A 57,000-nucleotide genomic window follows, 5' to 3' on the forward strand; every position below is an offset into this window, starting at 1 on the left:
GCGCCAGATGGAAGCGCAGATGCGCAATAAGAAATAGGGCTGTAATTCCAGCTTGATATGGCAAAGGCCACTCGGAAGTTACCGGGTGGCCTTTGTTGTTGGCTTTGATAGTTGGGCTGCGTTCAGCGTCGCGCCCCGAGCTCGCGGTGCCGTGCCGTTAGTGGCAGCCGCAGCCCTCGTGGCCCTCGGGCTCGTGATGGCCGTGGCAGCTGCAGGACTCGCCATGTTCGTGGGCGTGGTCGTGGTCATGGCCGTGGCAGCTGCACGTGGCCTCGCCGTTCTGTGCGAGCGTTCCGGCGATAAGGGCCTCGACACAAGCGTCGCAGCTGCCCTGAGCTCCTGCGTACACCGTGATGCCGGCTTGGGCAAGCGCGTTGATAGCGCCACCGCCGATGCCGCCGCAGATGAGCGTGTCCACGCCACCGTTGTCGAGCAGGCCCGCAAGGGCACCGTGGCCGGTGCCGTCGGTGCCCACGACCTGCTCGTTGAGTACCTTGCCATCCTGAATGTCGTAGATCTTGAACTGCTCGCTGTGGCCAAAGTGCATAAAGATGTTGCCGTTGTCGTACGTGGTTGCCACCCTCATGGTGTCGATCTCCTTTGCTGGCCATACGGCCGTTGCCGTGGTAATGGGGGAGTACGCGATATTGCCGCCTTCGATGACGATTGCCCGTCCATTGACCAACGCGTTTGCCACCTTGCGATGCGCGCGGCTGCAAATAGCCGCCACCGTGGCGCGCGCGATACCCATCTGCTTTGCGACTGCCTCTTGGTTAAGGCCTTCCAGGTCGCACAGGCGCAGCGCCTCGAGTTCGTCGACCGTCATGTCGATGGCGTCTCCGCTGGCTAGGCCGTCAGGGGTAAAGCCGCGGTATTCGGGGATGATCCCGACGCGGCGCAGTTTCTCGCGTCTTCCTGCCATACGTGCTCCTTATCTGACATATGTCAACAATAGAATAGCGAACGCGCAGATTTACGCAAGGAATTTCTGGCATATGCCAGAAAATGAAGGCATATGTTTGGGCTGTGGGGCCGCATGTGCCTGGGATACAATGAATCTCGCTTTTAGGCGACTGACAGGAGGGTCAATGAGCAAGGCTGATCAACAGTTTGTAACCATGTGCCGCGATATTCTGGACCATGGCACCACCACCGAGGGCCAAAAGGTCCGCCCGCTGTGGGAGGATGGCACTCCTGCCTATACCATTAAAAACTTTGGTGTCACGGCACGCTATGACCTACGTGAGGAGTTTCCGGCGCTTACCCTGCGTCGTACGGCCCTCAAATCTGCCATGGATGAGATCCTATGGATCTATCAAAAGAAGTCCAATAACGTGCATGACCTCAACAGCCATATTTGGGATGAGTGGGCCGACGAGACCGGCTCCATCGGCAAGGCCTACGGGTATCAGATTGGGCAGAAGAGCCATTATGCCGAGGGCGATTTCGACCAGATGGACCGCGTTCTGTACGACCTTAAGAACACGCCGTACAGCCGCCGCATTATGACGAATACCTATGTGTTTAGCGATTTGTCCGAGATGCACCTGTATCCGTGCGCCTACAGCGTGACGTATAACGTGACGCAGCGCCCGCAGGATGACAAACCGACGCTCAACATGATTCTCAACCAGCGCAGCCAGGACATTTTGGCCGCGAACAACTGGAATGTGTGCCAGTACGCCATCTTGCTGATGATGGTCGCGCAATCGGTCGATATGATTCCCGGCGAGCTGCTACATGTGATTGCCGATGCCCACATTTACGACCGTCATGTCGATATCGTCCGCGAGCTTATCGAGCGTCCGCAGTTTACCGCGCCCAAGGTAACGCTTAACCCCGATGTGCATGACTTCTATGCGTTTACGACCGATGATCTGATCGTCGAGGGCTATGAGCACGGCCCGCAGGTCAAGAACATCCCCATTGCGGTGTAGGTGACGCGCATGACGTGTAAGCTTTCTGCCATTGTCGCCGTGTGCGATGACTGGGGTATTGGGTGCGAGGGCGACATGGTGGTGTCCAACCGTGCCGACATGCGCCATTTTGTGGCGTGCACCAAAGGTTGCCCGGTCATTATGGGACGCAAGACGCTGTTGAGTTTTCCCGGTGGGCGTCCGCTCAAGAACCGCCGCAATATCGTGCTCACGCGTGATGAGATCTTTGCTGCCGAGGGCGTCGACGTGGTGCATAGCGTCGACGAAGCGCTTGCCGTGGTTGCCGATGAGCCCGTTGCGTGGGTGATCGGCGGTGGCGAGGTGTATCGTCAGTTTTTGCCGTGCTGCGTGGAGGCCGAGGTCACGCATAACCACTGCGTCCATCCCGTGGACACGTACTTTCCCGACTTGGACGCCGATCCCGCGTGGGAGATTGCGCGGCGTGGCGGGGTTGCCACGATTGCCTCGGGCGAGGGTGACGAGGGTCTCGATTATGAGTTCGTGACGTATCGTCGCGTTGAGGCATAAATCGCCTGGCGTGAACGGTATCATCGGGTTGATTGAATGCATGGGGCGGCGCTTAGCGTCGCCTCGTTTGGTATAGATGCGCTGTAAAGAAAGGTGCGGGCTGGCTGCTATGACTGATGCCGTTGAGGTGCTGCGAATCGATTCGCTCGAGGACGAGCGGCTTGATGCCTACGTGCGACTGACCGAGCGTGAGCTGCGCTGCGTGCTGGAGCCGCAGAAGGGCATTTTTATCGCCGAGAGTGCCAAGGTCATCGAACGTGCGGTTCGCGCCGGATACGAGCCGGTGAGCTTTCTTTTGGGCGAGCGCTGGCTCGACCAGATGATGCCGCTGTTTGAGCGCCTGGCGGTACGCGAGGGCGCGGGTCCGGTTCCCGTGTTCGTTGCCTCGATGGAGCTTATGGAGCGGCTGACGGGTTTTAACGTGACGCGCGGTGCGCTCGCGGCATTTCGTCGCCCGCGACAGATTCCGGTTGATGAGTTCTTGGGCGGCGTCGTCGAGGCGGCGGGGGAGCGCCCGGTGCGCGTGTGCGTGCTCGAGGGCATTGTCGACCATACCAATGTGGGCGCAATATTCCGCTCGGCGGCCGCGCTCAACGTCGACGGCATTTTGGTCAGTCCTACGTGTTGTGATCCGCTGTATCGTCGTTCTGCCCGCGTGAGCATGGGCACGGTGTTCCAGGTGCCCTGGACACGCATTGGTAGCGAAGCGCGCGTATGGCCGCATGATGGGCTGGCGGCGCTACACGATGCCGGCTTTTCGTGTGCCGCTATGGCGTTGACGGATGATTCGGTGTCGCTGGACGATCCCGCGCTGCAGGAGATTGACCGCCTGGCAATCTTTATGGGCACCGAGGGTGCTGGCTTGGGCGCCAAGACCATTGCGGGCTGCGACCGCGCCGTGCGTATTCCGATGGCACACGGGGTCGATTCGCTTAACGTGGCCGCGGCAAGTGCTGTCGCCTTTTGGCAGCTGTGCCCGCATGTGAGCAACGAGTACCACTACCAGCCGGGGCTGTATCACTAGGCAATTATTTCGCACTGGGCTCTGGTTCGGGGCGTTTCGGCCGATACCGGTCGGTGCTAAGCTGGTATTGGCTTTGGTCTTAAATTGCCGTTTTGTTGTTTGATGTACGCTGTTGGGGAGGGCGTGTGGCTAAGAAATCTACGGCTATCGATGTGACGCAGGGTGTCATTTGGCAGCAACTGCTTTCGCTGTGCGTCCCTATCTTCTTTAGCTCGTTTTTTCAGCAGGCTTACACGCTTATCGGTACCTATATCGTCGGTCAGTTTGGCGGCAAGCTCGCGCTGGGTGGCATTCAGGCCACGATGGTGCTCACCGAGCTCTGCATCGGCTTTTGCGTTGGCGTTGGCGCTGGCTGCGCGGTCATTACCGGTCAGTATTTTGGTCAGCACGATGATGAGCGATTGAGTCGTTCGGTCCATACGGCCATGACGCTCGCGCTGGTGGGCGGTATCGTTTTCTCGATTCTTGGCATAGTGTTCGTTGAGCCCATGCTGGTACTTATGAACACGCCGCATGAACTATTGGCCGAGGGCGTGGCCTATGCTCGTTGCTATTTTGCCGCCATGGTTGCGGCGCTGCTGCTCAATATGGGAACGGCGCTGCTGCGCGCCGTGGGCGACACACGCGGTCCTGCTGTGATCATTGCTTCCGGCTGCCTTGTTAATGCGGTGCTGGATGTCATCTTCGTTGCCGTGCTTCATATGGAGGCTCTGGGCTGCGGCATCGCGGTGGCGCTGACCATTTGCTCCAATGCAACGATGATCGTGTTGCGCATGATGCGCGCTCCGGGTGCATGGCGTCTTTCGCTGTCTAAGCTCGGCATCGATCGCGGTATTTGTAAGAGCATGATCTCGTGTGGTCTGCCGCTTGGCTTTCAGTCTGCTGCGTATTCGATTTCCAACGTTTTGATTCAGGTGTCGGTCAACTCGTTTGGTGCCGATGTCACCACGGCGTGGGGTCTTTCGGGCCGTTTGGATGGCATTGTCTGGATGGTTACCGAGGCGCTTGGCGTTTCGATCACCACGTTCTCGGCACAGAACTTTGGCGCGCGCAACTACGAGCGCATGCGCAAGGGCTACCATACGTCGCTTGTGCTGTCGTTTATGCTCATTGGTGGCCTGTCTGCCGTGCTACTGGTGTTCTCGGGTCCGTTGTCGCGTCTGTTTGTCGACGATGCTTCGATTTCGGCCTACACCACGACGATTCTTCATTTCATCGCGCCGTTCTACGCGATCTTCTCGATTATCGAAAACGCGTCCGGCTCCATCCGCGGCGCTGGCGTGAGCTTCCAGCCTATGATGCTCACGATTTTTGGCACCGTCGTGCTCAGGGTGATCTGGGTGTTTGCGATTATGCCGCTCGACCCCTCGCTCGAGCATCTGCTGCTGGTCTACCCCGTAACCTGGGTAATCACCGCCGCGATGTTCACCGTCTACCATCACAGCGGCAACTGGCTAGGCCGCGCCACTGCCTAGCCATTGGGGACGTCCGCAATGGCTAGTATTCGATGCCTTGGCGGGCTAGGAGGCCTTCGTCGAAGTAGTGTTTGACGGGGCGCATTTCGGTGACCAGGTCTGCCAGATCGGCGTGGGGCAACAGACCGCGGCCGGTGAGCACGAGCTCCGTGGTGGTTGGTTTCATCGCGATCAACGCTTCGACATCTTCGCGCGTCACAAAGCCCCGTCGCATGGCCTCGCCGAGTTCATCCAAAATCAGAACGTCGACCTGTGATATCTGCTCGCGCGCCAGCTCCATGATCTGTGCAGCGCAGGCTTCGGGTGTGTCGCGGTTGGCTTGTACGATGCGTAGCCCCAATCGAGGAGCTGCGTCATGTTCGGCGCAGTGCAGCTTCTTGGCAAACTGAAGCATGAGTACGTTAAGTCCATAGCCCGTGGCGCGCAGCGCGAGCCCCAGCGCAGCCGTCGTCTTGCCCTTGCCGTCGCCCGTATAGATTTGAACCTTGCCGACTCCCAGTGATGCCATCTCTGTCCTTTCGTGCCCGGCGTCGGTTTATCGCCGTCCGGGTTGGGTATTCTAGAAAACATTATCAACCCCAGTAGATGGAGTTCAAGCAGATGGAGATGGATGACAATAAACGTAGACGGAATATGATCCTCTACGTGCTCATCGCCTTCGTCGTCTACCTCGTGCTCTCGACCGTTCTGTTCCCCAACATCGGTCACACGCAGCAGATTACGAAGACCGATTACTCGACGTTTGTCAAAGCGCTCGATAAGAAGAGCGTCGACAAGGTCGAGTACAACACGGACGATTACACGATTTATTACACCAAGAAGGGCGAGGACGAGAATATCGCCTACAAGACGACCGGTGTGCCGAATGACGCGGGCTTTACCGATCGCGTGCTTGAGTCCGGTGCTTCGCTTGAGTCGGTCGTTCCCGATAAGAACTCGGGCCTGATGACCTACTACCTGCTCACCCTCATTCTTCCCATGGTGATTTTCTTCCTGATTGGCTGGTGGCTCAACCGCCGCATGAAGAAGGCCATGGGTGATGACGGTCCGTCGATGAACTTTGGCGGCGGTGGTTTTGGCGGCGGTGGACTGGGCAAGTCCGGCGCGCGCGTGATCGCCTCCAAGGACGTGGGCGTGACCTTTAAGGATGTCGCCGGCCAGGAAGAGGCCAAGGAGTCCCTCAAGGAGGTCGTCGACTTTCTGGAGAAGCCGCAGCGCTACGAGGAGATCGGCGCCAAACTGCCACGCGGCGCTCTCCTTGTCGGCCCTCCGGGTACCGGTAAAACCCTGCTCGCCAAGGCTGTGGCCGGCGAGGCGGGCGTGCCGTTCTTTAGTATTTCTGGTTCTGAGTTTGTTGAGATGTTTGTCGGCCGCGGCGCCGCTAAGGTTCGCGACCTGTTTAAGCAGGCCAAGGAAAAGGCCCCGTGCATCGTCTTTATCGACGAGATCGATACCATCGGTAAGAAGCGCGATGGCGGCGGCTTTAGTGGCAACGACGAGCGCGAGCAGACGCTCAATCAGCTGCTGACCGAGATGGATGGATTCGATAACCACAAGGGTATCGTCGTCCTCGCTGCGACCAACCGTCCCGACAGCCTTGATCCGGCCCTGCTGCGCCCCGGCCGCTTTGACCGCCGCATCCCCGTTGAGCTGCCCGACCTGACCGGCCGCAAGAACATCCTCGAGCTGCACGCCAAGAGCGTTAAGACGCAGCCCCCGATCGATCTGACCGCGATCGCCCGCGCCACGCCCGGTGCTTCGGGTGCCGATCTGGCCAACATCATCAACGAGGGCGCCCTGCGCGCCGTCCGCGAGGGTCGCAAACGCGCGACTCAGGATGACTTTGAGGAGTCGGTGGAGGTCGTCATCGCCGGCCAGCAGCGTAAGTCCACGGTGCTGTCCGACCACGAGAAGCAGGTCGTCTCCTACCACGAGATCGGCCACGCCATCGTTGCCGCACGCCAGAAGGGCTCGGCACCGGTTACCAAGATCACGATCGTTCCCCGTACGAGCGGCGCTCTGGGCTACACCATGCAGGTCGAGGAGGACGAGCGCTTCCTGACCACGCGCCAGGAGGTCTTGGACAAGCTCGCCGTCTATTGCGGCGGACGTGCTGCCGAGGAGCTCATCTTTGGTGAGATGACGACCGGCGCTGCCAACGATATCGAGCAGGCCACCAAGCTCGCTCGCAACATGGTGACGCGCTTTGGTATGTCCGATGAGTTTGGCATGATGGCACTCGGCACCGTCCAAAACGCGTACCTCAACCAGGACACGTCGCTCACCTGCGCTCCTGGTACTGCCGAGCGCGTGGATGCGATCGTGGCCAAGCTGATCGAGGATGCGCACGATCGCGCTCTGCAGATCCTGAAGGAGAACAAGTTTAAGCTTCACGAGCTGGCTCGTTATCTGTACAAGAAGGAGACGATCACGGGTGAGGAGTTTATGAATCTCCTCACGCGCGAGAACCCGCTGATGCCAAAGCAGCAGTAATACTAGTTGCACAGTGTCAATCGCCCCATTTGAGTGTCCATCTCAAATGGGGCGTTTTGCGTGGGGAGAGTTGTATATGAAGATCGTGGTAAGTGCCTGTTTGATGGGCGAGAGCTGCAAGTATAACGGGCTCGACAACTACCATCGCGAGCTGGTCGAGGCTTGCGAGCGTACGGGGACCGAGGTCCTGTTGGTATGCCCTGAGGTTTTTGGTGGCTTGCCTACACCGCGCAAGCCGTCCGAGATTGTGAACGGAGAGGTTCGTACCTGCGAGGGCGTGTCGGTTGATCGCGAGTTTCGCCAGGGTGCTCAACGTGCGCTCGATATGTGCGAGCGGGCGGGCGGCCCGTCCGAGATTGTTGCGTGCATTTTGCAGGATCGCAGTCCGTCGTGCGGCGTGGGCCATATCTACGACGGATCCTTCAGCGGCACGCTCACAACGGGTAACGGTGTCTTCGTTGACCTGCTCCTGCGCCACGGCTACCGCGTGATCCCGGCAAGCGAATTCGATCCCAGCATGCTGGAACATTGTCCATAGCACTCGAACCCAACACTTCCTCACGGGTGACCGTTTTGGCATCATCCGTGAAGTTGATATTGAGTACGACCCGGTCATCAAAGACGTAGACCGAGTTGACAGGCGCCGTACCCAGGCAGCCCCTCCCCGCGGCCCTCACGCAGGAACGCGCACACGGCCTTCCCGTCTCTTGCGCCCCTCCCGGAACTGTCCACATCAGTGTAGCCAATCCAGTCCGCCAAGGGCTGCAGCCCGGACAACGCCGCGATGGAGGGCTTCTTCGGCCTGCTCAAGAGGGAGTTCTGGCACGGCAGGGACTGGTCGGGCTGGGCCCCCGCCCGCTTCATCGAGGAGCTCGGGGCCTGGATCGGCCGCTACAATACGGAGAGGCGCAGCGATGCGCTCGGCGGCCGCACGCCGGCCGAGTTCCGCTCCGCGCTGGGAAGGGCCGCGTAACGGTCCAAGAAATCGTCCGCAGTCCCCATTCTTGCCCCTTTGGGACGGCTTCTTGTTGGGGCGTGCCTGCCCCAAACCCTGCTAGGAACGAGTGCAGCAAACTGGAATTTTAAATTACTCTTTGCAAATAACCTTTGAACTTTCACCGTCAATTACAATTCCCTGACGGTTGTTAATTGGGCATAGATTCAAATCCGAAAACTCAGTCATTATTTTCTCGGTAACTTTCTTAAATGGTGCTGTAAGATAATGCGGAAGAACATAGAAATCAATCAAATCAAGCCCTGAATCATCTTCTTGTGAGTAGTCCTCCGGCTTTTCATCCATTTGCTCGATATATTGGATGCTTGGAGCGCATACAATCGCACCTGCCGATTCACCAATCATCGGTTTTCCCTTTTCCAATTCTTTCTTCAACAGCTCATCCGTTCCCGTTTTACGGAGCTGGTCTATAAGGAAAAAAGAATTTCCGCCGGTAAAATAGATCACATCTGCATCTTCAAAAAGAGACTGTATCGTTGAATAAGCCTCCGTTGAAATATCAATTTCAGTTACGATTGCTCCCAACTTTTTGAATAATTTTCGAGCCGAGCCGACATAACCGGTGTAGCCTTCACGCAGCGAAGCTGTTGGAATAAATGCGACTTTTTTATTTTCAATTTCTTCCTTTATCAGACTTCCTACACTTGAAAAGTGAGAACATAAAAACAGTTTCATCAATATTCTCCTTTATATATAAATTCATATTTGTTGAACTAAGCCGTGTATACCATACTCTCCAATGAAAGAACGCCCTGATATAGCGAAATTTTGCCGTTTTCCTGCGTACGTGCGTACACACTCCACAGGAATTCTAAGGGGCCTGCCCCCTTGGCACACGGACTTTGGAACAAAGTCTAGTGTGTTACGCCTTGCCAGAGGTGTACAGGCTCCCGGTATGCACGTACGAAGCAATTGCCATCAATGTGCCATATAAGTGGCGATCAAGTTCGCATAAAGCGACCTTGATCCCGCAAAATAAAAGGCAGGATACCATCACCACGATGATACCCTGCCTCTGTTCGTTCCTGTTTACCGTTCCGAGTAGTCCTTCCGCAGAATTTCCGATAAACAAAAAACGTACCCGAACCCTTTCTCGTAAAGAATCGGGTTCGAGTACGAACTGAATGCTGGAGCAATAAAAAACCACCAGAAAGGTGCCTGTCCCCTTTGTGGTGGTTTTGGGCCAGTCCTAGAGCGTGTGGCCGTAGGTGTTGGCAGCCTTGATGGCGGTGGCGAACTTTTCGTCGGTGAAGGGCTCCGGGTTACCCTGCTTCCACTCGTTGGTGGCGTGCGCATACTCACACAGCGCCGGGATGTCGGCCTCGGAAAGTCCGACCTGCTCAAGCGTTACGGGTAGACCCATCTGCTTGTTAAAGGCGGCATAGCGCTCAAGGTTCTCGGTATCGCCCGTATAGGCAAACAGCACGAGCACGCCCAGGCTCACGACCTCGCCGTGCAGGTAGGAGCCTTCGCGCGGAATGCTGCACGTGGCGTTGTAGAACGCATGCGCCACGCTCGAGTTGTAGTAGTAATCGTTTTGGTTGGTCAGGTTGGAGACGTAGCCCGTGTTGACCACGATATCGAGCGCGATCTGCTTGACGGCTTCGGTCGACAGGTGCTGGCGAACGTCCTCAAGACCCTGCACGCCATAGGTAAACAGCGGCTCGGAGCAGGTGTGTGCGAGCGCCAGGCCAAGACCGGCGGTGTGCTCCAGGTTGCCGGCGCTCGTGGCGTATTCGACCTCGGGCTGCTTGGACAGGGCATCGCCCACGCCGGCCCAGAAGTACTCCGCCGGAGCCTCGGCGATGATCTTGGGGTTGATGAAGATGTGCGCGGGGCGGTTGGGGTACGAATAGCCCTCGAGCGAGCCGTCGTCGTTGTAGACAACGGCAATGGCGGTCGCGGCCGAGCAGTTGGAGCAGATCGTCGGTACCGTAAAGACGATCTTCTTGAGCTCGATGGCCGCCGTCTTGACGGTGTCGAGCGCTTTGCCGCCGCCGCATGCGATGAGCACGTCGGCTTCCTGGCAGGCAGGGGAGTTCACGACCTTGGCGATATTGGCACGCGTACTGTTGGTGCCATAGACGCGCGTCTCCAGAACCTCGATATCGGTACCTTCAAGCGCCGCCGCGATACCCGGCAGCGCCGCAGCCAGGGCTCGCTTGCCGCCAATGATGGCGACCTTGGTCGCTCCGTACTCTGCCAGTGCGGCGGGCAGCTCGTCAAAGCAGTCCTCGCCGACGGTGTAGTCGCTCATTCCAATCGTGCGCATAGCGGCCTTCTTTCGTTCGATAAAGTGCTTTCAGGTATTTTGCTCCAAGTGAGTGCTTGCGACCGCGAGAAGTTTCTAAAGTATGAAACCGATGTTGAGGGTTTTTCGCCGGTGCGGAACGTGCTAGCATACTCCGCATAAGCGTTGATGGGGACGAGTAGTCGGCCGTCCGCATGCTACAGAGAGCGGGGAGCGCTGAGAACCCGTGCATGCGACCGATGAAAATCACCCCGGAGCTGCGGTCCCAACGGACGTGCCGCGTAGGTTCGTCTTAGTAGACATCGCCGAGATGGTCGTCGATACAGACCAGCCGAGTAACGGATGCGAGCGCGCGAATACGCGGGCGAGGGCATCTAAGCTGGGTGGTTAAGCGAAGAGCTTTTGCGGGCGTGCAGCCCGTTTGTGGCGCTTCGTCCCAGCTTGTAGGGACGGGCGCTTTTTTGGTGCCCAGAGGGCGTGCGCGCCCACGACATGAAAGGGGTACCGTGGCAAACGAGTACAAGCAGACGATGAATCTGCCCAAGACCGGTTTTCCCATGCGTGCCGGTCTTTCCAAGTCCGAGCCCAAGCGGCTCAAGGACTGGCAGGACAACAAGGTCTACGAGCAGGTTCTGAAGAAGAACGAGGGTCACAAGAAGTTCGTGCTGCACGACGGCCCTCCGTACGCCAACGGCCCGATCCACATCGGCCACGCCATGAACAAGATCTCCAAGGACATGATCAACCGTTACTGGATGATGCAGGGCTATGAGGTTCCCTATGTCCCCGGTTGGGACTGCCACGGTCAGCCGATTGAGCACAAGGTCGAGGAGAAGCTCGGCACCGAGAAGTTCAACCAGACTTCCACGGCCAAGATCCGTGAGCTCTGCAACAAGTTCGCCGTCGAGAACATCGAGCTGCAGAAGGCCGGTTTCCGTCGTCTGGGCGTGCTCGGCGACTGGGATAACCCCTACCTGACGCTCTATCACCAGCATGATGCCGCCGACATCGAGGTCTTCAAGGCCATGTTCGATAAGGGCATGATCTATCGCGGCCACAAGCCGGTTCACTGGTGCAAGCACTGCCACACGGCGCTCGCCGAGGCCGAGATCGAGTACTCCGATGAGACGAGTTCCTCCATCTTTGTTCGCTTTGAGATGACCTCCAAGCCCGCCGGCCTCGAGAACTTCGACGGCCCGGTCGACTTCATCATCTGGACGACCACCCCGTGGACCATCCCCTCCGACCAAGCCGTTTCCCTTAAGCCCGGCGCCGCCTATGTCGCCGTTGAGCACGAGGGTCGTGCCGAGGTCATGCTCGAGGACCTGGCTCCCAAGTGCTGTGAGGAGTTTGGCTGGGAGTACACCCCGGTCATGGTCGACGGCAAGCCCTACGTGGTTCCCGCCGAGTCCTTCCACCACATCCACTACAAGCAGCCGATCTTTGACGGCGTTGAGGGCGTGGCGCTGCTGGCCGATTACGTCGGTGTCGATGACGGTACCGGTATCGTCCACAACTCGCCCGGTCACGGCGTCGATGACTACTTCGCCTGCCTCAAGGAGGGCATCACCGACATCTGCATGCCGGTCGATGACGACGGCAAGTTCTACACCGGCGAGGAGTTTGGTACCGGTGGCCCCTTCAGCGGTATGGACACCGATGAGGCCAACCCGCACATCATCGAGTTCCTGCGCGAGCGCGGCACCCTGGTCCTCGAGAAGAAGATCACGCACAGTTATCCGCACTGCTGGCGCTGCAAGCACCCGGTGCTCTTCCGTGCTACCGACCAGTGGTTTGTCTCGATGGACAAGACCGGTTTGCGCGAGCAGGCTGGCAAGGAGGTCCGTGAGAACGTCAAGTGGTATCCGGCTCACGCCGCCAACCGCATTGGCGCCATGGTCGAGCAGCGTCCTGACTGGTGCATCAGCCGTCAGCGCAACTGGGGCGTGCCTATCCCCAGCTACACCTGCGCCGACTGCGGCGAGAAGGTCATGAACGACGCTACGCTCGACGCCGTCATCAAGCTCTTCCACGAGAAGGGCTCCGACGCCTGGTTCACCGACGCTCCCGAGAGCTACCTGGGCGAGGCCTGCGTCTGCCCCAAGTGCGGCGGCCATCACCTCAAGGCCGATAAGGACATCCTCGACGTGTGGTGGGACTCCGGCGTCTCCTGGAAGGCTGTCTGCGAGTATCGCCCCGAGCTTGAGTACCCGGCGGACGTGTATCTCGAGGGCTCCGACCAGCACCGCGGTTGGTTCCAGAGCTCGCTGCTCACCTCGGTGGGCGCCAACGGCCACGCTCCGTACAAGGCGGTCGTCTCGCAGGGCTTCACGCTCGACGGCCAGGGCCGCAAGATGTCCAAGTCGCTCGGCAACGTCATCGACCCCAACAAGGTCTGCGACGAGATGGGCGCCGACATCATCCGCCTGTGGGTTGCATCCGTCGATACCAGCTCCGACGTGTCCATCGACCACGAGATCCTTGCTCGTACGTCCGATGCCTACCGTCGTTTCCGCAACACGCTGCGCTTCCTGCTCTCCGAGCTCGAGGGTCAGTTTGAGCCCGAGACCGACGGCGTCGCCTTTGCCGACCTGCTGCCGCTCGACAAGCTCATGGTCGCCCGCCTGACCCAGGTCCAGGCCGAGGTCGACGATGCCTACGCCAGCTACGAGTTCCCGCGCGCCTACCGTGCGCTTTACGACTTTGTGGTTACCGAGCTCTCCAACGTGTATCTCGACGCCCTGAAGGACCGCCTGTACTGTGAGAAGCCCGGCTCGCTCGAGCGCCGCAGCGCCCAGACCGTGCTGGCCGAGCTTTTCTCGATGCTCATGCGCGACCTGCAGCCGATCTTGTCCTACACGGTCGACGAGGCCATGGCCTATGCGCCCGCCGGCTGCGTCGACCACCAGAAGTACGCCGCGCTGCTCGATTGGTACAAGTCGCCCATCACGGTCGACGAGGCCAACGAGTTTGAGGGCGTGCTCGAGGCTTCACTCGAGCTCCGCAGCGTCGTGACCAAGGCCCTTGAGGATGCCCGCTCCGCCGGCACCTTCACCAAGAGCCAGCAGGTCCGCGTCAAGGCGGTCGTTCCCGCCGAGATGTATGCGCTGCTGACCGGCGACAAGGCCGTCGACCTGGCCGAGTTCTACATCGTCTCCGATGTTGAGCTTACCCAGGGCGAGGAGCTTTCTGTTGCCATCGATGCTGCCGAGGGCGAGTGCTGCGACCGTTGCTGGAACTACCGCACCACCGTCGGCGAGTACAACGGCCACGCTCACATTTGCAAGAGGTGTGCGAATGCCCTTTAAGGCACGGTAACTCGGCATTTTAGTTATAGGGAGAATTTGGGCGCCTTCGGCCCATTTGCTCCGCTGAATAAAAGCGGCATTCCGTTTTTCGGAATGCCGCTTTCGTTTTTAGCTGGTTATTTCGCTTGCGTTGGTGGATATGTCGTGCGTTCTGCGTGTGGCAATATAAGATGGTAAATTGCACTTAACGTTATTTGAGCTTTGAGGGTAGGAGATTTCTTTGGGTCGTGGTGCGGATATGACGCCGCCTTTGCGTTGGCGCCTGGGTGTTGCTGGTAGCGTGGCGTTGGCCGTGCTGCTTGTTGACCAGCTGACCAAGCTTGCGGTTCGTGCCGTTGGCGATGCTCTGCATGTGACTGTTATCCCCGGTGTGATCGACTTCCTTTTTGTGCGTAACATCGGTGCTGCCTTTAGCATGGGCGAGGGACATGGCCTCGCGTTTGCCGTGCTGGCGTTTGTCGTTATCGTTGCGATCGCGGTGTACTTGCTTCGCGCGCCCCAGCTTGCTCGCTTTGAGGTTGTGGGCATGGCTATGGTCGTGGGCGGCGCCATTGGCAATGCGATCGACCGTCTGGCTTTTGGCTTTGTGACCGATTTTATTGCCACCACCTTCATCGACTTCCCCGTCTTCAATGTGGCCGATGTCGGCATTACGGTCGGTGTGGTGCTTGCCCTCATCGGCTACATGTTCTTGAGTCCTGCGGCCCGTGAGGTCGACGCGACCGCCGAGCTCAACGCCCGTGACGAGGCCCGCGCTAAGCGCAAGGCCCAGCAGCGTGGGGAGCGTGCCCGCAAGATTCGCGAAAGGAGCGAGCGCTAATGGCCGACATCCATATCCTTGTTGCCGACGATGCCGCTGGTCAGCGTCTTGACGCCTATCTGGGCGCTAATGAAGGCTGCCCTACGCGCTCTGCCTGCGCGCATCTGATCGAGGGCGGTGCCGTTGCCGTCAACGGCGAGACATGCCTGTCAAAAAAGTATGCCGTGCGCTCCGGCGACCGTATTTCGGTCGATTTGCCCGAGCCGCACGATCCCACCGATGTGATTCCCGAGGCCATTCCCCTCGATATCCGCTACGAGGACGACTACCTCATCGTGCTCTCCAAGCAGCGCGGTCTGGTGTGCCATCCCGCCCATGGCCACGAGAGCGGCACCCTTGCGAACGCCTTGGTCTATCACTGTGGCATTGACCATCTGGGCACCGTGCAGGGCGAGGACCGCCCCGGCATCGTGCATCGCCTGGATCGTGACACCTCGGGCCTTATGCTCGCGGCAAAAGACGACGACACCCAGCGCGCGCTCCAGAATCTCATCCGCACGCGCACGCTCGACCGCCGCTACATTACGCTCGTCCACGGCCACATTGCCATGGACGAGGGCACCATTAACACCGGCATTGCCCGTTCTACGCGCGACCGTGTCAAGATGGCGGTTTCGGACGATCCTTTCGCGCGCCAGGCCATTACGACCTTTAGGGTCCTCGAGCGCTTCGATTCCACGCGTTTTGACGATGGCTATACGCTCGTCGAGTGCCACCTGTTTACGGGTCGCACGCATCAGATTCGCGTGCACATGCGCCATATCAACCACGCCTGCGTGGGCGATGCGCTCTACGGTAAGTGCGATGCGCGTGCCGACCAGGGTTTGACCAGGCAATTCCTCCATTCCTGGCGTGTGGCGTTCGATCATCCCGTGACGGGGGAGCACATTGAGTGCCACGATGAGCTGCCGTGGGATCTCGCCGCCGTTCTGGATGACCTAGCCCCGCGCTCGCTCGGCCGCACTGCCGCCGGCGACGAAATCGTTCCGCAGCTCGGTTTGCTCGAAGCCTAACCAGTATTAGGTGGTTTCTTGAACTCGGTTAGCCTACGGTAAGATATACGGTTGTTTACGTAACGCGTTCTCGGGAGCCTGCATGCTCGCCTTTTTACAAACCAACACACCCATCGTGATCTTCAACCAGATTGTGGTTACGCTGCTCACGGTCTGCTTTCTGTACCAGGTGGTCTTCTTTGTCATTGGCGCTCTTCGTGGCGAGGTCGCGCCTCCCAAGGCCAAAAAACTCCACCGCTATGCTTTCTTCATTGCGGCGCATAACGAGGAGGCCGTGATCGCCAATCTCGTACGCTCTATCAAGGATCAGGACTATCCGTCCGAGCTCATCGAGGTCTTCGTGGTCGCCGATGCTTGCACCGACAACACGGCGCAGCTCGCGCGCGAGGCCGGTGCCATTGTTTACGAGCGCAATGACCTGGCCCGCAAGGGCAAGAGCTGGGTCATGGATTTTGGCTTCGACCGCATCCTTAACGAGTATCCCGACACCTTCGAAGGCTACTTTATCTTCGATGCAGATAACGTCATCGCCCGCGATTACGTGTCCAAGATGAACGATGCCTTTGACCAGGGCTTCCATGTGGTCACGAGCTATCGTAACTCCAAGAACTTCGGCAGTTCGTGGATTTCCTCTGCCAACGCCACCTGGTATTTGCGTGAGGCCCGCTTCCTCAACAACGCGCGTAATATCTGCAAGACGTCCTGCGCCGTCTCGGGCTCGGGCTACCTTATCTCCGCCAGTGTTATCGAGGGCATGCACGGCTGGCAGTTCCATACACTGACCGAGGACATCCAGTTCACCACGTTCTGCGCCATTCACGGCATCCGCATCGGTTATGCGCCGGCGGAGTTCTTTGACGAGCAGCCGGTGACGTTTAAGGCGTCCTGGAAACAGCGCATGCGCTGGACCAAGGGCTTCTACCAGGTTTTTTTTACCTACGGCAAGCATCTGGTCAAGTCGACGTTCCGCTATCATCGCTTTGCCGCATATGACATGTTTATGACCATCGCTCCGGGCATGCTGCTGTCCCTGATCTCCATGCTCGCCAATGCGACGTTCCTGATCGTGGGTGGCCTTTCGCATGGTTTCTTGGCTACCGAGGTCGAGATGCAGGCTTGTGCCGCCTCGCTTATCATGACGTTCGTGATGATGTACCAGACCTTCTTTATCCTGGCGCTGCTCACGACCATCTTTGAGTACAAGCACATTCATTGCGCTCAAAAGTGGCGCCTGGTGACCAACCTGTTTACCTTCCCGATCTTTATGTTCAGCTATATCCCCATCACGGTTGCCGCGCTGTTCCTGAAGGTCGACTGGGTGCCCACGCAGCACGCCGTTAACGTTACCCTCGACGAGGTCATGCAGGGCGCAAAATAACCACGATCAGAACCACCACAAAGGGGATACACCTTTGTGGTGGTTTTTGCTTTAGAACAGCCGTCCCGGGAGGTGTCCTGTGGTCTATATCCCATTTTGGATCTGCGCCTTTGCCGGCGCGGCGATTGATATCCGCGAGCGGCGGTTTCCCAACGCGCTTGCTGCTGCGTGTGCCGTGGCGGCGTTTGCGGGCGTGTGGCTGGATGGGGGCTTAAACACGGCACTTGACCACGCTGGCCTTGCGGTCATCGTGTACCTTTCTCTTGTGCTGACTGAGTCGCTTTGGCGGCGACATCGCCAGACCCCCGGCATCGGCATGGGAGATGCCAAGGCGCTCTTCGCGCTTTGCACGCTCGACCCTATGGGTGGCTTCGTGGCATTTGCCGCCGCGCTCCTGGCCCTGGCCCTCTCCTGCCTCATCACGAAATCGCGCTCCCTGCCATTGCTCCCGTTTTTGGTGCCGATTTTTGCCATAATCGAGGTTGTGGGCTGCACTTTGTAACCGATTGCGCATCCTTCTTAAGGAGCATGCCATGGCAACTAATCAAGAAACGGCCGTCATTAAGGCGCGCATGGACCGAATTCCCTCGGCGTTGTCGCCCGAACTTTTCGAGCGCATTGCCACCGATCGTGCTTCGGGCTATGTTAACCCGTATCGTTGCAACGACGATCAGGTCATTCGTCGTATTGATCGCGCCTCCGACAAAGGCACGCTTATGCGTCCGGCGTTTATGCGCGATACCGAAAAGATTCTTCATCTTCCGGCGTACACTCGCTATGCCGGCAAAACACAGGTCTTCAGTTTTCGCAGCAACGACGACCTGTCGCGTCGTGGCCTGCACGTGCAGCTTGTTTCGCGCATTGCGCGCGATATCGGTTGCGCCCTGGGGCTCAACTGCGATCTGATCGAGGCGATTGGCTTAGGCCACGACTTGGGCCACACGCCTTTCGGCCATGCCGGTGAGCGTTTTCTCAACGATATCTATCATGAGCGCACGGGTCGCTACTTTTTCCATAACGTGCAGTCGGTCCGCGTGCTCGACGCCCTGTATGGCCGCAACGTGTCGCTCCAGACGCTCGACGGCGTGCTATGCCATAACGGCGAGTACGAGCAACGCGTGTTTGAATTGTCGGATATGGGCTCCTTTGACCAGTTCGATCAGGCGGTCGAGGACTGCATCGCCACGGGCTATGGCGCCATTGGGCACCTGCGTCCCATGACGCTCGAGGGCTGCGTCGTTCGCATCTCGGATATTCTTGCCTACGTCGGTCGTGACCGTCAGGATGCGATCGCGGCGGGCCTGCTTTCGCCCGACGCTTTTGACGATGGTCGGGGCGGCGCCTATAACAGCTGGATCCTCACGCACGCTTCCATCGATATCGTTGAGCATAGCTATGGTAAGCCGCGCATCGAGATGAGCGAGGACCTGTTTGAGGAAATTCGCCGAGCCAAGCGCGAGAACTACGAGAAGATCTATAGCAAGGGCGGTATCGAAGGCGATTCCGAGGAGGAGCTGCGCGAGGCGTTCGAAAAGCTCTACGACCGTTGCCTGCGGGATCTAAACAGTGGCGACGAGTCCTCTTATATCTTTAAGCACCATATTTCGCGCATTGAGCAGCAGCTTTCCTACTACGATCGTACCTATGCCTGGCAGGACGACAAGGATCAAGCCGTGGTGGATTACATCGCGAGCATGACGGACGGTTATTTCTGCGAGCTGACGAGCAAGCTGTTCCCGGGTCTAAAGTTTCCGCATCGTACCTATATTAACGAACGGTAGTTCGTATTTATTCGGTATACTGTTTGTGGAAAACGTTTTTGATTGATGCACGGGATGGCTATGGACGACCTTTTTTCTGCTTCGACGCGCGAGCGTTCCTTTCAGAATGCGCCGCTTGCGGTGCGCATGCGCCCTAATTCGCTCGACGAGTATGTGGGCCAGCAAAAGGCCGTCGGTAAGGGTTCATGGTTGCGTGCCGCGATCGAGCACGATGTGCTTTCGAGCGTGATTCTGTACGGGCCGGCCGGTACGGGTAAGACGACGCTGGCCCACATTATCGCCAACCATACCAAGAGCGAGTTTGTCGAGGTCAGCGCCGTGACGGGCACTGTGAAGGACCTGCGCCGCGTAATCGATGAGGCTAAGACCCGTCTGAACACCTACGACCGCCGCACCATTCTGTTTATCGATGAGATCCATCGCTTTTCGAAGTCGCAGCAAGATGCCCTGCTGCATGCGGTCGAGAACCGCACCGTCATTATGATTGGCGCCACGACGGAAAACCCGTACTTTGAGGTCAACTCGGCATTGCTCTCGCGTGGGCGTGTGGTAGAGCTTGAGCACCTGAAGGACGAGGATATCGCCATGCTCATTGAGCGTGCGCTCGAGGCGCCGCAGGGTTTAAACGGTAAGTTCTCGGCCGATGAGGATACAGTCAAGACCATTTGCACGCTGGCCGCGGGTGATGCGCGCTCGGCGCTCACGACGCTCGAGCTTGCGAGTGAGATTGCCGTTACGCGTCCCGATACTGAGGGAACGCCAGCGCCGGCGGCGGGGGAACGCTATCCCATTACCGTGGATGACGTGAAGATCGCCAATCCACGTCGTGGGTTTTCGTATGACAAAAACGGTGACATGCACTACGACATTATCAGTGCGTTTATTAAATCTATGCGCGGCAGCGATCCCGATGCCACGATCTATTGGCTCGCGCGCATGATCGATGCAGGGGAGGATCCCAAGTTTATCGCTCGCCGCATTATGATTCAGGCTTCCGAGGATGTTGGCAACGCCGACCCGCAGGCGCTTTTGGTGGCACATGCCGCATTTAAATCTGCCGAGGTCATTGGCTATCCCGAGTGTCGCATCAACCTGGCTCAGGCTGCGCTCTATGTGTGCCTGGCGCCTAAGTCCAACGCGTGCGAGGCCTCGATCGATGCGGCGCTGGCCGATATCCACAGCAGTGGTCTTCGCGAGGTGCCCAGCTACCTGCGCGATCGTCATCGCCCAGGCAGCGATGAATATGGCGTGTATAAGTATCCGCACGATTATCCCGAAGGCTGGGTCGATCAGCGCTATTTGCCCGAGGGGTTGGAGCGCGGCGCGTTCTGGCAGCCTGCCGGCCGCGGTTGGGAAGAGTGGCGTGTTGAGCAAAGCGAACGCGACCGTAGCGGTAATGCTCCGAAGTAACTGCTGATTATTTTGTCCCAGGATCTCACGCTTGGCATGTTCGGTCCCCTTTGGGGTACCATGAACAGCGTCTGTATTTCGATTCCTTTGGGAGGCTTGTATGAGTCCCATTCAAATCGCCCTGCTGTTGCTCGCCGTTGCCGGCGTGTGGGCTGTTGTCGAGCTCGCGCTCACGCTGCGCAAGACCCGCACCGTCGTTGATTCGCTCGACAAGACGGTGAGTGACCTTAACAATACGCTCGCCGAGGCACAGCCTGTGGTGGCAAAGCTCGACGGCGCTGTCGATGAGCTCACCCCCGCGCTGGCACAGGTTGAGCCGCTCCTCAAGTCGAGCAAGACTGCCGTTGATGCTCTGACGTCTAACCTCGTTGAGGTTGAGGCGGTCGTTCGCGACATCTCCGAGGTCACGGGCAGCGTGGCTGAGGCCAGCAATGCCGTATCGAGCGTGACTGATTCTGCTGCTGGCGCCGTGCAGAAGCTCTTCAATAAGGTGAAGGCTCCTGCAGCCGACGCCGATCGCAAGCTCGCCGCTGCCGCCGCCGAGGCCGAGCAGCCTACTGAGCGCGTTCTGATTGGCGATGACGATGCCGCTGCTGACGACGATGATGTTCAGAAGCCCGCTGCTAAGCCTGCTCAGTATTACACTTATACGACTGCCGAGACCTCCGAGGAGTCCTGCGATGAGTAGCGAAGCAACCTGCCCCATTACGCTGAGCGTTGCCGGTGATCCGCGTCTCGCGCGCTTGGTGCGCATGACGGCCGCCAACGTCGGCGCCCTGTGCTCTATGTCCGTTGATCGCATCGAGGACATTCGTATGGCTGCCGAAGAAGCCTTCATCTTTGGCTGCACGGCTGTTGATTCCGACGATATCTCGATCAAATTCGATGTCGACGAATCGCATGTGGGCATGACCTTTACCTTTGGCGACCAGGCGACTGTCGATGAGGATGACCAGGCTGCCGTGTATGCCGAGCTCATTTTGGCGAGCGTGTGTGACTCTTACGAAAAGACTACAGCGCCCCTAACGCTTTCCCTCGACCTCAAGGCGGATATCTAATATGACCGAACGCTCCCGGAGCGGCAAGACCGCTTGGGACAAGGAGAAAACCCGCGAGCTGTTTCGTCGTTATAAGGAGACCGGTGATCCGGATGCTCGCGAGCAGCTCGTCATGTCCCATATGAACCTGGTAAGGTTTCTTGCCAACAAATTCAAGAACCGCGGCGAGCCGCTCGATGACCTTTTGCAGGTCGGGTACTTGGGCTTGCTCAAGGCTATCGATCGCTTTGATCCCGAGCGCGGACTCGAGTTCACGACGTTTGCCACGCCCACCATCTTGGGCGAGATTAAGCGCCACTTCCGCGACAAGGGCTGGAGTGTGCGCGTGCCGCGTCGTCTGCAGGAGCTCTCTGCCAAGGTTAACCAGGCTACCGACAAGCTTACCAACGAGCTTCAGCGTTCGCCCAAGGTTGAGGAAATCGCCGATTACCTTGGCGTGACCGTCGACGAGGTGCTCGAAGCCATGGAATCGTCCTCGGCCTACACCTCGGTGCCCATCGAGGCTCCCGGCGCGTCCGACTCCGACGATGCTCCCTCGATTCTCGATCGCTATGCCGACGACGACAACGAGCTCGACTTTACCGATGACCGCCTGGTAATCGAGGAAGCCATCCGCGATTTCTCGCCGCGCGAGCGTGAGGTGATCGAGCTACGCTTTGTGAAGGGCATGACCCAGATCGAGATCGCCAAGAAGCTGGGCATTTCGCAGGTGCAGGTCTCGCGCCTACTGCGCCGCACCCTCAAGAAGATTCAAGACAAGATTGACCCTGACGGAGTAATGGTTCGTTCATGAGTGAGCACCCCCAACAAACCGACCGCACGCTGCGCGATACCCGCATTCTGACGCTTCGCATTTGGGCTGTCGTCGGTTGCATCGTCATCGCCGCCGTCATCTTTAACCTTATGGGCATCCTGGCACCGGTTATTGAGTTTCTTGCCGTCGGCTCCATCATTGCTTTTGTGATGTCCCCGATCACCAACTGGCTCGAGCACCATGGCGTGAATCGCGGCATCGGTTCGCTTATCGCGCTTATTGTGGTCGTTGCTGTGCTCGTCGGTGTCGTTTGCATCTTGTCGCCGATTCTCTTTGGTCAGATCATGGAAGTCCTGAGCCGCCTGCCCGAGCAGCTTCGTGTTGCGGGTGGCGACCTCAACGAGATGATCTCGCATGCCAAGACGCTCAACAACACGCCGCTCAAGGAGTATCTGGACGATAATCTTTCGTCGCTGGTTGCCGTGGCATCGAAGTATGTGTCTCAGATCGCTGCCGAGCTTGGCCGCGGTGTGTTCCCGCTCATCACCAATACAGCCTCGCAGTTGTTCGTGATCTTCCTTGGTCTGGTGCTTGCGTACTGGATGGCCTGCGACTACCCTCGCATGCACCACGAGATTTGCACCATCATCGGTCAGGAGAAGGAGACCTCGTACCGCTTTATGGTCGCCATCCTTTCTCGCTCTGTCGGCGGCTACATGCGCGGTATGGTCGTGACGTCCATCTGCGGTGGTTTCCTCGCCTTTATCGGTTTTATGATCATCGGCCATCCGTATGCGGCGCTCATGGCCATCTTTACCGGCATCATGCATTTGGTTCCGGTCGTCGGTCCCTGGGTGAGCGCAGCAATCGCCACAGTGCTCGGTTTCATGTTCAGCCCCATGTTGGCGTTATGGACGCTCATCGTGACGATGGTCGCTCAAAACGTCACCGATAACGTAATTTCGCCTAAGGTCATGCAGAGCTCGGTGCAGGTGCATCCCATCATGAGCCTCACGGCGCTCGTTATTGGCTCGGCACTCATGGGTCCTATTGGCATGATCATTGCCATTCCGCTGTGCGCAGCCCTCAAGGGCATTTTCGTCTACTACTTTGAGAACGAGACCGGCCGCCAGCTTGTGGCCTATGACGGCGCCGTGTTTAAGGGCACGCCGTACCGCGATGCCGATGGCAACCCGGTCGCCGCCTATGACGCGCTCGGGGACGATACGTTCATCTATGAGTCCGAGCTCATCGGCAACGAGACCGCGCCCGAGGCCAAGGCTATGCCCAAGCCCGAGCTCGATAATCCCTGGATCAAGCTCTCGGGTCTTCAGCCCGATGCCACGGGTTTCTTCAAGAATCCCTTCGCCAAGGATGACGATTCCAACTCTGATGACGATACCAAAACCGGCATCGACGGGTCCATGGACGATTCGGATTCTAAATAGGCCCCATTAACGTTTCTTGAAGTTGTAAATGACAAGAAACGCGAGCAAAGCGATTGATAAGGGACCGGCAACATAGAAAAAGAGAATGTCAATTGCGCGTAAAGTGTAATAAGCCTTATCGCCGGACATTACTGCATACAACACGTAGCCAAATGCTGGTTGGTTTGCGTACCAGCAGGAGAAAGCCAATAGCGTTAAAAGTGCCGCTAACAGAAGTGCATTGAGGAAAAATCGTTTGCTTTTCATCGATCGCTCCTTCCGGGTGACTCTTATATGTAATTCTACAGCAGTCCTTTTTCAAAGGATCGCACAGTACTAAATAACGTGCACTTTCGCTGGAGGGTCGCTGTTTGGCGGCCCTCTTTTTTGCACAGGCGCGGTGGGATGGTAATATCGTTACGTTTGAACTGTTTCGATGTGAAACCGAGGAGATTCCCTCTATGAGTGCTGACTACCCGTCAATGACTACGGCCGAGATTCGCTCTAAGTTCCTCAACTTCTTTGAGGAGCGCGGTCTTAAGCTCTATCCTTCTTCGTCCCTCGTCCCCGACGATCCTTCGCTGTTGCTTGCCAACGCCGGCATGAATCAGTTTAAGGAGTACTACCAGGGCAAGAAGACCATGAAGGAGATCGGCGCGATCTCCTGCCAGAAGTGCGTCCGCACCAACGACATCGATTGCATCGGCGAGGACGGCCGTCACCTGTCCTTCTTTGAGATGCTCGGCGACTTCTCCTTTGGCGGCGTCTCCAAGCAGCAGGCCTGCGCTTGGGCCTTTGAGCTCATCACCAAGGAGTTCAAGCTGCCGCTCGATCGCCTGTACTTCACCGTCTTTACCGAGGACGACGAGACCCATGACGTATGGCGCTCCCTGGGCGTTGCCGAGGACCACATCTCCCGCTTGGGCGAGGACGACAACTTCTGGGCCGCTGGCCCCACCGGTCCCTGCGGTCCGTGCTCTGAGATCTACTTTGACATGGGCGAGGAGGTCGGTTGCGGCAGCCCCGACTGCAAGCCTGGCTGCGACTGCGATCGCTTCCTTGAGTTCTGGAACCTCGTGTTTACCCAGTACGACCGCCAGGAGGATGGCTCCATGCCGGAGCTGCCGCACCGCAACCTCGATACGGGCATGGGTCTGGAGCGCATGGCCGCCATCATGCAGCACAAGACCGCTAATTACGACGGCGATCTGATGCAGCACCTCATCAAGCTGGGCGAGAAGATCAGCGGCAAGACCTATGACGCCGACGATTACTCCGGTGCCAGCCGCTCCCTGCGCATCATCGCGGATCACTCTCGTGCCGTCGACTTTATGATCTCGGACGGCATTCTCCCCGGTAACGAGGGTCGCGAGTACGTCCTTCGCCGCCTGCTCCGCCGTGCCGTGTTCCACGGTCGCCTGCTGGGCATCGAGGGCGCCTTCCTGACCAAGTTCATTGATGAGGTCAACGCCCAGATGGGCGAGGCCTATCCCGAGCTGCTCAAGAACGTCGCGCTCGTCAAGGGTATCGTCGCTTCCGAGGAGGAGCGTTTCTCCACGACGCTCGACAACGGTCGCGTCTACCTGGACGAGGCCCTGGCCGCGCTTGCCGAGGGTGCTGTCCTTCCGGGCGACGTTGCCTTTAAGCTGCACGACACCTTTGGTTTCCCCATCGACCTGACCGTCGAGATCGCCGGCACCGCTGGCCACGACGTCGACATGGACGGCTTTACCGCCTGCATGGAGGACCAGAAGGCCCGCGCTCGCGCCAACGCCAAGGGCGACGCCTGGGGCAGCTTCAACGACGTGTGGGTCGAGCTTTCGGACAAGGTCGCTGCGACCGAGTTCGACGGCTATGACAACGATGTGATCGAGGATGCCAAAGTTGTCGCTATCGTTCGCAACGGTGAGTCCGTCGAGTCCGCCGCTGCGGGCGAGGATGTTGAGGTTGTTCTCGACCGCACCCCGTTCTACGCCGAGATGGGCGGCCAGCAGGGTGACGCCGGCGAGCTTTCCGCCGAGGGCGTTGCGCTGACCGTTTCCGATACCAAGAACCACAACGGCCTGTATGCTCACGTCGCCCACGTCACCGAGGGTACGCTGACCGTCGGTACTACCGTGACCGCCGCGCTCGACGCCGAGCGCCGTGGCTTCCTGCGTCGCAATCACACCGCCACGCACCTGCTCGACGCCGCGCTTAAGCAGGTCCTGGGCGAGCATGTCTCCCAGGCTGGCTCGCTGGTGACGCCCGAGCACCTGCGCTTTGACTTCACGCACTTCGAGGCCCTGTCCTCCGAGCAGCTCAAGGCTGTCGAGGACCTGGTCAACCAGCAGATCTTCGCCTCCAAGCCGGTCGTGACCCGCGTCATGGGCATCGACGAGGCCAAGGCCGCCGGTGCTGTCGCCCTGTTTGGCGAGAAGTATGGCGACGTCGTCCGCGTTGTCTCCGTGGGCGCCGAGGACCAGCCGTTCTCCCGTGAGCTTTGCGGTGGCACCCATGCCGCCAACACCGCCGAGATCGGCCTGTTCAAGATCATCTCCGAGTCCTCCACGGGCTCGAACGTCCGCCGTATCGAGGCCGTGACCTCCAAGGGTGCTCTCGACTACATGGCCGACCGTCTGGCGCTCGTCGACGCCGCCGCTGCTGCGCTCAAGTGCCGTGTGGATGAGGTTCCCGCCCGCGTGGAAAACCTGCAGGCTGAGCTGCGCGAGACGTCCAATAAGCTTAAGAAGGCGCTGACCGGTGGCTCCTCCGATGCTATCTCCAGCGCCATCGAGGGCGCCGTCGAGCTCGACGGCTACAAGCTCGTCGTCGCTGAGCTCCAGGGCCTTGAGGCTGCTGACCTGCGAAACGTCTGGGATACCGTGCACCAGAAGGTTGCCGGCCCCGTCGCCTGCGTCGTTGCCAGCGTGACCGAGAAGGGCACCCCGGCTCTGCTCGCCGCCGGCTCCGATGACGCCGTGAAGGCCGGTTTCCACGCCGGTAACGTGATCAAGCAGATCGCGGGCCTGGTCGATGGTCGCGGTGGCGGTCGTCCCAACATGGCCCAGGCCGGTGGCAAGAACGCCGCCGGTATCGCCGATGCCCTCGCGGCCGCCAAGACCGCGCTTGGCGCCTAAGAACATAAGTAGTCGCTGTGGTCGCGCTCGCACTGGACATAGGGGAGACCAGGATTGGCATTGCCGTCTCGAGCCGTGATGGCAAGATGGCAATGCCTGTCAAGGTGCTTCCGGCTGCCGAGGTCACTGGCATGGCCAAGACGTTCCGTTACCTGGTTGAGGACTATGAGCCCGATATCCTGGTAAGCGGACGTCCCTTGACCATGGCCGGTGAGCCCGGTCCCCAGGCCGAGCGCGTCGCCGCCGTGGCCCAAAAGATTGCCGACGAGCTCGAGCTTCCGCTGGAGTTTGAGGACGAGCGTCTGTCCTCGCAGGAGGCCAAGAGAATCCTGCGCGAGCAGGGGCTCAACGAAAAGCAGATGAGGGGCAAGATTGACATGATTGCCGCCAGCCTGTTTTTGCAGACGTGGCTTGATCGTAAAAACGAGGAGGTTTCGCATGCCTAGCGCTCCCGATCCGCGCCAGCCGAATCGTACACGTCAGCCGGCGTCGCGCCCTGCCCAGCCTGGCCAGCGTCCGGCACAGCCGACCCAGCGCGCAGCTCAGTCTGCCGCGCGCCCGGTGCAGTCCTCCTCTCGTTCGGCCCAACCTGTTCAACGGACGGGTCAGCAGCCTTCTGCTCGTTCGGTTCAGTATCCGGCTTCTCACGCGGCTCAGCAGCCCACTGCTCGTTCGGCTCAGCCTGCAGGCGGTGCTCGCTTTAAGCAACAGGCACCTACCCAGCGAACGCAGGTCCCCCAATCGCATTTGCATCACGCTCGCGGTTCGCATGGCGTTGCTCCGGCGACTCGCTCGAGCTACAACACGCATGCTCGTCGCGGTGCTCAAAAGAAGAGTTCTCCGGTTCCTATGATCATCGGCGTTGTGGTGGCCGTAATTGCGCTTGCTACTATCGCTTTCTTTGTCGTGCCTGCCGTCAAGGGCTTCTTTGCCGGTGAGGATACGAAGGTCACGGCTGGTCAGCAGGTTACGGTGACCATTCCCGACGGTGCTTCGGGTGATGCGATCGCCTCGATTCTCTCCGAGAACCATATCGTCGAAAATCCCAAGGATTACTACGCGGCGGTGAAAAAGCTCAACGCCGATATGTCGCTCAAGCCTGGTACTTATTCGTTCACCACACTCATGGATGCGACCAAGGTTGTTCAGCAGCTCATGGAAGGCCCCAACGCGGGCTCCAATGCGCTGACTATCCCTGAGGGTCTGACAGTCGATCAAGTCGCCGACCGCGTGGCCCAGGCCTACGACAGCATCTCTAAGGAAGACTTCCTCAACCAGGCCAAGGCCTCCAACTACGTGGACGACTATAGCTTCCTTAAGGGCGCCGCCAACGATTTGCTCGAGGGTTTCTTGTTCCCCAAGACCTATTCGTTGGGTGATTCGCCGACGGCCGATGACGTGATTCGTGCCATGCTCGATCAGTTTAAGACTGAGTACAAGTCGCTTGACTTTGCGAGCTGCGAAGCCAAGATCAAGGAGCGCTACGGTGTGGAGATGTCCGACTACGACATCGTTAACTTGGCCTCTATCGTTGAGCGCGAGGGCCTCAACGCCGATCAACGTGCGCACGTGGCCTCGGTCTTCTACAACCGCCTTGCCGGCAAGCTCGACGGTCTGCGCTATCTCAACAGCGATGCGACCATGATGTATGTCACCGGTGGCGAGGTTACCGCCGACGACCTGCAGAGCGATAGCCCGTATAACACCTATAAGCACGAGGGCCTACCACCCACGCCCATCTGCTCTCCGTCGCTCGAGGCACTCAAGGCCACGCTTGAGCCGACCGACTCCGATGACCTGTATTTCTACATTACGCAGGACGAGGAGTGCTTCTCGCAAACCTACGAAGAGCATCAACTGTCTTGGAATTAGCATGAGGATTTTTAGCCCCAAACGATACGTTGCCTCGGTCGATCGCATCGACCTTGATACCCTGTGGGCCGACGGCAAACGCGCCATTCTGCTCGATCGCGATAACACTCTGGTTCCGCGCGACACCGAGCAGGTTCCCGCCGCGGTTTCCGCTTGGCTCGATACCGCCCGCGCCAAAGGCTTTAAGCTGTGCATGGTGTCCAACAACTGGCATCGCGATCAGGTCATGAGCTCTGCACGCGAGCTGGGACTCGAGGCCATCAGCCACGCCATGAAGCCCGCCCCGTTTGCCTTGAAGGCGGGTCTTAAGCGCCTTGGCGCCACGGCAGACGAGGCGGTGCTGATCGGCGATCAGCTGTACACGGACGTGTGGAGCGGTAACTTTGCCGGCGTTGACACTATTCTGGTCAAGCCGCAGGCAACCCAGGACCTGTGGTACACGCAGATCTTCCGTATCTTTGAGCGCCGGGCCCTGCGCGACCTTCCCTGCGAGGAATAGGTTTCGCCATGTCTCAGCACATCAAACACGGCTGCGACCATATCTTCTTTATCGGCTTTTTGGGCGCGGGCAAATCGACGCTCGCGCGCAACGTCGGCACTATGTTCAAGCGGCGTTTTATCGATACCGATCGTTTGGTTGTGCGTCGATGTGGCAAGTCGGTGACCGAGATATTTGAGACCGAGGGCGAGGATCGTTTTCGCGAGCTTGAGACCTCGGCACTCCGTTCGCTTCAAAGCGAGCGCAGCCTGCTGGTGTCGTGCGGGGGTGGCATCGTCGAGACGCCGGTGAACATTGAGCTGATGCATGAGATGGGTATATGCGTGTACCTCGAAGGCGACTTTGAGGACTCGTTGCGCCAGATTCGCCGCTCCGATACCCGGCCCGATTTCCGCTCGCCCGAGCACGCTGCGCGCCTGTTTGAGCATCGCCGTCCGCTGTATCGCCAGGCCGCCGATATTACCCTTGATATTCGCAACAAGTCCTTCGAGGACGTTTCCTACCTTTGTGCCGAGATGCTTTTGGAGCGTGGACTGCTATGATTCGCCGTCAACTTATCAATTTCCAAAACCGCAGTGTCGATGTCCGCGTTGGATTGGGCGCGTTCGAGGAGCTGTCGCGCATGTTTGCCTCGGCCGTGGGCAAGCCTAAGCGCGCGATGGTGGTTTGGAACGACGCTACATCCGAGTGTTTTGGCGAGGTCATCGAGCATGCGCTGGTCGACGCCGGTTTTGCCGTGTCGCTGCTCGTCCTCGAGGTTTCTCCTGCCGGTGCTACGCTGGCCGATGCCGATACCGTCTTTGGCGCCCTGTCGGCTAACGGCATTACCTGCGACGATCTCGTTGTCGCTGTCGGTGACACGGCGACCTGCTCGGTCGTTTGTTGGTGTGCCAATCAGTGGTGCGGTCGCACCGAGTGCGCCTTGCTGCCGACGACGTTCGACGCCATGCTCACGGTTGCGACGACCATGAAGCCGCTTGTCGCCTCGTCGACGAATGCGCTTCCCGCTATCGCGTTCCGTCCCGAGCCGGGCTTGGTCGTGTGCGACCTCGACCTTGTTCGCGAGGCGGACCCCGAGGACCTCAAGCTCGGCTATGCGGTACTTGTTGGCACCATGCTTTCGAGCAGCAAGTCCCGCTGGAATCAGTTTACTGAGACCGTCCCCGAGATTCTCGCGGGCGAGGAGGTCGCGCTCGTCAATGCCGTTCAGTGGTCTCAGACTGCCCGTAAGGACGTACTGATGGCCACGAACCCGAGCGCCCGCCATGCGCTCGATTTTGGCAAGATGGGGGAGCGTACCCTGCGCGCCTGCCTGGGTAAAGCCGCGGCGCAGGTTCCTGCCTACCAGCTGCTGTCTGAGGGCATGCGCTTTGAGGCGCGCTTAGCACATGATGCCTGCGACTTTGATATCGATTACGTCTTTGAGGTCGATGACTGCCTGGAGGACTTTGGTATCGAGGAGCTTGCCTTCGATCTGGAGCCTGCCTCATATATCGAGGAGTTCCGCAGGCAGCAGTTTGACCGCTCGAACCGTAGTATGTTGCCGCTGCCCGCGGCACTCGGCGCCATTCGTCTAACGAGCGTTGAGGACGAGGTCCTCGACCGCCATGCTCACGCCTACTTGGCTTCTCGCAAAGAACTTCTCTAGGATTTATTGACATACATCGTCTTTCGTATCATGTTGAGGGGCGGGTTTCCAATCGGTTGCGAATCGCGCGCGATTCCGTCGTTCGGTTGAGACCCGTTCCGTCTTTATAGAGACAACAAGAAAGGAATCTGCATGTCAGAGTTTGCTGCCGGTCCTGCCGGTCGTATCGAGCGTGTCCGTGCCCTGATGGTTGAGCGTGGCTACGACGCTATCGTGGTGCGCGACGAGGCCAACCTTCGTTGGCTTACGGGCGTCAAGGGCGTCTTCGATTACACCTTCGAGTTCCCGCATGCTGCGTTTATTACGGCCGACCAGTGCCTGTTCCATACCGACTCGCGCTATCTCAACAGCTTTGAGGAGAACACGCCCGCCGGCAGCCCCTGGGTCTACGACATGGACGAGGGCACCATCCCCGGTTGGGTCGCCGGCAAGATCGCGGCCAACAAGTGCCGCGTCTGCGCTGTCGAGGACGACATGCAGATCAATTTCTACCAGGGTATTCAGCGTGGCCTGGAGGACCGCTCCGTTGCCTGCATGCTGCCGCTGATGCATGACGACATCCGTAAGATGCGCGCCATCAAGGACGCCGAGGAGATCGAGCTCATGCGCCACGCGCAGTCGATCACCGACGCCGCCTTCCAGCACATGCTCGGCTATATTAAGCCCGGTATGACCGAGAAGCAGGTTCGCAACGAGCTCGAGAACTTTATGTTCGCCAACGGTGCCGACAGCCTGGCCTTTGGCTCCATCGTGGCGAGCGGCCCCAATACCGCCAACCCGCATGCCGTTCCGAGCGACCGCGTGATCGAGAAGGGCGACTTCGTCCTCATGGATTACGGCGCGGGCTACTGCGATTATCGTTCTGACATGACGCGCACCGTCGTGATGGGCGAGCCTACCCAGGAGCAGCTCGACCTGTACGCGCTCGTGCGCCGTACGCACGAGGAGTGCGTTGCCGCCATTCATCCGGGCGTCGAGGGCAACGACATTTTCAAGCTTTCCAAGAAGATCATTGGCGATGCCGGCTATGGCGATTACTACAACCATGGTCTGGGCCATGGCGTGGGCATTGACATCCACGAGCTGCCTAACTTCAACCGCAGCAAGAACATCATCGATGTCGGCTCGGTTATCACCATGGAGCCCGGCGTGTACCTGCCCGGTGTGGGCGGCGTGCGCCTGGAGGACTACGGCGTGGTCACCGAGAACGGCTACGAGCCCTTCACCAAGACGCCGCATGACCTTCACGTCATCGATTGCTAGTCTACTTCGGTAGATAGTTTGGGGCGGGGCCTCCGGAGCAATTCGGACGCCCCGCGTTCTCTTTTTATGCGCTCGCTGCAGGCGCCGTCTGCAAGTGTATAATTTCGCTCGTATGTAATTTGGACGCTTGTGCGTTCTGCCCATAACAAGAAAGGTCGCTATGCCTACCATTTCTACCGCCGACTTCAAGAACGGCCTCGGTCTCCGCATTAAGGACAAGGTCTACACCATCGTCGAGTTCCAGCATGTCAAGCCGGGCAAGGGCGGCGCGTTTGTGCGCTACAAGACCCGCGACATCAAGAGCGGCCGCGTCGTCGAGAACACCTGCAACGCCGGCACCAAGTTCGAGAGCGTCATGCTCACCACCCGTGAGTTCCAGTACCTCTACAACGATGGCACCGACTACATCTTCATGGACAACGAATCCTATGAGCAGGTTCCCGTTCCCGAGGACATGGTGGGCGAGAACTCCAAGTGGCTGCGCGAGAACGACATCTGCCAGCTGCTCTTCGCCGACGATGAGCTCATGGGCGTGACTCCGCCGATGTTCATCGAGACCACCATCGTCCAGACCGACCCGGGCTTTAAGGGCGACACCGTCCAGGGTTCCACCAAGCCGGCCACGATTGACACCGGCGCTGTCATCCAGGTCCCCATGTACCTCAACGAGGGCGAGGTCATCAAGGTTGACACCCGCGACGGCAAGTTCGTCTCCCGCGTCTAGCAACCAACTCTTCTAGGAGGACTCATGCCCCAGGAAATCAAGATTGACGGCATCGGCATTTCGCCCGATGTTCTGACCGCCATCGTCTCGCGCGCCGTGTCGGATGTCGAGGGCATCGCCTCCGTTGGCGTCAAGGACCTTGCCACCAACCTTGTCTCCATGATGCTCTCGTCCAAGGCCCCGGCTTCCGAGCCGGCGGTCGAGGCCGAGGTCATCGGCGACAAGCTCGCACTCACCGTGCGTGTCGTGGTGTTCTTTGGCTATCCGTTCAAGAAACTCGCCGAGGCCGTTCGCGCCGCCGTGGTCGCCGCCATCGATGCCCAGGTGGGCGTCGAGGTCGAGCGCGTTGACGTTTGTATCGACGGCCTCGTTTTCCCCAAGGAGTAACCTTTGAGCCTTAAGGTTTATCGCGGGCGCACGCTTGCCCGCAGTCAGGCGCTGCAGCTGCTGTTCCAGGCCGAGGCCACGGACAGCCCGCTCGAGCGCGTCCTCGAGGGCGATTTCCTGATCTCGAAGGGTCCCCTCGACCCCTATGCGCTGGAGCTGTGCCGCGGTGCCTACGAGCATATCGACCGCATCGACTGCGCTCTGCGCTCCGTTGCCAAGAACTGGGATCTTATGCGCATGCCCGGCGCCGACCGCAACCTGCTGCGTATCGCCGTCTACGAGATGCGTTTCCTCACCGACGAAGAGGTCTCGGACGCCATCGTGATCAACGAGGCCGTTGAGCTTGCCAAGGCCTATGGGACCGACCAGTCCGCGTCGTTCGTCAACGGCGTGCTGGGCAAGATCGCTCGCAGCGAGGAGCTGCCGGGTGAGGACCTGTACCAGGAGCTGCTGGCCGAGGATCGCGCTCGCGAGGAGGCCCAGGCTGCCGAGGCTGCCGCTAAAGTTGCGGTTGCTCAGGCTGAGGCTGGTGTGCTGGCCGAGGATGTGGACGCTGCTGAGGCCGTCGAGGAGTAGTCATGCCAGAGGGTTCTGTCCGCAACTTTGACGAGATCTCAGACCGTTTGGATCAGATCATCGCTACCGTTCGCTCCAAGGATACCTCCTTGGAGCGTTCGCTCGATCTGTTTGACGAGGCGATTGAGCTGGGCTCCCGCGCGGTCGACATGGTCGATAAGTTTGAGTTGACGCCGCGTGAGGCCGACAAGCTCGAGCAGGAATACGATGAGGATGCGGCAAACGAATCCTAGGATAGCTAGGCCGCATCTCCGGATACGAATGGTTGATGGCATTCATGAAACGCGTGCGTCTTGATGACGAACTGATTTCACAGGGCATCTGCGCCGATCGCGCGGATGCCCTTCGCACTCTTATGGCCGGCTTGGTCTCGAGTGGCGGTGAGCGTTTGACTTCGCCGGGCCTTAAGGTGATCCCGGGCCTGCCGCTGCACGTGAAGGGGCGCATTCCCTATGTTGGCCGCGGTGGTCTTAAGCTCGAAGGCGCGCTTGATGCGTTTGGTATCAATCCGACGGGCCTTGCCTGTCTGGATGTTGGCTGCTCTACCGGCGGCTTTACCGATTGCCTGCTCAAGCGCGGAGCTGCGACCGTTGTCTCGGTGGACGTGGGCCGTGCCCAGTTTGATTGGTCGCTGCGTCAGGACGATCGCGTGACGCTGCATGAGCGCACAAACGTGACGCAGCTGCCTGAGCTTGGTTATGCCGGCGCCATCGACCTGGCTGTGTGCGATGTCTCGTTTACCAGCATCGCGAATATAATCGACGCCGTGCTGGCGTGCCTGAAGCCTTCGGGTTCGTTCTGCACGCTCGTAAAGCCCCAGTTTGAGGCTCCGGCGGCGCTGGTGGGCGAGGGCGGTATCGTGACCGACCCCGCCGTCCGCCGCGATACGCTCGTGGCGGCGATTGAGCTTTTTGCCGTCAAGGGCCTGTTCCCGCTTGACGTGTGCGTGTCGCCCATCCATGGCGCTAAGGGCAACGTTGAGTTTTTCTTGTACGGCACAAGGTTTGTCCCCGGGGAGCGCGCCGACGATGAGCTGCAATCCCAGGTATCGGTTTTGAGCGAGAAAGCTGCAACGCTATGAAGGTCTTTCTGGTTCCCAATTACTACAAGCAAGAGGCGGTCGAGAGCGGCCTGATGCTCGAGCTTTGGCTGACGCGCCAGGGCTATGAGGTCGCATGGGCTGCCGACCAGCGATCGAAGATTCAAAGCACGCCTGATATTGACGGCTCCGATCTGGTCATTACGCTCGGCGGCGACGGTACGCTGCTGCGCGCTGCCCGCATCCTCAACCATCGCGAGATTCCTATCCTTGGTCTTTCCTATGGTCACCTGGGTTTTTTAACTGCTGCGAGCCCCGAGGAGCGCGACATTCTGCAGGTCGTGAGCGACGCCCTGTCCGGCGAGCTGCACGTGAGCCGCCGCGCCACCATCGCCGCGGATATCGTGTCCGTGCGCGAAGACGGCACGAAGGATGTCGTGCGCACGTTTGCCCTCAACGATATGGCACTTACGCGCGGCCCCCTGTCCGATATGGTTGAGTTTGACATCACGGTGTCCGGCCATCATATCGACCGCCTTCGCGGCGACGGTGTCGTCGTTTCGACGGCGACCGGCTCCACCGGCTACGCGCTTTCCGCCGGCGGTCCCATTGTCAGCCCCGATTACACGGGTATGGTCTGTGTGCCCATCGCCCCGCATACCATTCAGGCTCGCGCTTTTTTGACCTCGCCGAGTGATGTCGTCGAGATCTTTATGTCCGATGATCGCCCGAGCGTGCCGGCGATTGCCATCGACGGACAGTTTATTACCTGCGATGGCACGGTCGAGAGCGTGGCCGTGCGCCGTGGTCCCGGCGACGTGCTGCTGCTTGATTACGGTCCCGAGAGCTTCTATAACTCGGTGAGCCGCGTGTTCTATGGAGTGCGCCATGATCGATGAGCTGCAGGTTTCCAACATCGCGCTCATTCGCGAGGCGACGTTGGTTCCGAGTGCGGGCCTAACGGTTTTGACCGGCGAGACCGGCGCCGGCAAGACCGCGCTGCTCTCGGCCCTCAAGCTTATTTTGGGCGAGCGCGCGGATTCGTCGACGGTGCGCGAGGGCGAGGCGCTGGCGAGCGTCGAGGCGCGCCTGTTCGACGGTCCGCACGACACGGAGGGGTTCACCGTACAGCGTAGCCTTTCTGCCGAGGGCCGCAGCCGCGTAAAAATTGACGGCCGCATCGCCAGCGTGCGTGAGCTTTCGGAGCGCGTCGGCGTGATGATGGATCTTTGCGGTCAGCACGAGCACCAGCGCCTCCTCGATCCGGCGCATCACGTTGCCATGGTCGATGCCTGGGCTGGTCGCTCTGCGCTCGAGGCGCTCGACCGTTACCGTGCCTGCTTCAAGGCTTCGCGTGACGCCGCCAAGGAGCTTCGCCGTGTGGAGGAAGCCTCACGCGCGCAGGGGAGTCGCGTCGAGGAGGCGCGCTTCGCCCTGGAGCGTATCGCCGAGGTCGACCCCAAGCCGGGTGAGTATGAGGAGCTCGAGGAGCTGCTACCGCGCTCCGAGCATGCCGAGGTGCTGGTGGCGACGGCCAACGATGCCCATGCATCGCTTACTTCCGAAGGGGGAGCGCTCGATGCCGTGAACGGCGCCGTGGCAGAACTGTCGCGCATGGCTACCGTCGATCGTAAACTGGGTGACATCGCCGACGCACTTTCGAATGCCTGCATCTTACTCGAGGATTGCGCCAACGAGCTGCGTGCTTATCGCGATGGCGTCGCCTTCGACCCGCGCGAGCTCGCTCGCATGCGTGAGCGGTTTTCCGACCTCAAGGGCCTGTTGCGTCAGTGGGGTCCCACCATGGACGATGTTTTTGCCATGCGCGATCGCTCGCAAGAGCTGCTGTCCCTGGTCGATGATGGCGATGAACAGATCAAAAAGGCGCGCGAATCACTTGGTGCTGCTGAGCGCGAGTTGTTTGCCGCTGCCAAGGCGCTTAAGCGCGCTCGCAATACGGCGGCCCCGCGCTTCTGCCACGAGGTTGGTCGTCAGATGGCACGCTTGGAGATGGGCGGCGCCGAGCTCGTTTGGGAGTCGCGTGATCTTCCGCGCGCCGAGTGGACGCCGGCGGGTCCTTCGAGCTATGAGCTTTTGTATCGCAGCGGTGCCGGCTTGACGCCGCGTCCCCTGCGTCGAATTGCGTCGGGCGGCGAGCTCAGCCGCGTCATGCTGGCAAGCAAGGTTGTCCTCGGTAACGCGGACGGTGTTGATACACTGGTGTTTGACGAGGTCGATGCTGGTGTCGGTGGCTCCACGGCTCGTGCTCTTGCTGGTGTGCTGGCCGATCTTGCCGCGACGCATCAGGTGATTGTCGTAACCCACTTGGCGCAGGTCGCCGTCATGGCCGACAAGCATTACGTGGTCAGTAAAGAGCCCGGCGACTTTCCCCAAACGCATCTGGACGAGGTGACCGGCGATGCCCGTACCGCAGAGATCGCCCGTATGCTGAGCGGCGATCAATCGGAGGCAAGCCTAGCGCACGCCAGGCAGATGCTGGAAGAAGCGCGTGCTTAGGCCGTGCCGCCACATGCATGTCCGACCTGTCCGCCACGAAACCGGCCCATCTACTACGTTTAATAGGCCATCGGGAACCATGTCAAGAATTGCAAAAAGAAAACCGCAGGTAGAGCGCCTGCGGTTTTCTCTATTTTCGGTATGTGGTTGGGCCATACGGATAAAACGTAGTAGATAGGCCGGTTTCGTGGCGAGTGGCGTTTATCGGCTCCCTAAAATGTCTACTCTACGACCTTATCCGGCTGGATGAGCTCTTCGTAGTAGCTGATGTGCTCGCGCGCGTCCTCGATTTCGGGCAGCAGGAAGTTGTAAATGACCTCTATGATCATCGTGGCGCTCATCTTGGAGAACGCGAAGTCGCCCGTTGTCAGCAGTGCCTCGTGATTGACGGTATTAAAGGTGTAGTCGGCTAGGCGCGCAAGTGGAGACTTGCTGTCGCTGCTGATGACGACTACAGTGGCGCCGCAATCGCGAGCTGCTTTTGCCATGCGGTTCAGTCGACGCGACTTGCCAGAGTTCGAGATCAACACGATAACATCACCAGGGCGCAACGTGAGCGCGAAACCAATCGAGGTCTCGCTGATGGTGCTTGCCATGCAGCGAAGGCCCAGCTGCGAAAACTTAAATGTCGCATCGAGCGCGACCGCGTTCGTATTGCCCACGGCGGCGAACTCAATAACGCCGGCATTCTTAAGCGCGTGCACAACTGCGGCCAACGTGTCGTGATCAATGCCGTCGATGGTCGCATTAAGCTCACTCACCTTGGCGGCGAGGATATTTTTAAGGCTCTGCTCCATGTTGTCGAGCGAGACCTCGTCGGTCAGGCCCTCGTTGCGCTGACTCTCCAAGTCGCGAGCCAACGAAAACTGAAAGCTGCGGAAGCTGCCAAAGCCCAGCTTGCGGCAGAAGCGCGAAACCGTCGCCTCGGACGTGGCAGCGGCTCGTGAGAGCTGGGCGGCCGTCAGGCGCGGCGCCTCGGACTGGTGCTCCAATATATAGTCGACAATGCGCTGCTCGGAATCGCTGTACCCTTTGTGTGTGCTAATAAGGGAGAGCGCGCTCTTGCTGCTATCGGTCATGGATGGCTCCTGGTTGGCATTGAAAATCGGACTCGTTTTTCAATGCCATAGTATACGGGCATTTTCAATTACAAGATACACCTTGCCGTTTCAAGTGTTGATGGTAAACTTTCACTTACCGTTTACGGTTATGAAAGAACCTTTCACCGGAGAATTGCGCCTTATCTCTTCTCACGCGGACGGTAGGTTGGTATCTTTCAAGTGTGGAAAAACGCGCATTGAAGCGCGTTTAGGGGAGCGCCTGCGGGCGCAGTACTCAAGAAGGAGGGACACATGGCTAAGTTTGACATCATCGCCGCGACCGGTTGCCCGACCGGCATTGCGCACACCTTCATGGCGAAGGAGGCGCTGGAGAAGGCAGCTGCCGAGCGAGGTCTGACCATTAAGGTCGAGACTCATGGCCAGGTCGGTGTCGAGAACGAGCTCACCAAGAGCGAGATCGCCGGTGCCAAGGCCGTCGTCGTCGCAGCCGATAAGGATGTCCAGGCTGAGCGTTTCGCCGGTAAGCCCATGGTTTCCGTCGGTGTTTCCAAGGCCCTGTCCGTCGAGGCCGCCGGAAAGCTGATCGACCGCGCGCTCGCCGCCAAGGGCGACGACACGGTTGCCGCTGCCGCCGATGTCGAGGACGAGGTCGAGGAGAAGGAGTCCATCGGTCACGTCATCTACAAGCACCTCATGAACGGCGTCAGCCACATGCTGGTCTTCGTCGTTGCCGGTGGTGTTCTGACCGCCATTTCGTTCCTGTGGGGCATCACGTCCTTTGATTCGACGGCTGCCGACTACAACAGCTTTGCCGCGATGCTCAAGATTATCGGCGGTATCGCCATGAACCTCATGGTTCCGGTGCTCTCCGCCTACATCGCCGAGTCTATCGGCAAGCGCCCGGCGCTCGTCCCCGGTTTCGTCGCCGGTATGATTGCCATCCAGGGTCTGCCCGTTAACGCCGATACTGGCATGATCGACGCTGGAGGCTCGGGTGTGGGCTTTGGCTTCCTGGGCGGCATCGTCGGCGGCTTCCTCGCTGGCTATGTCATCCTGCTGCTCGAGAAGGTTTTCTCTAAAATTCCCGCGAGCCTTAATGGCCTGAAGGCAATCTTCCTTTATCCGCTGTGCTCTACCGCCATCGTCGGCCTAGTCATGCTCGGTATTTCCGGCCCCATGGCTGCCATTAACCAGGGCATGATGGATTTCCTGCAGAGCCTCGGTAACTCCGGTCCGGTGATCCTTGGCCTGGCCATCGGCTGCATGTGCGCATTTGACATGGGCGGCCCGGTCAACAAGGCTGCTTACGCTACTGGCACCTTCCTGCTCGGTACCGCTCTCGAAGCTGGCGTCGGCACCGAGACCTACAACTTCGGCACCAACTTCATGGCTGCCGTCTCCGCCGCTTGCATCGTTCCGCCGCTGATCACCACCTTCGCCGTCGTTGTCGGCAAGAAGTACTTCAGCCAGGAGGATCATGACGCCGGTATCGTCAACCTTATCCTTGGTTGCACCCACATCACCGAGGGCGCCATTCCGTTCATGACCAAGAACATCTGGCCCGTCATGCCCATCATGATGGTCGGTTCTTCCATCGCTTCCATCTTGACCATCTTCTTCAACGTTCACGATCCGGCGCCTCACGGCGGCTTCCTGGTCCTGCCCGTTGTCGAGAACGGCCCGCAGTGGGTCCTCGCGATCCTCATCGGCGCCGTGGTCGGTGGCATCCTGTTCGTGGCCTTCAAGAAGTACGACTTCGAGAAGAATCAGAAGGCCGCTCCTGTAGCCAAGCCGGTTGAGGCTTCCAAGGCCGCTGCCGTTGAGGCCCCTAAGGCCGAGGCTGCCGACTTCGTGAAGGTTGAGAATGTCTTTGTCGCCGAGGAGTTCGCTTCTCGTGACGAGGCTCTGAGCTTCGTTTCCAACCAGGCTGTCAAGGCTGGTATCGCCAGCGACGCCGACGCCGTGATGAACGCCTTCCTGGCCCGCGAGGCCGAGGGCACCACGGGAATGATGGAGGGCTTCGCCATTCCGCATGCCAAGTCCGACGCCATTACCGAGGCTGCCGTCATCGTCGTTAAGGACGAGTCCGGCGTGACCGGTTGGGATACCATGGACGGCGCTCCCGTCAACGTGGCCATCGCCCTGCTCATCCCTGGTGCACAGGCTGGCACCACGCACCTCAAGATCCTGTCCAAGGTCGCCGAGGCGCTCATGGACGAGGACTTCCGTGCCACCGTCAAGGGTTCCACCGACGCCGCCGAGATCGCCAAGACGATCAACGCCCGCCTGGTCTAATTCCGCAGTACGCGAATAACATCGCCCCCTGTAACAAAGGCGAGGACTCCCTACGGGTCCTCGCCTTTTTTCATGCCACCCGGCACTTAGGGACGTCCTTTTCCTGCCGGCACCCCGGGACACTCCTTAGTCCCCAACAGGGCATTAATAGCCCTCATCGACTGAATCACCCACGCCAACAATAATTCAGCCAGAATTCCTTTCGCACGATATTGCTCTGGACCATCCGAGTTTCCGCAACTCGCTTGCCGGGCGGGGCGGTTAAGTTTGTCGTGAGTTCCGCACGCAAAGGAAAGCACTTAATGTGCTTTCCGTCTTGCGCAGGACTGTAGAGCAGCAAACTTAACCGCCCCGCCCGGCAGGCGAGCGGACAGCGAACGACATCTGTCCAACAATTCGTGCGAAACACAATGAAAAACCGTTTGATGTGAGTTAATATAAACAACGTCGTGAATCTGACTCCTGCCACATGCATGACAGGGGTTAAACACAAAAAAGGAGTCAACTATGGTTTCTGAGAAGGCTACCCTCGTTAATCCTCAGGGTCTGCACATGCGTCCGGCTGGTCTGTTCGCCTCCACCATGGGCAAGTACGCCTGTGACGTGACGGTCGTCACCCCCGAGAAGGAGGTCAACGGCAAGTCCCCGATGGCCCTCATGGCTGCTGGTATCCCCTGCGGCACCGAGGTCGAGGTCAAGTGCGACGGCGCCGACGAGGCCGAGGCTCTGGCTGCTGCCATCGAGCTCATCAAGAGCGGTCTTGGCGAGTAGAACTCAAACGGGTCGCATGTTGAACAACTAAGTTCATATTTGGGGGCGCAGTGACCTGTCTTAAGGTAGCTGCGCTCTTTTGTCATGGATATGGCAAAACGCTTTATCACATGACACGGAGAGAGGAATGGGAATGTATCAGGGAGTCAACGCTTCCGAGGGCATCGGTATCGGCACCGTCATGGTCGCCGTCGATCCCGACTTGACGTTTGAGCCGCACGAGGTTGCTGATTCGGCAGCAGAGAAGGAGCGCTATCAGACCGCTCTTTCGGTCTTCTGCGAGAAGACCCAGGCTCAGGCCGACCACATGAAGGAGACGGTGGGCGAGGCCGAGGCCGAGATCATGAGCGGACACATTGTCCTGGCTCAGGATCCGGGCATGACCGACGCCATCAACGCCGCCATTGATGGCGGCACCTGCGCCGAGCAGGCGCTCATGGACACCTCGACCATGTTCGAGAACATGTTCCTGTCCATGGACGATGAGATGTTCCGTCTGCGCGCGGCCGACATCGCCGACATCCGCACCGGTATTCTGGCCGAGCTGCTGGGCAAGGAGGTCGTCGACCTTTCCGTCCTGCCCGAGAACACCGTCGTTGTCGTGCACGACCTCACGCCGTCCATGACCGCCACGATCGATAAGGCCCACGTTGCCGGTATCGTCACCGAGACTGGTGGCCGCACGTCGCACTCCGCAATCATTGCGCGCGCCCTCGAGATCCCTGCTGTCCTTTCGGTTTCCAACAGCTGCACCGCACTGCGCAACGGCATGACCGTTGTCGTCGACGGTGGCAAGGGTATCGTCGAGGCCGATCCCGATGAGGAGACGCTCGCCGCTTACACTGCCAAGGCCGAGGCTTTCGCTGCCGAGAAGGCGGCTCTCGAGGCCTTCCGCGGCAAGCCGTCCGTGACTGCCGACGGCATCAAGAAGATCATTGCCTGCAACATCGGCAATCCCGATGACGTGCCCAACGCGCTCGATCACGACGCCGAGGCTATCGGCCTGTTCCGTTCCGAGTTCCTGTTCATGGACTCTGCTGAGCTTCCTTCCGAGGAGGAGCAGTTCAACGCCTATCGTAAGGTCGCCAGCGCGCTCAAGGGCGCTCCGGTCATCATCCGCACGCTCGATGTGGGTGGCGACAAGGAGATTCCGTACCTGCACATGGTCAAGGAAGAGAACCCCTTCATGGGCTTCCGCGCCGTGCGTTACTGCCTGGCCAACCCCGACCAGTACAAGGTCCAGCTCCGCGCCCTGCTGCGCGCCAGCGCCTTCGGTGACGTCAAGATTATGATCCCGCTCGTCACCTGCGTCGAGGAAGTCTTGGCTGTCAAGGAGCTCGTCGAGCAGTGCAAGACCGAGCTGACCGAAGAGGGTCGCAAGTTCAACGAGAACATCGAGGTCGGCATCATGGTCGAGACGCCTGCAGCCTCGCTGCTCGCTGACCGCCTGGCCGAGGTCGCCGACTTCTTCTCCATCGGCACCAACGACCTGATCGGCTACACCATGTGCGCCGACCGTGGCAACGACACCATCTCCAACCTGTACCAGGTTTACTATCCCGCCGTGCTCCGCTCGCTCAAGAACATCATCGAGAGCGGCGTGAAGGCCGGCATCATGGTCGGTATGTGCGGCGAGGCCGCTGCCGATCCGTTGCTCGAGCCGCTGCTGATCAGCTGGGGCCTGGAGGAGTTCTCGATGAGCGCTCCGTCCATCCTGCGCGCCCGCAAGACCATCAGCCAGTGGACCAAGGCCGAGTGCGACGAGCTCGCCGAGAAGGCGCTCGCCTGCAGCACCGCTGCCGAGGTCAAGGCACTGCTCGAGTCCGCAGCTCGCTAATTTGGTATCAGAGGTAACCGCGTGGTTGGAATGGGCCGGCCACGCGGCCCTCACATATACAGGGGGTACTGTAAATGTTCTACACGCTAACCGCTAACCCGGCTGTCGACATGACGGTTTCGAGCTCTCCGCTCGAGCCCGACGAGAACGTCCGCACCGGCTCGGCCAGCTACACGGCTAACGGCAAGGGCCTCGACGTGTCCTTCGCCTTTAAGAAGATGGGCGTCGACACCGTCGCGCTCGGTTTCTTCGCCGGCTTCACGGGCAAGTTCATCGTCGAGGAGGTCATGAACCTGGGTTGCCTCTGCCGCCCGGTCTGGACCGACGGTATCACGCGCATCAACACCTACGTCAACGATGGCCAGCACGAGTACGGCATCCTGAACCCCGGTGCTCCGATCACGCCGCAGCATCAGGAGGAGCTCTACAACATCCTGGACACCGCGGGCGACCTTGAGTGCCTGATCGTCTCCGGCTCCGTGCCTCCCAAAGCTACGCCCGACTTCCTGGCTCAGGTCATGGAGCACGCTCAGGCCCGTGGCGCCGACGTCGTCCTGGACCTGTCCTCCGACAAGCTCAAGGAGCTCGCTCACAAGAAGCCGCTGCTCATTAAGCCGAACCATCACGAGATGAAGGCTATCTTCGGCGTGCCGGTCGACACCGACGACGAGGTCCGCGTTGCCATGAAGCTGGCTCACGAGGCCGGCGTCCAGAACGTGCTGCTCACCCGTGGTAGCCGCGGTGACGCTTACTTCTCCAACGGCGAGGACATCTGGTATGCCAAGCGTGAGTTCAACATCAAGCTTGTCTCTTCCGTCTGCGCCGGCGACTGCACCCTCGCTGCGTTCCTGCACAAGTGGTACAGGGATCGCGACAACGTCGAGGAGGCCATGAAGCTCGCTATGGCCACCGGCGCCAACGTTGCTGAGTCCGTCGGCATCGGCGACTTTGGTCACGTCGACGAGTACAGCAAGCGCGTTGCCGTTCGCAAGCTCGATCGCAAGTAAGCGAAACACGACAAACTCGTGCGCATACGGCGTCCCGGTTTCGACCGGGGCGCCGTTTTTTGTCCCACTCGAACCTCGGAGCCGCGCTTCACGCGTTCCACACCGTTCACCGAGTTGTTGTAGCCTTATGCCGAAGCGTGGAATATACTTTCATTAACACGTTGCTTCGTGAAAGGAACATTCATGATTTACACGCTTACTGCAAATCCCGCTATTGACTACAACATCTCCTGCGATGGCTTGTCCGCCAACACCGTTACCCGCACCCGTAACGCTGTCTACACCCCCAACGGCAAGGGTCTCAACGTTTCGTTTACGCTCGACCACTACGGCGTCGACACCACGATCCTGGGCTTCTTCGCCGGCTTCTCGGGTGAGTATATCGTTAAGGGCGCCGAGGCCCTGGGCGTGCCCGTCAAGCCCGTGTGGACTGACGGCATCACGCGTGTTAACGTGTTCCTCAACGCCGGTCCCGACACCGAGTACAACATGGTCAACGCCGGTGCCGCCATCAACGAAGCCAACGAGCAGGAGATGTTTGAGCTTATCGATTCGCTCGATGACATGACCTGCCTGGTTATCAGCGGCTCGCTGCCCCCCAACACCTCCGAGAGCTTCCTGGCAGAGGTCCTGCGTCGCGTGAAGGCGAAGGGCGCCGAGTTCGTGCTCGATATCTCGAGCCATCAGCTGGCCGACCTCATTGCTATGGAGCCGTTGCTCATTAAGCCTAACGACGACGAGCTGCTCGACATCTTTGGCATTAAGGTGAGCGGTGGCGACGACGAGTCCGTCAAGGGCGCCATGGCCGAGCTGCACGCCAAGGGCGCTAAGAATGTACTGCTGACGCTCGGCGGCGACGGCGCGTACTTCTCCAACGGCGAGCACATCTGGTTTGCCAACCGCACCTTCGACGTCAAGCTGCTGTCGACCGTCTGCGCGGGCGACTCCTCGCTGGCCGCCTTCCTGTCCGTGTGGCACGACGCCCCCGAGCGCGTCGAGGATGCCCTGCGCCTCTCGATGGCCACCGGCGCCAACGTGGTCGAGTGCCCGGGTCTGGGCGATTTTGCCAAGGTCGATGAGTATCAGAAGGGTATTGCAATCCGTCAGGTTTGCTAGTTCCGGCACCTTGCCTGAATAGTTCAATTATTTCGCATCCGTCTTAGACCAGGACGGATGCGTTTTTGTTTATCGGACTTGCGTGTGCAGTGGAGGCTGTTTCTTGCTAGACTTCTTGCAGACGCAATCGATAGCCAATTTGATAGTCGCAGGAGGCCATAGGCATGTGCAATGTTTCGCTCAACGGTACGCAGCCGACCGATGCCTCTATCCGTGTCCTGCGTGCGCTTGAGGCAGCAGGTCTTGAGGCTTGGTACGTGGGCGGTTGGGTACGTGATGCCCTGATGGGACGCCCCAGCCACGATGTTGACATGTGCTGCAGCGGCCTGTGGCAGGAGTCCAAAGAGGCGCTCGAAGCGGCTGATATTGCCGTGGTTGAGTCGGGCATAAAATTTGGCGGCATCACGGCTATTTGCGATGATGAGCGCATTGAGGTCACCACCTACCGCCTAGACGGCTTTTACACCGACGGCCGCCATCCCCAGAGTGTGGAGCGTGCGGCGTCGCTTGAGGACGATCTGGCGCGTCGTGACTTTACCGTTAACGCTATGGCCTGGCATCCCGAGCGTGGTCTTGTCGACCGCTACGATGGTCAGGGCGACCTAGACCGCAAGCTCATCCGCGCCGTTGGAGATCCCAAGCGTCGTTTTAACGAGGATGCCCTGCGCATGTTGCGCGCGGTGCGTTTTGCCTGCCGTCTGGATTTTATGATCGAGCCTAAGACTAAACAGGCGCTTGCCGAGTGCGCGCCGCTGCTCGATGCTGTGGCGCGCGAGCGCGTGGGCATTGAGCTCGAGGGTATCCTTTCGACCGGCCACGGGGGAGACGCCATGCTGCGCTACCCCGAGCTCATCTGCGCCGCCGTGCCCGAGTTTGCAGCGGGTCGCGGGTTTGATCAGCGCAGCGTCTATCATGCGTTTAACGTTTACGAGCATATCGCCCGTGTGCTGACGGTGGCGGGGGAGTTGGCGCTGTGCGACGGCTTTACACCCTCAATGAGCCTAATGTGGGCGGCGTTTTTGCACGACGTTTCCAAGCCCGATTGCTTTACGGTCGACCATGCGGGCAGCGGCCACTTTTACGGTCACCCCGAGCTCGGGGCCAAGAAGGCGCGCGCCATCATGGATCGCTTGGCGCTTTCGCACGACTTGGTCCGCGACGTGTGCCTGCTCATTAAGTACCACGACAAGCCGCTGCGCCCCGAGCGCTCCTGCTTGCTCAATATGATGCGCTTGCTTTCGGGCGAGGGCGTCGATACGCCGCGCCTGATGGACGAGCTTATGGACCTTAAGCGTGCCGACACGCTGGGCAAGGCGCCGTCGTGCTTCTATTACGTCGAGACGATCGAAGAGATGCGCTCACTCGCCCATGATTTGTTGGAGGCGGGGGAGCCCTATTCGCTCAAGATGCTTGCTATCAACGGCGGCGACTTGATTCGTGCCGGTGTGAAGCCGGGGCCCGAGCTAGGCCAGCTACTCAACGCCGCCCTCGAAGCCGTTATCGAGGACAACATCCCCAACGATCGCGAAACCCTTTTGGTTCATCTCAACTTGAATTAGCTAATTAGTTGACCTGCGCGTTCCATAACCTGTCGACAATTTTTCGGCAATTTGGAATTTCTTCTTGCGCTGATGTTTTTTGTCCCGTAATATATTTCCTCGCAGCACGGCAGTGCAGATGTCATGTGGCCCGTTCGTCTAGCGGTTTAGGACGCCGCCCTCTCAAGGCGGAGATCACCAGTTCGAATCTGGTACGGGCTACCACTTCTTTTCTGCCGAGGCCTATGGCCCGTTCGTCTAGCGGTTTAGGACGCCGCCCTCTCAAGGCGGAGATCACCAGTTCGAATCTGGTACGGGCTACCACGCATCTGATACCCGGTCTTTCCACGGAAGGCCGGGTTTTTTATTATCAAACAACTGTCTGTCATTCCCGTTTGAACAAGAGCTTTGCGTTCTGCTTATGGCCCTTACGGGTACAATAACTAAGATATTTTGACTGTTAGAAGGAGTCTCATGACGGAGTCCTCTCAGCATACGTCCAAGCCCCAGGTCGAGGTTGAGGCCTCGGGCGGCGATGACAATAAGAGCGCACGCCGCGGCGCAATCTTTATCGGCGTTGTGCTGGTGGGTTATATCGTCTATCTGGTGGTAACCGGGCAGATGGGGCAGTTCTGGGCTGCTATGTCGAGCGTCCAGGCGCCCTGGCTCGTTGTCGCGTGTCTTTGCATGTTTATGTATCTGTTCTTTGGCATTGTGGCCTATGCGATCGCCGTCTGGCTCGACCCCAATTCACCCGTCGGCATTCGCGACCTGATCTCGGTCGAGGCGAGTGGCATCTTCTTTGGCAACCTGACGCCCATGATGATGGGCTCTACGCCTGCCCAGATCTACCGCCTGACCAAAGCGGGCCAAAACGTGGGCGAAGCGGGTGCCACGCAGTTCACCCGATTTATTGTGTATCAGTTTGGCCTCGTTGCCTGGGGCGCTATCCTATTGCTTGCTCGCATGCCGTTTTTTGCCGAGCGCTATGGCGACATGACGCTGCTGTGCGTCTTTAGTTTTGGCGGTCACTGCTGCATCCTGCTCGGCATCTTCGCCGTCGCGCTCATGCCTAAGACCGTCACGCGCGTCGCCCATTGCATCATCAATTGGCTCGAGCGCATAGGTGTCTCGTCCACTAAGATCGATGGATGGCGCTCGTTTGTCGATGGCGAGATCTACTCCTTCTCCGAGAAGTTCAAGCTTTCGGCCGGACATTTTTCTTCCATGCTGCTCACCGTGTTTATCACCATGCTGCAGCTCGCGTTTTTCTATCTGGTGCCGTATTTTCTGATGCTCGCCTTTGGCCACCACGAGGTCGACTTTTTCTCGGTCATGGCCGCGAGCGCCTTTGTCCAGCTGCTGAGCTCTGCGGTTCCCTTGCCCGGTGGAACTGGTGGCGCTGAGGGCGGCTTTGCTTTGTTCTTGGGTCATTTCTTTGGGTCGGCTTCGACCGCCGGCTATCTGCTGTGGCGTCTCATTACGTTTATCGCGCCGACCATATTGGCTGCGCCCCTGCTGGGCCTTAAGAGCGCCCACAACGAGAGCATCCATGCGCGCTGGGATCGTGTGATGCGCAAGCTCGGCCGTACGCCTCAGACGCCCTCTGCGCCCACTAAGCCGCACCCCATGAATGCTGTTACCGTTGATCCCAAGAAGCACGCTCAGAAGGCTTCTGGGACCGCTAAGCCGGCTCATAAAGCCTATGTGCGACAGACAGGCGACGGTATCCGCGTGTCTCCGTCGGCACTCAATAAGAAGAAGCACCCTAAGTCGCAGTAGGGCAGTCGTGCGTTCTTCATGATGCGGGGCATATTTGTGCTGTATGGGGGATAATCCTCTTACGTAGATTATCTCTCATCTGTTGATGAATGCCCGCATATCGAAGGGACACGTCCATGGACACCAGCAAACCGCGTCTTGATCGCCGCATCGTTCGCAGCCGCAATGCCATCCTTTCCGCTTTCGAGCGCCTGCTCATGGAAAAGCCGCTGGCAGACATTACGGTGAGTGCCATCGCGCGCGAGGCCAATGTCGACCGTAAAACCTTCTACGTGCACTTTGGTACGGTTGACGGCCTGCTCGATGCCATTGCCGTCGATGTGGTGGAGATGATTGTCGACTCGGTCGAGAAAACGCTTGCCTCCATGGACGGCGACACCAATGAACGCGCCCTGGGCGCGGCGGCGACCTTCTTTAAAACCGTTAACGAGGCGCTGTGCAACAACCTGGTGCTCAATCGTCAGCTGATCGAGAACATTCCGCTCGATGATTTTATGGCTCGTCTTCGTGCGCCGCTCGAGCACGAGATTGCCGAGCGCGACTTGCTGCCCCACGGCCTCAAGGACGAGATGTTCGATTACTATCTGGCGTTTTTGCTGTCCGGTATTATCGGTATCTATCGCACGTGGGCGCTGTCTGACGGTTCGGTTCCTATCGAGCGTGTCTCGGAGGTCGCCAACGACCTGACTCTCAATGGCCTGTCGAGTCTGGAATCTCGCTTGGATTAGGCGCAGGCTCGAGTTCGTGACGCGCTTGTCGGGGTGCAGCCCGATCGACCAGACGACGGGCATCCCGCCGAAGCAGTCGATGACCGGGCTCAGGTAGACCTTCTCGCCGCCCGGGAGTCTGAACTCGGTGATGTCGGTGAGCCACAGCAGGTTGGGCTCGTCGGCGTGGAAATTCCTGTTTACGAGGTTCTCCGGCGCCTTGTAGACCTCGCCGGCGTAGGAGCTGTAGCCTGAGGATCATTAAAAGAAAGTCCAGTTTATCCTTCCCACTCCAATTGGGAATCCTCCGATGCGCCTTCGCACGCTCACATGACCTCGATACCATGCGAGCGTGCGAACTCGACGAGCTCTGCGTTGCGGGCGTTTATGGTGCCGAAGGCGGCGGGGCACACAATAAGGCGCGCGCAGTGGACGAGGAGCTCTTTGGCGCGGGCTATGGTTTTATCCCCGATTGGCTCGAAGGCGCGCTCGGCCACGCATTCCGCTGCCAGGTCGCGCGCGAGCTCGCAGTCGATGTCCCCTTCGTGCAGAACGCCCGCGTAGAACGCCTTGCCCTGCCGGACGAGCTGGCGAAACACAGCCGACCCCGTACCTGCGCCGGCGATGACGAACGTGTGCGCATCGCCGTGCGGGCGCCCAATTTCCACGCTGCCGAAGCGCTCGTTGAAGGTGCCATGCTGAAGGCCGTAGAGCTCGCCAATCGTCTCGCGCGTGAATATGTCCTCGGGTGCGCCGGCGCGGAAGACCCGGCCGTCCTTCACGCAAATCACCTTGTCGGCGCTTTTCTGCGCGAGCTCGAGTTCGTGGATGGACATGATGACAGCCACATTCCGCGATTTCGCAAGGTGGCGAAGTATTCGCAGCAGGTCGATCTGGTAGCGGATATCGAGATACGACGTGGGCTCGTCGAGCACGAGCACACGCGGATCCTGCGCGATGGCGCGTGCGAGCATGACGCGCTGGCGTTGCCCGTCGCTTATCTGCATAAAGTCGCGCTCGGCGAGCTCTTCCACATGTGCGGTTTTCATGGCCTCGTCGACCCGACTATGGTCGTCGGGCGAGAGTGTGCCCATTTGCCCGGTGTAGGGGTGCCTTCCCGCCTCTACGACATCGCGGCAGGTGAGGAGCTCGGTCCGGGGGCGATCTGTCAGCATAACGGCAAGGTTCCTTGCAAACTCCGCCGTCTTCCATCGGGAAATCTCCCGCCCGTCGAGCTCGACCGCGCCGGCAAGCGGTGCCAGATGGCGTGTGATGGTTTTCAAGATGGTCGACTTGCCCGAGCCGTTCGGCCCGATGAGCGCCACGACGTCGCCCGCGCGAACCTCCAGATCGACGCCTTCGACTACGACCTTCTTGTCGTAGCCCGCCGACAGGTCGCTTATGTGGAAAAGCGGCGCTCCGTCAGCCTGCGTTTCGACCGTAGTTTCGAGGTTCGGGTCCGCTCGGAGGAGGCGTTCCGCGCGCAGTTCCGCATGAGCCGAAAGTGCCTTCTGGCGCTTTCGTGCGAGCTCAGGACTGTCTAAGCATGGAATGTCCCCTCCGAGCGTTTTGGGCCGCGGCACGAATTCCCCCATCTACCTCACCCGCTTCTTCAACATGAGCGCGATAACCACCGGAGCGCCGAAGATGGCGGTGACGGCGCTGATGGAAAGCTCGACGGGAGAGAACAGCGTGCGCGCGATCAAATCGCAGCCCGCGCAGAAGATGGCGCCTCCCAAGAAGCACGCAGGAATCACGCGGATGGGCTTCGACGACTTTAGCGCCGACTTCACGAGATGCGGAACCGCGATGCCTACGAACGACACCGGACCAGCGAACGCGGTCACGCAGGCGGAGAGCATGCTCGCTAGAAGGACGAGCACCACGCGGAAGCGTTCGACGTTCACGCCGACGCTTTTCGCGTAGGCTTCTCCCAGCTGGAAGGCGGAAAGGGGCTTCGATATCGCGAATACGCATGCGCTCACGGTGACCACCACGACCGCGATGACCGCGATGTCGTCCCAGCTCGAACCCGAGAAGCTACCCAAAGACCAGTTGTGCAGGTTCACGATGGACTGGTCGTCGGCGAAGGCGATGAGGAAGTTCGTCGCCGCCGAGCAGATGTATCCCACCATGACGCCCGCCACGATGAGCATGGCCATGGAACTTATGCGCCGTGCGATGAGGAGCACGAAGCCGATGGTGATAAGCGAGCCCAGAAACGCTGCGGCCACCATGGCCGGCGAGGACATGGCCTGGTTCGCGCCTAGAAGTACGATCATCGTAAGCGCGACGACGAACTTTGCGCCCGAGGAGACGCCCAAGATGAACGGGTCGGCGATGGGGTTGTTGAAAAACGTCTGCAGCAGGAACCCGGAAAGCGAAAGTGCCCCGCCGAGAAGCACGGCTGAAAGCACGCGCGGCAGGCGAATCTCCCAGATGACCTGGCTTTCCATGGAATTGGCCGCGCCGCCCGAAAGGATGCCGGGGATGTGGTCTGCGGGCACGAGCACGCTCCCGATGCACAGGTTGGCCCCGACGAGCACGATGAGGGCAACAGCGAGCAGCGCCGTCACGACGCGACACCGCGCGGCGCGCCCCGATTCGTCGTATGCCATGGAAAGCCGGCTTCTCATGGCGCTAACCGAGCTTCCTCAGATAATGGAAGTCGCTCGCGTCATCGCCGGTGAACGCCCCGTGCAGCTCGTCGATAATGTCGGCGGTAGAAGTCATCTGCTGGTACATGTCGGCGCTTGTGACCCAGACGTTGCCGTTCTTCACGGCTTTGAACTGCGACAATAGCGCGTTTTTGCCTACGAAGTCGTTCAAGGTGGCAACCGATTCGTCGATGGTGCCGTTGTAGACGATGATGTCGGCATCCTTCGCCGTCGCGTAGAAGCGCTCCATTTCGAGCGTTACTGACGAACCTGACGTCGACGCCGTCTGCGCGTCATCGAGCGCATAGCTGCCGCCTGCAAGCTCGATCATCTGCGCCACGTAGTCGCCCGCCCGCCGCGTGACGGCGGCCCCGTTCGAGTTAATGTAGAAATACGCCACGGTTTTACCTGACGACGCGAGCCCCGACGTTTGCTCGACGCGGGCCTTCTGCTCGTTGAACAGGTGCGCGGCCTCGTCTTCCTTGTCGAACAGGACGCCGAAAAGCTTAATCCACTCGACGCGCCCGAGTGCTTCGGGCTCGCTCGACGACTGTTCGGTGAGCACGACGAGCCCGAGCTTCTGCAGCTTTTCCTTCACATCGGGCGTGTGGTTGATCATGGTGTTCTCGATGGCGAGCGTGCAGCCCGAGGCCGATATTCGCTCGTAGTCGGGCGCGCTGTACTTGCCGCCGTAGGCGATCGCCCCACTTTCGAGCGCGCTTTTGAAGCCTGCGACCGAGCAATCGTCGGCCTTCGTGCCCGACATGATGATATTGTCGTTCGCATCGAGCGCGTCGACCAGGCACATCGTCGCCGATGACACGAGGTACACCTTGTCGGCGGGGCGCCTTATGACCGCGATGTCGGAGCTCAACCCATCAGGTACCTTCGCATCTTGCGGCACCACGAGGAAACGCTCCCCATTCGAAACGCAGATAAGCCGCAGACCGCCTTCGAACTCGTCGACAGTGAAGTGCTCGGCGTATTCAAGCTGAAGCGCCCCCGTCGGCTCCCAGCCGCAGCCCAAATCGGCGTTGTGGAAGTCGGCCGCGGCGCTTGAAGCCGTTCCTGCAGGGGAGCCGCCGCTTGCATCGTCGCCCGATTTCTCCTTCATGGTGGATGAGTCGAAGTGGATCGTGTAGTCGATGGTGTGCGGCGTCGACATGGCGACGGTCTCGGCCGACACGGCGATGTCCTCGTCGAGCGTGACGGGTATCTCGAACGTGGAGTTGCCGCCGTCGTTTACGGGCGCGTAGTCCACGCCGTCGACGGTCATCTTGTCGTAGTTCGAACTCGACCAGGTGATGGTCGCGGTGTAGGTGTCGCCATCCTTCACAATTGTGGTGGGTGAGGCGATGCTTGCGCGCCCTGACCCACCGGAAAGCGAGACACTCACAGTGTATTCCTGAGAGCGCGCCGTGCCACCGGTCGCGTTCGGGCTCGCACTGCACCCCGCGAAGGGAAGCGCGAGCAGGGCGACGAGAACGCAGGTGATCGCGCGCGCCGCGATGCTGTGGCGCTTCCTGTTTTCCCCCTTGGGGAGAATCGACCGCATGGCGTTACTTCAGTGCGTCGGCGCGCAGATCGACGCCGGCGGATTCGAACACAAGCGTGCGGTCGTACCACTGCTCTTTTCTAATACTCCACGCGGCACAGGCGGTGTCCTCGTCGAGCGCATCAACGGGCACGTCGTAGGTGTACTTGCCTTCCGCGTTTTCCACATAGGGGATGAAGTCGGCCTCGCTCGCGGCGGCAGCCTCGTCGCCCGTGCCCATGAAGAGCTTGCCGTAGCCCGTGCCGGAAAGCGTCATCACGCAGTGCATGGAGCCGTTTTCCACGATGAGCTGGGCGTCCACAATCCTGAACATGTTCGAGCTGGAATCTACGGTGATCGGATAGGTGCCGTCGGCCACCTTGTCGGCGGTGATGGGGGCAGCGCTTGCGCCCTCGGTCGCATCGGCCGCCTGCTCGATCTTTTCCTGGGAATCGGTATTGCTTGCCTTTGCGCTGTCGCTTGAATTTCCGGCGCAGCCGGCGAGCGAGAACGCGAGAAGAGCCGCCGACAGGGCGAAGACGAGGGTTTTCTTCAACATGGAGGGGTTCCTTTCAATCGCTTCTACCGCCCGCGCCGTGCGGTGGGCGGGCGGGATGCGAATGCAACGGGCATGCGCCGTCGGTCGGGGAAGGCGCATGCCCGTTGCACGAGGACGCGACCGGCGCCCCCGTGCGCGGCGAGTTTACAGCTTGGCGATGGCGTCGTCCACGTGCGAGACGTAGATGTCGTCGACCGCGGCGTTCTGTCCCAGACCCTGGAGCAGGCACGTCACTTCGAAGCCGGCGGCCACGAACTTCGCAGCCCAGCTGTCGGGGTCGGTCTCGTCTGCCATGTCGTTGTTCGCGTGGTCGCCCGCGACCACCATGAACGGCGCGAGCACGGCCTTCTTGTACCCTGCGGCGCTCGCAGCGGCGATAACATCCTCGCAGGTCGGTTCAGCCTCGACGGTGCCGACGAAGAACTGCGTCAAGCCCTCGTTCTTGAACACTTCCTGCATCTTGGCATAGTCGGCGTTGGAATCGGCTTCGGTGCCGTGGCCCATGAGGCACAGCGCCGTCTTGCCGTCGTCGAAGGACGCCATGTTCTCCTTAATGGCTGCGGCCACCTTCTTGTAGTCGTCGTCGGAGGTGAGCAGCGGGTCGCCGAGCGAGATCTTGTCGAACTTGTCGGCGTACTTGTCGAGCTCGTCTTTCACGTCGGCGTATTCCAGGCCAGCCATGAGATGCGTCGGCTGCACGACGATTTCCTTCACGCCGTCTTCCACGCAGCGGTCGAGCGCCTCGGTCATGTTGTCGATCGTGATGCCGTCGCGCTTCTTCAGCTTGTCGATGATGATCTGCGCGGTGAAGGCGCGGCGGATGTCGTAGTCCTGCCAGTACTTCTCGCGGATAGCGTCTTCGATGGCGCCGATGGTGATGTGGCGCGAATCGTTATAGCTCGTGCCGAAGCTCGTGACGAGAATGACCGGCTTCACGGCCTTCTCCTTTTCGCTCGATTTCTCGGGACTCGCGGAGGTGCTGGAGCAGCCCGCGAGCGCGAATCCGGCGAGCGCGACGGCTCCGGTTGCTGCGGCGCCCATGAAGCCGCGGCGTGACATCTGGTCGGACATGGTTTTCCCTTTCCTCGGTTTGCCGGTCCCCCGGCGACAGTTGCTTATCGGCACAAGCGAAAGAAAAGCGCGCTCGTCCGCAAAGGGATAGCGCGCCTGTTTCTTGCATTCGAAAGGGAAGCGCACTCCTCGGGGTTCACAAGGAGATAACGCCACGGCGATGCCGTGAGGAAAAGGCGAAGCAGTCTGGCTTGGGGCGCGAGGCGGTTCGCCCGCGCGTCCCACACAGTAATGTCCCTTGCCCAGGATTCCCACCTGGTTCCCTCCGCAAGCCAGCGCGGGCTGTGTGGGCGCCGCGCCGGTCGTTTCCTTTTATTCGATTGTCATATGCTCGTTGCCGAAACTACCACTATGATAGTGGGCGTTTGTGGGCGTGTCAAAGCCAGGGCGGGCGGCATTGCGCCTCCTGCCTACGTATTTGCGCCGATTGCCGCTGCGGGCGCCGTGTCTTGCCCGCTGCGCGAAGGGCGGCGTAAACGGTTGCGATGAGAAACGGGAAGGGAAGGCTCGGATGATTCATATCGTTGGCGCAGGTTCGGGCGCCGCCGACCTTATCACGCTGCGCGGGGCGCGTCTTCTACGCGCGGCCGACGTGGTCGTTTGGGCGGGGAGCCTTGTGAACCCCGAGCTGCTCGCCGAGTGCAAGGAATCCTGCGTCGTCTACGACAGCGCGCACATGACCTTGGAGGAAGTGCTCGACGTGATGTGCGCGGCGGATGCGCGGGGCGAGGAAGTGGTGCGCCTGCACACGGGCGACCCGTGCCTGTACGGCGCCATCCAGGAGCAGATGGACGCGCTCGACGCGCGCGGCGTGGTCTACGAGGTGGTGCCCGGCGTGTCGAGCTTTTGCGGTGCCGCGGCGGCGCTTCGCCAGGAATACACGCTGCCGGGAATCAGCCAGTCGGTCGTGATCACGCGACTTTCCGGGCGCACCCCCATGCCCGCGGGCGAGGGCATGCGCACCATGGCGGAAAGCGGCTCGACTATGGTCATCTTCCTGAGCTCGGGTATGCTCGCCGAGCTTTCCGCCGAGCTTTTGGCCGCGGGCCGCAGCTCCGACGAGCCGGCGGCGCTCGTGTACAAGGCGACCTGGCCTGAGGAGCGCGTGGTGCGATGCACAGTGGGCACGCTCGCCGATGCGGGCGCGCGAGGGGGCATCGACCGCACGGCGCTCGTGGTGGTGGGCCGCGTGCTCGGAGCTCGCGGCGGGCTTGCGCACAACGGCGCGCAAGCGGAGTCGTACGAGCGCAGCAAGCTTTACGACCCTTCGTTTGCCACTGGGTATCGGAAGGCGAGCAGCTAGCGTGGCCTTCGATCATTACATATATACCGGGACGACCCGCCTGCGCTGCGGCTACACCACGGGGAGCTGCGCCGCGCTCGCGGCGAAGGCGGCCTGCGAGATGCTCTTGTCACGAAAGCCCGTCGGCCGCGTGTCGATCGTCACCCCCGGCGGGCTGCCCGTCGAGGCGAACGTGGTCGACGCATGCATCGGCGAGGGGTGCGCCCAGTGCGCCGTGCGAAAGGACGCAGGCGACGATGCCGATGTGACCGACGGCGTGCTCGTGTACGCGCGCGTGGAACATGCGGGGTCGGGCACGGGCGCTGCGGGCAGCAAGGGCGTGCCCGCGCGCGAATCGGAAGTTTCCGTCGATGGCGGCGTGGGCGTGGGGCGCGTGACGTTGCCCGGGCTCGAGCAGCCGGTGGGGGCGGCCGCCATCAACGCGACGCCGCGCGCGATGATCACTT

54 protein-coding genes, 2 tRNA genes and 1 pseudogene (2 of these 57 running past the window's edge) are annotated in these 57,000 nt (G+C 59.8%); 45 read left to right on the plus strand and 12 right to left on the minus strand.

What is annotated here, in order from left to right:
* A protein-coding gene (ffh, locus tag DXB86_RS04415) for a signal recognition particle protein (RefSeq protein ID WP_117736283.1) crosses the window boundary here: on the plus strand, positions 1-37 show its 3' end. Its footprint begins 1,439 nt before the window's first position; only the last 37 of its 1,476 coding nucleotides appear in the window; its start codon lies off the left edge, out of view; its stop codon occupies positions 35-37.
* 120 nt (positions 38-157) lie between these two features.
* On the opposite strand, the gene DXB86_RS04420 is transcribed toward ffh, so the two are convergent.
* Positions 158-922: a DUF134 domain-containing protein gene (locus DXB86_RS04420; RefSeq protein ID WP_117736284.1), complete on the minus strand. Its 765-nt coding sequence runs from the start codon at positions 920-922 to the stop codon at positions 158-160.
* Between the two features lie 166 nt (positions 923-1,088).
* Here DXB86_RS04420 and thyA point away from each other — a divergent pair, with 166 nt between their 5' ends.
* The 4 genes from thyA to DXB86_RS04440 all read left to right on the plus strand — a co-directional run bounded on the left by thyA (position 1,089) and on the right by DXB86_RS04440 (position 4,964).
* Positions 1,089-1,937 carry a thymidylate synthase gene (gene thyA / locus DXB86_RS04425; RefSeq protein ID WP_117736285.1) on the plus strand — a complete coding sequence of 283 codons (849 nt, stop codon included), beginning with the start codon at positions 1,089-1,091 and terminating at the stop codon, positions 1,935-1,937.
* A gap of 9 nt (positions 1,938-1,946) precedes the next feature.
* The gene (locus DXB86_RS04430; RefSeq protein WP_117736286.1) at positions 1,947-2,465 is read left to right on the plus strand and encodes a dihydrofolate reductase; all 519 of its coding nucleotides are present in this window, start codon (positions 1,947-1,949) and stop codon (positions 2,463-2,465) included.
* A gap of 109 nt (positions 2,466-2,574) precedes the next feature.
* Positions 2,575-3,489 (plus strand): RNA methyltransferase, encoded by a 915-nt coding sequence (locus DXB86_RS04435; RefSeq protein WP_055286414.1) that lies wholly within the window; start codon positions 2,575-2,577, stop codon positions 3,487-3,489.
* Positions 3,490-3,614: 125 nt separating this feature from the next.
* On the plus strand, positions 3,615-4,964 hold the full coding sequence (locus DXB86_RS04440; protein WP_117736287.1) for an MATE family efflux transporter: 1,350 nt from the start codon (positions 3,615-3,617) through the stop codon (positions 4,962-4,964).
* 22 nt (positions 4,965-4,986) lie between these two features.
* On the opposite strand, the gene DXB86_RS04445 is transcribed toward DXB86_RS04440, so the two are convergent.
* Positions 4,987-5,472, minus strand: coding sequence for a cob(I)yrinic acid a,c-diamide adenosyltransferase (locus tag DXB86_RS04445; protein ID WP_117736288.1), 486 nt, complete (start codon positions 5,470-5,472; stop codon positions 4,987-4,989).
* Positions 5,473-5,564: 92 nt separating this feature from the next.
* Between DXB86_RS04445 and ftsH the strand changes: the two genes are divergently transcribed.
* The 3 genes from ftsH to DXB86_RS04465 all read left to right on the plus strand — a co-directional run bounded on the left by ftsH (position 5,565) and on the right by DXB86_RS04465 (position 8,430).
* On the plus strand, positions 5,565-7,457 hold the full coding sequence (ftsH, locus tag DXB86_RS04450; RefSeq protein WP_199408124.1) for an ATP-dependent zinc metalloprotease FtsH: 1,893 nt from the start codon (positions 5,565-5,567) through the stop codon (positions 7,455-7,457).
* A 76-nt stretch (positions 7,458-7,533) separates the two neighbouring features.
* Positions 7,534-7,995 (plus strand): DUF523 domain-containing protein, encoded by a 462-nt coding sequence (locus DXB86_RS04455; protein ID WP_117736289.1) that lies wholly within the window; start codon positions 7,534-7,536, stop codon positions 7,993-7,995.
* A 207-nt stretch (positions 7,996-8,202) separates the two neighbouring features.
* On the plus strand, positions 8,203-8,430 hold the full coding sequence (locus tag DXB86_RS04465; RefSeq protein WP_255413435.1) for an integrase core domain-containing protein: 228 nt from the start codon (positions 8,203-8,205) through the stop codon (positions 8,428-8,430).
* Between the two features lie 114 nt (positions 8,431-8,544).
* Here the strand turns inward: DXB86_RS04465 and DXB86_RS04470 are convergent, their stop codons facing one another.
* Together DXB86_RS04470 and DXB86_RS04475 are read right to left on the minus strand one after the other, a co-directional pair.
* Complete coding sequence (locus tag DXB86_RS04470) at positions 8,545-9,147, minus strand: Type 1 glutamine amidotransferase-like domain-containing protein (RefSeq protein WP_117736291.1); 603 nt, start codon at positions 9,145-9,147, stop codon at positions 8,545-8,547.
* A 514-nt stretch (positions 9,148-9,661) separates the two neighbouring features.
* Positions 9,662-10,744 carry an iron-containing alcohol dehydrogenase family protein gene (locus DXB86_RS04475; RefSeq protein WP_117736292.1) on the minus strand — a complete coding sequence of 361 codons (1,083 nt, stop codon included), beginning with the start codon at positions 10,742-10,744 and terminating at the stop codon, positions 9,662-9,664.
* A 509-nt stretch (positions 10,745-11,253) separates the two neighbouring features.
* On the opposite strand from DXB86_RS04475, the gene ileS reads away from it, so the two are divergent.
* The 11 genes from ileS (at position 11,254) to DXB86_RS04530 (ending at position 23,693) form a co-directional block, all read left to right on the plus strand.
* The gene (gene ileS, locus DXB86_RS04480) at positions 11,254-14,031 is read left to right on the plus strand and encodes an isoleucine--tRNA ligase (RefSeq protein WP_369831479.1); all 2,778 of its coding nucleotides are present in this window, start codon (positions 11,254-11,256) and stop codon (positions 14,029-14,031) included.
* A 220-nt stretch (positions 14,032-14,251) separates the two neighbouring features.
* Complete coding sequence (gene lspA, locus DXB86_RS04485; RefSeq protein WP_233504149.1) at positions 14,252-14,851, plus strand: signal peptidase II; 600 nt, start codon at positions 14,252-14,254, stop codon at positions 14,849-14,851.
* Positions 14,851-15,864, plus strand: coding sequence for an RluA family pseudouridine synthase (locus tag DXB86_RS04490; protein ID WP_117736294.1), 1,014 nt, complete (start codon positions 14,851-14,853; stop codon positions 15,862-15,864). The genes lspA and DXB86_RS04490 overlap by 1 nt, the downstream gene beginning before the upstream one ends.
* An 82-nt stretch (positions 15,865-15,946) precedes the next feature.
* Positions 15,947-17,242, plus strand: coding sequence for a glycosyltransferase family 2 protein (locus tag DXB86_RS04495; protein WP_117736295.1), 1,296 nt, complete (start codon positions 15,947-15,949; stop codon positions 17,240-17,242).
* A 79-nt stretch (positions 17,243-17,321) separates the two neighbouring features.
* A complete protein-coding gene (locus DXB86_RS04500; RefSeq protein WP_117736296.1) occupies positions 17,322-17,744 on the plus strand; it encodes a prepilin peptidase in 423 nt (140 codons plus the stop codon).
* Positions 17,745-17,775: 31 nt separating this feature from the next.
* Positions 17,776-19,023, plus strand: coding sequence for a deoxyguanosinetriphosphate triphosphohydrolase family protein (locus DXB86_RS04505; RefSeq protein ID WP_117736297.1), 1,248 nt, complete (start codon positions 17,776-17,778; stop codon positions 19,021-19,023).
* 60 nt (positions 19,024-19,083) lie between these two features.
* Entirely contained in the window at positions 19,084-20,433 is a 1,350-nt protein-coding gene (locus DXB86_RS04510) for a replication-associated recombination protein A (RefSeq protein WP_197032187.1), read from the plus strand.
* A gap of 100 nt (positions 20,434-20,533) precedes the next feature.
* The gene (locus DXB86_RS04515) at positions 20,534-21,121 is read left to right on the plus strand and encodes a hypothetical protein (RefSeq protein WP_117736299.1); all 588 of its coding nucleotides are present in this window, start codon (positions 20,534-20,536) and stop codon (positions 21,119-21,121) included.
* The gene (locus DXB86_RS04520; RefSeq protein WP_117736300.1) at positions 21,114-21,491 is read left to right on the plus strand and encodes an ATP-binding protein; all 378 of its coding nucleotides are present in this window, start codon (positions 21,114-21,116) and stop codon (positions 21,489-21,491) included. The genes DXB86_RS04515 and DXB86_RS04520 overlap by 8 nt, the downstream gene beginning before the upstream one ends.
* A 1-nt stretch (position 21,492) precedes the next feature.
* Positions 21,493-22,284 (plus strand): RNA polymerase sigma factor SigF, encoded by a 792-nt coding sequence (locus DXB86_RS04525; RefSeq protein ID WP_117635146.1) that lies wholly within the window; start codon positions 21,493-21,495, stop codon positions 22,282-22,284.
* A complete protein-coding gene (locus DXB86_RS04530) occupies positions 22,281-23,693 on the plus strand; it encodes an AI-2E family transporter (protein ID WP_117736301.1) in 1,413 nt (470 codons plus the stop codon). The genes DXB86_RS04525 and DXB86_RS04530 overlap by 4 nt, the downstream gene beginning before the upstream one ends.
* A gap of 6 nt (positions 23,694-23,699) precedes the next feature.
* Here the strand turns inward: DXB86_RS04530 and DXB86_RS04535 are convergent, their stop codons facing one another.
* Positions 23,700-23,939: a hypothetical protein gene (locus tag DXB86_RS04535; RefSeq protein WP_117736302.1), complete on the minus strand. Its 240-nt coding sequence runs from the start codon at positions 23,937-23,939 to the stop codon at positions 23,700-23,702.
* A 194-nt stretch (positions 23,940-24,133) separates the two neighbouring features.
* Here DXB86_RS04535 and alaS point away from each other — a divergent pair, with 194 nt between their 5' ends.
* The 14 genes from alaS to DXB86_RS04605 all read left to right on the plus strand — a co-directional run bounded on the left by alaS (position 24,134) and on the right by DXB86_RS04605 (position 37,316).
* Positions 24,134-26,791: an alanine--tRNA ligase gene (alaS, locus tag DXB86_RS04540; protein WP_117736303.1), complete on the plus strand. Its 2,658-nt coding sequence runs from the start codon at positions 24,134-24,136 to the stop codon at positions 26,789-26,791.
* 17 nt (positions 26,792-26,808) lie between these two features.
* Positions 26,809-27,237: a Holliday junction resolvase RuvX gene (ruvX, locus tag DXB86_RS04545; protein WP_089571740.1), complete on the plus strand. Its 429-nt coding sequence runs from the start codon at positions 26,809-26,811 to the stop codon at positions 27,235-27,237.
* Positions 27,230-28,663, plus strand: coding sequence for an endolytic transglycosylase MltG (gene mltG, locus DXB86_RS04550; RefSeq protein ID WP_233504150.1), 1,434 nt, complete (start codon positions 27,230-27,232; stop codon positions 28,661-28,663). Before ruvX ends, mltG begins: the two co-directional genes overlap by 8 nt.
* A 1-nt stretch (position 28,664) precedes the next feature.
* A complete protein-coding gene (locus tag DXB86_RS04555; RefSeq protein WP_099431674.1) occupies positions 28,665-29,162 on the plus strand; it encodes a YqeG family HAD IIIA-type phosphatase in 498 nt (165 codons plus the stop codon).
* Between the two features lie 8 nt (positions 29,163-29,170).
* Positions 29,171-29,704 carry a shikimate kinase gene (locus tag DXB86_RS04560; RefSeq protein ID WP_117736305.1) on the plus strand — a complete coding sequence of 178 codons (534 nt, stop codon included), beginning with the start codon at positions 29,171-29,173 and terminating at the stop codon, positions 29,702-29,704.
* The gene (locus DXB86_RS04565; RefSeq protein WP_117736306.1) at positions 29,701-30,810 is read left to right on the plus strand and encodes a hypothetical protein; all 1,110 of its coding nucleotides are present in this window, start codon (positions 29,701-29,703) and stop codon (positions 30,808-30,810) included. The genes DXB86_RS04560 and DXB86_RS04565 overlap by 4 nt, the downstream gene beginning before the upstream one ends.
* Before the next feature lie 132 nt (positions 30,811-30,942).
* Positions 30,943-32,073 (plus strand): Xaa-Pro peptidase family protein, encoded by a 1,131-nt coding sequence (locus DXB86_RS04570; RefSeq protein WP_117736307.1) that lies wholly within the window; start codon positions 30,943-30,945, stop codon positions 32,071-32,073.
* Between the two features lie 160 nt (positions 32,074-32,233).
* A complete protein-coding gene (gene efp, locus DXB86_RS04575) occupies positions 32,234-32,797 on the plus strand; it encodes an elongation factor P (RefSeq protein WP_006233983.1) in 564 nt (187 codons plus the stop codon).
* Positions 32,798-32,821: 24 nt separating this feature from the next.
* Positions 32,822-33,184: an Asp23/Gls24 family envelope stress response protein gene (locus DXB86_RS04580; RefSeq protein WP_035138197.1), complete on the plus strand. Its 363-nt coding sequence runs from the start codon at positions 32,822-32,824 to the stop codon at positions 33,182-33,184.
* Between the two features lie 3 nt (positions 33,185-33,187).
* Complete coding sequence (nusB, locus tag DXB86_RS04585; protein WP_117736308.1) at positions 33,188-33,760, plus strand: transcription antitermination factor NusB; 573 nt, start codon at positions 33,188-33,190, stop codon at positions 33,758-33,760.
* 2 nt (positions 33,761-33,762) lie between these two features.
* A complete protein-coding gene (locus tag DXB86_RS04590) occupies positions 33,763-33,993 on the plus strand; it encodes an exodeoxyribonuclease VII small subunit (RefSeq protein ID WP_117736309.1) in 231 nt (76 codons plus the stop codon).
* A 44-nt stretch (positions 33,994-34,037) separates the two neighbouring features.
* Entirely contained in the window at positions 34,038-34,841 is an 804-nt protein-coding gene (locus DXB86_RS04595; RefSeq protein ID WP_117736375.1) for a TlyA family RNA methyltransferase, read from the plus strand.
* On the plus strand, positions 34,838-35,698 hold the full coding sequence (locus DXB86_RS04600) for an NAD(+)/NADH kinase (protein ID WP_035138200.1): 861 nt from the start codon (positions 34,838-34,840) through the stop codon (positions 35,696-35,698). The genes DXB86_RS04595 and DXB86_RS04600 overlap by 4 nt, the downstream gene beginning before the upstream one ends.
* Positions 35,688-37,316, plus strand: a complete 1,629-nt coding sequence (locus DXB86_RS04605) for a DNA repair protein RecN (protein ID WP_117736310.1) — start codon at positions 35,688-35,690, stop codon at positions 37,314-37,316. Before DXB86_RS04600 ends, DXB86_RS04605 begins: the two co-directional genes overlap by 11 nt.
* A 221-nt stretch (positions 37,317-37,537) precedes the next feature.
* Here the strand turns inward: DXB86_RS04605 and DXB86_RS04610 are convergent, their stop codons facing one another.
* Complete coding sequence (locus DXB86_RS04610) at positions 37,538-38,395, minus strand: MurR/RpiR family transcriptional regulator (RefSeq protein WP_117637710.1); 858 nt, start codon at positions 38,393-38,395, stop codon at positions 37,538-37,540.
* A gap of 273 nt (positions 38,396-38,668) precedes the next feature.
* Here DXB86_RS04610 and DXB86_RS04615 point away from each other — a divergent pair, with 273 nt between their 5' ends.
* From DXB86_RS04615 to DXB86_RS04660, 10 genes are all read left to right on the plus strand, one after another.
* Entirely contained in the window at positions 38,669-40,672 is a 2,004-nt protein-coding gene (locus tag DXB86_RS04615; protein ID WP_117736311.1) for a fructose-specific PTS transporter subunit EIIC, read from the plus strand.
* Between the two features lie 507 nt (positions 40,673-41,179).
* Positions 41,180-41,443, plus strand: coding sequence for an HPr family phosphocarrier protein (locus DXB86_RS04620; protein ID WP_022094575.1), 264 nt, complete (start codon positions 41,180-41,182; stop codon positions 41,441-41,443).
* Positions 41,444-41,576: 133 nt separating this feature from the next.
* Positions 41,577-43,280: a phosphoenolpyruvate--protein phosphotransferase gene (ptsP, locus tag DXB86_RS04625; RefSeq protein WP_117736312.1), complete on the plus strand. Its 1,704-nt coding sequence runs from the start codon at positions 41,577-41,579 to the stop codon at positions 43,278-43,280.
* A gap of 74 nt (positions 43,281-43,354) precedes the next feature.
* A complete protein-coding gene (locus tag DXB86_RS04630) occupies positions 43,355-44,287 on the plus strand; it encodes a 1-phosphofructokinase family hexose kinase (protein ID WP_055250439.1) in 933 nt (310 codons plus the stop codon).
* A gap of 183 nt (positions 44,288-44,470) precedes the next feature.
* Positions 44,471-45,403, plus strand: coding sequence for a 1-phosphofructokinase family hexose kinase (locus DXB86_RS04635; protein WP_117583462.1), 933 nt, complete (start codon positions 44,471-44,473; stop codon positions 45,401-45,403).
* Positions 45,404-45,567: 164 nt separating this feature from the next.
* Positions 45,568-46,962, plus strand: coding sequence for a CCA tRNA nucleotidyltransferase (locus tag DXB86_RS04640; RefSeq protein WP_117736313.1), 1,395 nt, complete (start codon positions 45,568-45,570; stop codon positions 46,960-46,962).
* Positions 46,963-47,089: 127 nt separating this feature from the next.
* A tRNA-Glu gene (locus DXB86_RS04645) sits at positions 47,090-47,166 on the plus strand.
* Positions 47,167-47,188: 22 nt separating this feature from the next.
* A tRNA-Glu gene (locus tag DXB86_RS04650) sits at positions 47,189-47,265 on the plus strand.
* A 150-nt stretch (positions 47,266-47,415) separates the two neighbouring features.
* Positions 47,416-48,723, plus strand: coding sequence for a lysylphosphatidylglycerol synthase transmembrane domain-containing protein (locus DXB86_RS04655; RefSeq protein ID WP_117736314.1), 1,308 nt, complete (start codon positions 47,416-47,418; stop codon positions 48,721-48,723).
* A gap of 116 nt (positions 48,724-48,839) precedes the next feature.
* A complete protein-coding gene (locus tag DXB86_RS04660) occupies positions 48,840-49,451 on the plus strand; it encodes a TetR/AcrR family transcriptional regulator (protein ID WP_158555281.1) in 612 nt (203 codons plus the stop codon).
* On the opposite strand, the pseudogene DXB86_RS10110 reads toward DXB86_RS04660, so the two are convergent.
* The 6 genes and pseudogenes from DXB86_RS10110 to DXB86_RS04690 form a co-directional block, all read right to left on the minus strand.
* Positions 49,386-49,679 (minus strand): annotated as a pseudogene (locus DXB86_RS10110) (DDE-type integrase/transposase/recombinase); the annotation flags it as partial. The gene DXB86_RS04660 and the pseudogene DXB86_RS10110 overlap by 66 nt on opposite strands.
* 77 nt (positions 49,680-49,756) lie before the next feature.
* Entirely contained in the window at positions 49,757-51,025 is a 1,269-nt protein-coding gene (locus DXB86_RS04670; RefSeq protein ID WP_117736316.1) for an ABC transporter ATP-binding protein, read from the minus strand.
* A complete protein-coding gene (locus DXB86_RS04675; protein ID WP_055250426.1) occupies positions 51,026-52,048 on the minus strand; it encodes an iron ABC transporter permease in 1,023 nt (340 codons plus the stop codon).
* 22 nt (positions 52,049-52,070) lie between these two features.
* On the minus strand, positions 52,071-53,642 hold the full coding sequence (locus tag DXB86_RS04680) for an ABC transporter substrate-binding protein (RefSeq protein ID WP_147330819.1): 1,572 nt from the start codon (positions 53,640-53,642) through the stop codon (positions 52,071-52,073).
* 4 nt (positions 53,643-53,646) lie between these two features.
* Entirely contained in the window at positions 53,647-54,180 is a 534-nt protein-coding gene (locus DXB86_RS04685) for a hypothetical protein (protein WP_117736318.1), read from the minus strand.
* Positions 54,181-54,324: 144 nt separating this feature from the next.
* Positions 54,325-55,251, minus strand: a complete 927-nt coding sequence (locus tag DXB86_RS04690; protein ID WP_089571781.1) for a sirohydrochlorin cobaltochelatase — start codon at positions 55,249-55,251, stop codon at positions 54,325-54,327.
* A 511-nt stretch (positions 55,252-55,762) separates the two neighbouring features.
* Between DXB86_RS04690 and cobM the strand changes: the two genes are divergently transcribed.
* Together cobM and cbiD are read left to right on the plus strand one after the other, a co-directional pair.
* Positions 55,763-56,554: a precorrin-4 C(11)-methyltransferase gene (gene cobM / locus DXB86_RS04695; protein WP_117736319.1), complete on the plus strand. Its 792-nt coding sequence runs from the start codon at positions 55,763-55,765 to the stop codon at positions 56,552-56,554.
* 1 nt (position 56,555) lies between these two features.
* A protein-coding gene (gene cbiD, locus DXB86_RS04700) for a cobalt-precorrin-5B (C(1))-methyltransferase CbiD (RefSeq protein ID WP_233504151.1) crosses the window boundary here: on the plus strand, positions 56,556-57,000 show its 5' portion. Its footprint extends 740 nt past the window's final position; only the first 445 of its 1,185 coding nucleotides appear in the window; it begins with the start codon at positions 56,556-56,558; its stop codon lies off the right edge, out of view.

The organism is Collinsella sp. OM06-18AC, from assembly GCF_003438785.1.
GTDB lineage: Bacteria > Actinomycetota > Coriobacteriia > Coriobacteriales > Coriobacteriaceae > Collinsella.

Bases quoted from the DNA above. Each gene is read 5' to 3' on its own strand.
- DXB86_RS04595 (WP_117736375.1), top strand. From the start codon at position 34,038: ATGAAACGCGTGCGTCTTGATGACGAACTGATTTCACAGGGCATCTGC.
- DXB86_RS04475 (WP_117736292.1), bottom strand. From the start codon at position 10,744: ATGCGCACGATTGGAATGAGCGACTACACCGTCGGCGAGGACTGCTTT.
- DXB86_RS04510 (WP_197032187.1), top strand. From the start codon at position 19,084: ATGGACGACCTTTTTTCTGCTTCGACGCGCGAGCGTTCCTTTCAGAAT.
- DXB86_RS04515 (WP_117736299.1), top strand. From the start codon at position 20,534: ATGAGTCCCATTCAAATCGCCCTGCTGTTGCTCGCCGTTGCCGGCGTG.
- DXB86_RS04535 (WP_117736302.1), bottom strand. From the start codon at position 23,939: ATGAAAAGCAAACGATTTTTCCTCAATGCACTTCTGTTAGCGGCACTT.
- alaS (WP_117736303.1), top strand. From the start codon at position 24,134: ATGAGTGCTGACTACCCGTCAATGACTACGGCCGAGATTCGCTCTAAG.
- DXB86_RS04660 (WP_158555281.1), top strand. From the start codon at position 48,840: ATGGACACCAGCAAACCGCGTCTTGATCGCCGCATCGTTCGCAGCCGC.
- ftsH (WP_199408124.1), top strand. From the start codon at position 5,565: ATGGAGATGGATGACAATAAACGTAGACGGAATATGATCCTCTACGTG.
- DXB86_RS04605 (WP_117736310.1), top strand. From the start codon at position 35,688: ATGATCGATGAGCTGCAGGTTTCCAACATCGCGCTCATTCGCGAGGCG.
- DXB86_RS04435 (WP_055286414.1), top strand. From the start codon at position 2,575: ATGACTGATGCCGTTGAGGTGCTGCGAATCGATTCGCTCGAGGACGAG.
- DXB86_RS04620 (WP_022094575.1), top strand. From the start codon at position 41,180: ATGGTTTCTGAGAAGGCTACCCTCGTTAATCCTCAGGGTCTGCACATG.
- DXB86_RS04630 (WP_055250439.1), top strand. From the start codon at position 43,355: ATGTTCTACACGCTAACCGCTAACCCGGCTGTCGACATGACGGTTTCG.
- DXB86_RS04525 (WP_117635146.1), top strand. From the start codon at position 21,493: ATGACCGAACGCTCCCGGAGCGGCAAGACCGCTTGGGACAAGGAGAAA.
- DXB86_RS04505 (WP_117736297.1), top strand. From the start codon at position 17,776: ATGGCAACTAATCAAGAAACGGCCGTCATTAAGGCGCGCATGGACCGA.
- cobM (WP_117736319.1), top strand. From the start codon at position 55,763: ATGATTCATATCGTTGGCGCAGGTTCGGGCGCCGCCGACCTTATCACG.
- DXB86_RS04590 (WP_117736309.1), top strand. From the start codon at position 33,763: ATGCCAGAGGGTTCTGTCCGCAACTTTGACGAGATCTCAGACCGTTTG.
- DXB86_RS04610 (WP_117637710.1), bottom strand. From the start codon at position 38,395: ATGACCGATAGCAGCAAGAGCGCGCTCTCCCTTATTAGCACACACAAA.
- ileS (WP_369831479.1), top strand. From the start codon at position 11,254: ATGAATCTGCCCAAGACCGGTTTTCCCATGCGTGCCGGTCTTTCCAAG.
- DXB86_RS04530 (WP_117736301.1), top strand. From the start codon at position 22,281: ATGAGTGAGCACCCCCAACAAACCGACCGCACGCTGCGCGATACCCGC.
- thyA (WP_117736285.1), top strand. From the start codon at position 1,089: ATGAGCAAGGCTGATCAACAGTTTGTAACCATGTGCCGCGATATTCTG.
- DXB86_RS04675 (WP_055250426.1), bottom strand. From the start codon at position 52,048: ATGGCATACGACGAATCGGGGCGCGCCGCGCGGTGTCGCGTCGTGACG.
- DXB86_RS04640 (WP_117736313.1), top strand. From the start codon at position 45,568: ATGTGCAATGTTTCGCTCAACGGTACGCAGCCGACCGATGCCTCTATC.
- DXB86_RS04685 (WP_117736318.1), bottom strand. From the start codon at position 54,180: ATGTTGAAGAAAACCCTCGTCTTCGCCCTGTCGGCGGCTCTTCTCGCG.
- DXB86_RS04420 (WP_117736284.1), bottom strand. From the start codon at position 922: ATGGCAGGAAGACGCGAGAAACTGCGCCGCGTCGGGATCATCCCCGAA.
- efp (WP_006233983.1), top strand. From the start codon at position 32,234: ATGCCTACCATTTCTACCGCCGACTTCAAGAACGGCCTCGGTCTCCGC.
- DXB86_RS04520 (WP_117736300.1), top strand. From the start codon at position 21,114: ATGAGTAGCGAAGCAACCTGCCCCATTACGCTGAGCGTTGCCGGTGAT.
- DXB86_RS04565 (WP_117736306.1), top strand. From the start codon at position 29,701: ATGATTCGCCGTCAACTTATCAATTTCCAAAACCGCAGTGTCGATGTC.
- DXB86_RS04570 (WP_117736307.1), top strand. From the start codon at position 30,943: ATGTCAGAGTTTGCTGCCGGTCCTGCCGGTCGTATCGAGCGTGTCCGT.
- DXB86_RS04555 (WP_099431674.1), top strand. From the start codon at position 28,665: ATGAGGATTTTTAGCCCCAAACGATACGTTGCCTCGGTCGATCGCATC.
- DXB86_RS04455 (WP_117736289.1), top strand. From the start codon at position 7,534: ATGAAGATCGTGGTAAGTGCCTGTTTGATGGGCGAGAGCTGCAAGTAT.
- DXB86_RS04445 (WP_117736288.1), bottom strand. From the start codon at position 5,472: ATGGCATCACTGGGAGTCGGCAAGGTTCAAATCTATACGGGCGACGGC.
- DXB86_RS04680 (WP_147330819.1), bottom strand. From the start codon at position 53,642: ATGCGGTCGATTCTCCCCAAGGGGGAAAACAGGAAGCGCCACAGCATC.
- DXB86_RS04635 (WP_117583462.1), top strand. From the start codon at position 44,471: ATGATTTACACGCTTACTGCAAATCCCGCTATTGACTACAACATCTCC.
- DXB86_RS04495 (WP_117736295.1), top strand. From the start codon at position 15,947: ATGCTCGCCTTTTTACAAACCAACACACCCATCGTGATCTTCAACCAG.
- ptsP (WP_117736312.1), top strand. From the start codon at position 41,577: ATGTATCAGGGAGTCAACGCTTCCGAGGGCATCGGTATCGGCACCGTC.
- DXB86_RS04490 (WP_117736294.1), top strand. From the start codon at position 14,851: ATGGCCGACATCCATATCCTTGTTGCCGACGATGCCGCTGGTCAGCGT.
- DXB86_RS04690 (WP_089571781.1), bottom strand. From the start codon at position 55,251: ATGTCCGACCAGATGTCACGCCGCGGCTTCATGGGCGCCGCAGCAACC.
- DXB86_RS04580 (WP_035138197.1), top strand. From the start codon at position 32,822: ATGCCCCAGGAAATCAAGATTGACGGCATCGGCATTTCGCCCGATGTT.
- DXB86_RS04470 (WP_117736291.1), bottom strand. From the start codon at position 9,147: ATGAAACTGTTTTTATGTTCTCACTTTTCAAGTGTAGGAAGTCTGATA.
- DXB86_RS04615 (WP_117736311.1), top strand. From the start codon at position 38,669: ATGGCTAAGTTTGACATCATCGCCGCGACCGGTTGCCCGACCGGCATT.
- DXB86_RS04600 (WP_035138200.1), top strand. From the start codon at position 34,838: ATGAAGGTCTTTCTGGTTCCCAATTACTACAAGCAAGAGGCGGTCGAG.
- mltG (WP_233504150.1), top strand. From the start codon at position 27,230: ATGCCTAGCGCTCCCGATCCGCGCCAGCCGAATCGTACACGTCAGCCG.
- DXB86_RS04430 (WP_117736286.1), top strand. From the start codon at position 1,947: ATGACGTGTAAGCTTTCTGCCATTGTCGCCGTGTGCGATGACTGGGGT.
- DXB86_RS04670 (WP_117736316.1), bottom strand. From the start codon at position 51,025: ATGGGGGAATTCGTGCCGCGGCCCAAAACGCTCGGAGGGGACATTCCA.
- DXB86_RS04655 (WP_117736314.1), top strand. From the start codon at position 47,416: ATGACGGAGTCCTCTCAGCATACGTCCAAGCCCCAGGTCGAGGTTGAG.
- DXB86_RS04560 (WP_117736305.1), top strand. From the start codon at position 29,171: ATGTCTCAGCACATCAAACACGGCTGCGACCATATCTTCTTTATCGGC.